Origin of the sequence: Amycolatopsis sp. cmx-4-61 (assembly GCF_046548775.1) — a bacterium.
GTDB lineage: Bacteria > Actinomycetota > Actinomycetes > Mycobacteriales > Pseudonocardiaceae > Amycolatopsis.
On record NZ_JAEBEI010000017.1, the window covers coordinates 112,469 to 169,155 of the forward strand.

Annotated in this window: 47 protein-coding genes (1 of these 47 cut by a window edge); 19 read left to right on the forward strand and 28 right to left on the reverse strand. The window is 73.8% G+C overall.

Annotation, left to right across the window (positions count from 1 at the left end):
* Window positions 1-570, forward strand: the 3' portion of a protein-coding gene (locus tag ACLJOU_RS35735) for a class I SAM-dependent methyltransferase (RefSeq protein WP_410573684.1). The gene continues 318 nt to the left of window position 1, outside the view; the window shows 570 of its 888 coding nt (coding positions 319-888); the start codon falls outside the window, past its left edge; the stop codon is at window positions 568-570.
* On the opposite strand, the gene ACLJOU_RS35740 is transcribed toward ACLJOU_RS35735, so the two are convergent.
* The 3 genes from ACLJOU_RS35740 to ACLJOU_RS35750 form a co-directional block, all read right to left on the reverse strand.
* Window positions 524-1,132 carry a TetR/AcrR family transcriptional regulator gene (locus ACLJOU_RS35740; protein WP_410573685.1) on the reverse strand — a complete coding sequence of 203 codons (609 nt, stop codon included), beginning with the start codon at window positions 1,130-1,132 and terminating at the stop codon, window positions 524-526. The two genes, ACLJOU_RS35735 and ACLJOU_RS35740, sit on opposite strands and share 47 nt — an antisense overlap.
* 571 nt (window positions 1,133-1,703) lie before the next feature.
* Window positions 1,704-3,179, reverse strand: coding sequence for an FAD-dependent oxidoreductase (locus ACLJOU_RS35745; protein WP_410573686.1), 1,476 nt, complete (start codon window positions 3,177-3,179; stop codon window positions 1,704-1,706).
* Window position 3,180: 1 nt separating this feature from the next.
* Window positions 3,181-4,083 (reverse strand): AurF N-oxygenase family protein, encoded by a 903-nt coding sequence (locus ACLJOU_RS35750; RefSeq protein WP_410573687.1) that lies wholly within the window; start codon window positions 4,081-4,083, stop codon window positions 3,181-3,183.
* A gap of 103 nt (window positions 4,084-4,186) precedes the next feature.
* Between ACLJOU_RS35750 and ACLJOU_RS35755 the strand changes: the two genes are divergently transcribed.
* Both ACLJOU_RS35755 and ACLJOU_RS35760 read left to right on the forward strand, forming a co-directional pair.
* The gene (locus ACLJOU_RS35755) at window positions 4,187-5,746 is read left to right on the forward strand and encodes an adenylate/guanylate cyclase domain-containing protein (protein ID WP_410573688.1); all 1,560 of its coding nucleotides are present in this window, start codon (window positions 4,187-4,189) and stop codon (window positions 5,744-5,746) included.
* A 112-nt stretch (window positions 5,747-5,858) separates the two neighbouring features.
* Entirely contained in the window at window positions 5,859-6,779 is a 921-nt protein-coding gene (locus ACLJOU_RS35760) for an alpha/beta fold hydrolase (RefSeq protein WP_410573689.1), read from the forward strand.
* A gap of 4 nt (window positions 6,780-6,783) precedes the next feature.
* Here the strand turns inward: ACLJOU_RS35760 and ACLJOU_RS35765 are convergent, their stop codons facing one another.
* The gene (locus tag ACLJOU_RS35765) at window positions 6,784-7,797 is read right to left on the reverse strand and encodes a zinc-dependent alcohol dehydrogenase (RefSeq protein ID WP_410573690.1); all 1,014 of its coding nucleotides are present in this window, start codon (window positions 7,795-7,797) and stop codon (window positions 6,784-6,786) included.
* Between the two features lie 69 nt (window positions 7,798-7,866).
* Between ACLJOU_RS35765 and ACLJOU_RS35770 the strand changes: the two genes are divergently transcribed.
* Together ACLJOU_RS35770 and ACLJOU_RS35775 are read left to right on the forward strand one after the other, a co-directional pair.
* Window positions 7,867-8,466 carry a TetR/AcrR family transcriptional regulator gene (locus ACLJOU_RS35770; RefSeq protein WP_410573691.1) on the forward strand — a complete coding sequence of 200 codons (600 nt, stop codon included), beginning with the start codon at window positions 7,867-7,869 and terminating at the stop codon, window positions 8,464-8,466.
* Window positions 8,463-10,088 (forward strand): CocE/NonD family hydrolase, encoded by a 1,626-nt coding sequence (locus ACLJOU_RS35775; protein WP_410573692.1) that lies wholly within the window; start codon window positions 8,463-8,465, stop codon window positions 10,086-10,088. Before ACLJOU_RS35770 ends, ACLJOU_RS35775 begins: the two co-directional genes overlap by 4 nt.
* Before the next feature lie 182 nt (window positions 10,089-10,270).
* On the opposite strand, the gene ACLJOU_RS35780 is transcribed toward ACLJOU_RS35775, so the two are convergent.
* Window positions 10,271-10,927 (reverse strand): GntR family transcriptional regulator, encoded by a 657-nt coding sequence (locus tag ACLJOU_RS35780; protein ID WP_410573693.1) that lies wholly within the window; start codon window positions 10,925-10,927, stop codon window positions 10,271-10,273.
* A gap of 45 nt (window positions 10,928-10,972) precedes the next feature.
* Between ACLJOU_RS35780 and ACLJOU_RS35785 the strand changes: the two genes are divergently transcribed.
* Window positions 10,973-11,395 carry a VOC family protein gene (locus ACLJOU_RS35785; RefSeq protein WP_410573694.1) on the forward strand — a complete coding sequence of 141 codons (423 nt, stop codon included), beginning with the start codon at window positions 10,973-10,975 and terminating at the stop codon, window positions 11,393-11,395.
* A gap of 145 nt (window positions 11,396-11,540) precedes the next feature.
* Complete coding sequence (locus ACLJOU_RS35790) at window positions 11,541-12,281, forward strand: sigma-70 family RNA polymerase sigma factor (protein WP_410573695.1); 741 nt, start codon at window positions 11,541-11,543, stop codon at window positions 12,279-12,281.
* A gap of 143 nt (window positions 12,282-12,424) precedes the next feature.
* Here the strand turns inward: ACLJOU_RS35790 and ACLJOU_RS35795 are convergent, their stop codons facing one another.
* From ACLJOU_RS35795 to ACLJOU_RS35815, 5 genes are read right to left on the reverse strand one after another with little or no spacing between them, the layout of a single operon-like run.
* Window positions 12,425-13,474: an acyl-CoA dehydrogenase family protein gene (locus ACLJOU_RS35795; RefSeq protein ID WP_410573696.1), complete on the reverse strand. Its 1,050-nt coding sequence runs from the start codon at window positions 13,472-13,474 to the stop codon at window positions 12,425-12,427.
* Window positions 13,471-14,388, reverse strand: coding sequence for an acyl-CoA dehydrogenase family protein (locus ACLJOU_RS35800; RefSeq protein ID WP_410573697.1), 918 nt, complete (start codon window positions 14,386-14,388; stop codon window positions 13,471-13,473). The genes ACLJOU_RS35795 and ACLJOU_RS35800 overlap by 4 nt, the downstream gene beginning before the upstream one ends.
* Complete coding sequence (locus tag ACLJOU_RS35805; protein ID WP_410573698.1) at window positions 14,385-15,515, reverse strand: acyl-CoA dehydrogenase family protein; 1,131 nt, start codon at window positions 15,513-15,515, stop codon at window positions 14,385-14,387. The genes ACLJOU_RS35800 and ACLJOU_RS35805 overlap by 4 nt, the downstream gene beginning before the upstream one ends.
* A complete protein-coding gene (locus ACLJOU_RS35810; protein WP_410573699.1) occupies window positions 15,515-16,360 on the reverse strand; it encodes an enoyl-CoA hydratase in 846 nt (281 codons plus the stop codon). Before ACLJOU_RS35810 ends, ACLJOU_RS35805 begins: the two co-directional genes overlap by 1 nt.
* Window positions 16,357-17,889 carry a FadD3 family acyl-CoA ligase gene (locus tag ACLJOU_RS35815; RefSeq protein WP_410573700.1) on the reverse strand — a complete coding sequence of 511 codons (1,533 nt, stop codon included), beginning with the start codon at window positions 17,887-17,889 and terminating at the stop codon, window positions 16,357-16,359. Before ACLJOU_RS35815 ends, ACLJOU_RS35810 begins: the two co-directional genes overlap by 4 nt.
* An 82-nt stretch (window positions 17,890-17,971) precedes the next feature.
* On the opposite strand from ACLJOU_RS35815, the gene ACLJOU_RS35820 reads away from it, so the two are divergent.
* Genes ACLJOU_RS35820 through ACLJOU_RS35830 form a run of 3 tightly spaced genes read left to right on the forward strand, consistent with a single transcriptional unit; the run spans window position 17,972 to window position 21,044 of the window.
* On the forward strand, window positions 17,972-19,117 hold the full coding sequence (locus ACLJOU_RS35820; protein ID WP_410573701.1) for an acyl-CoA dehydrogenase family protein: 1,146 nt from the start codon (window positions 17,972-17,974) through the stop codon (window positions 19,115-19,117).
* Window positions 19,114-19,884 (forward strand): SDR family oxidoreductase, encoded by a 771-nt coding sequence (locus ACLJOU_RS35825; protein ID WP_410573702.1) that lies wholly within the window; start codon window positions 19,114-19,116, stop codon window positions 19,882-19,884. The genes ACLJOU_RS35820 and ACLJOU_RS35825 overlap by 4 nt, the downstream gene beginning before the upstream one ends.
* Before the next feature lie 8 nt (window positions 19,885-19,892).
* Window positions 19,893-21,044 carry an acetyl-CoA C-acetyltransferase gene (locus tag ACLJOU_RS35830; protein ID WP_410573703.1) on the forward strand — a complete coding sequence of 384 codons (1,152 nt, stop codon included), beginning with the start codon at window positions 19,893-19,895 and terminating at the stop codon, window positions 21,042-21,044.
* Between the two features lie 96 nt (window positions 21,045-21,140).
* On the opposite strand, the gene fgd is transcribed toward ACLJOU_RS35830, so the two are convergent.
* From fgd to ACLJOU_RS35870, 8 genes are all read right to left on the reverse strand, one after another.
* Window positions 21,141-22,145, reverse strand: a complete 1,005-nt coding sequence (fgd, locus tag ACLJOU_RS35835) for a glucose-6-phosphate dehydrogenase (coenzyme-F420) (RefSeq protein WP_410573704.1) — start codon at window positions 22,143-22,145, stop codon at window positions 21,141-21,143.
* 4 nt (window positions 22,146-22,149) lie between these two features.
* Window positions 22,150-23,205, reverse strand: coding sequence for an NAD(P)H-dependent flavin oxidoreductase (locus ACLJOU_RS35840; protein WP_410573705.1), 1,056 nt, complete (start codon window positions 23,203-23,205; stop codon window positions 22,150-22,152).
* Window positions 23,202-23,933 carry a CoA-transferase subunit beta gene (locus ACLJOU_RS35845; protein ID WP_410573706.1) on the reverse strand — a complete coding sequence of 244 codons (732 nt, stop codon included), beginning with the start codon at window positions 23,931-23,933 and terminating at the stop codon, window positions 23,202-23,204. Before ACLJOU_RS35845 ends, ACLJOU_RS35840 begins: the two co-directional genes overlap by 4 nt.
* The gene (locus tag ACLJOU_RS35850) at window positions 23,930-24,793 is read right to left on the reverse strand and encodes a CoA transferase subunit A (protein WP_410573707.1); all 864 of its coding nucleotides are present in this window, start codon (window positions 24,791-24,793) and stop codon (window positions 23,930-23,932) included. The genes ACLJOU_RS35845 and ACLJOU_RS35850 overlap by 4 nt, the downstream gene beginning before the upstream one ends.
* The gene (locus tag ACLJOU_RS35855) at window positions 24,783-25,523 is read right to left on the reverse strand and encodes an enoyl-CoA hydratase family protein (protein ID WP_410573708.1); all 741 of its coding nucleotides are present in this window, start codon (window positions 25,521-25,523) and stop codon (window positions 24,783-24,785) included. The genes ACLJOU_RS35850 and ACLJOU_RS35855 overlap by 11 nt, the downstream gene beginning before the upstream one ends.
* Entirely contained in the window at window positions 25,523-26,392 is an 870-nt protein-coding gene (locus ACLJOU_RS35860; RefSeq protein WP_410573709.1) for an SDR family oxidoreductase, read from the reverse strand. The genes ACLJOU_RS35855 and ACLJOU_RS35860 overlap by 1 nt, the downstream gene beginning before the upstream one ends.
* Window positions 26,389-27,156, reverse strand: coding sequence for an SDR family oxidoreductase (locus ACLJOU_RS35865; RefSeq protein WP_410573710.1), 768 nt, complete (start codon window positions 27,154-27,156; stop codon window positions 26,389-26,391). Before ACLJOU_RS35865 ends, ACLJOU_RS35860 begins: the two co-directional genes overlap by 4 nt.
* A 70-nt stretch (window positions 27,157-27,226) precedes the next feature.
* Window positions 27,227-28,420 (reverse strand): PucR family transcriptional regulator, encoded by a 1,194-nt coding sequence (locus ACLJOU_RS35870; protein ID WP_410573711.1) that lies wholly within the window; start codon window positions 28,418-28,420, stop codon window positions 27,227-27,229.
* 80 nt (window positions 28,421-28,500) lie between these two features.
* Between ACLJOU_RS35870 and ACLJOU_RS35875 the strand changes: the two genes are divergently transcribed.
* Complete coding sequence (locus tag ACLJOU_RS35875; protein WP_410573712.1) at window positions 28,501-29,178, forward strand: TetR/AcrR family transcriptional regulator; 678 nt, start codon at window positions 28,501-28,503, stop codon at window positions 29,176-29,178.
* Between the two features lie 21 nt (window positions 29,179-29,199).
* Here the strand turns inward: ACLJOU_RS35875 and ACLJOU_RS35880 are convergent, their stop codons facing one another.
* A complete protein-coding gene (locus ACLJOU_RS35880) occupies window positions 29,200-29,358 on the reverse strand; it encodes a hypothetical protein (RefSeq protein ID WP_410573713.1) in 159 nt (52 codons plus the stop codon).
* On the opposite strand from ACLJOU_RS35880, the gene ACLJOU_RS35885 reads away from it, so the two are divergent.
* Window positions 29,357-30,013, forward strand: coding sequence for a cutinase family protein (locus ACLJOU_RS35885; protein ID WP_410573714.1), 657 nt, complete (start codon window positions 29,357-29,359; stop codon window positions 30,011-30,013). The genes ACLJOU_RS35880 and ACLJOU_RS35885 overlap by 2 nt on opposite strands.
* Window positions 30,014-30,065: 52 nt before the next feature.
* Here ACLJOU_RS35885 and ACLJOU_RS35890 read toward each other — a convergent pair whose 3' ends face one another.
* The 7 genes from ACLJOU_RS35890 to ACLJOU_RS35920 form a co-directional block, all read right to left on the reverse strand.
* Entirely contained in the window at window positions 30,066-31,250 is a 1,185-nt protein-coding gene (locus ACLJOU_RS35890) for a lipase family protein (RefSeq protein WP_410573783.1), read from the reverse strand.
* 54 nt (window positions 31,251-31,304) lie between these two features.
* Window positions 31,305-32,279: an alpha/beta hydrolase gene (locus tag ACLJOU_RS35895; protein WP_410573715.1), complete on the reverse strand. Its 975-nt coding sequence runs from the start codon at window positions 32,277-32,279 to the stop codon at window positions 31,305-31,307.
* Window positions 32,280-32,288: 9 nt separating this feature from the next.
* The gene (locus ACLJOU_RS35900; RefSeq protein ID WP_410573716.1) at window positions 32,289-33,866 is read right to left on the reverse strand and encodes an acyl-CoA carboxylase subunit beta; all 1,578 of its coding nucleotides are present in this window, start codon (window positions 33,864-33,866) and stop codon (window positions 32,289-32,291) included.
* Window positions 33,866-40,288 carry a beta-ketoacyl synthase N-terminal-like domain-containing protein gene (locus ACLJOU_RS35905; RefSeq protein ID WP_410573717.1) on the reverse strand — a complete coding sequence of 2,141 codons (6,423 nt, stop codon included), beginning with the start codon at window positions 40,286-40,288 and terminating at the stop codon, window positions 33,866-33,868. Before ACLJOU_RS35905 ends, ACLJOU_RS35900 begins: the two co-directional genes overlap by 1 nt.
* Complete coding sequence (locus tag ACLJOU_RS35910) at window positions 40,285-42,018, reverse strand: fatty acyl-AMP ligase (protein WP_410573718.1); 1,734 nt, start codon at window positions 42,016-42,018, stop codon at window positions 40,285-40,287. The genes ACLJOU_RS35905 and ACLJOU_RS35910 overlap by 4 nt, the downstream gene beginning before the upstream one ends.
* Window positions 42,019-42,111: 93 nt before the next feature.
* Window positions 42,112-43,497, reverse strand: coding sequence for an MFS transporter (locus ACLJOU_RS35915; RefSeq protein ID WP_410573719.1), 1,386 nt, complete (start codon window positions 43,495-43,497; stop codon window positions 42,112-42,114).
* The gene (locus tag ACLJOU_RS35920; protein WP_410573720.1) at window positions 43,494-45,542 is read right to left on the reverse strand and encodes an MMPL family transporter; all 2,049 of its coding nucleotides are present in this window, start codon (window positions 45,540-45,542) and stop codon (window positions 43,494-43,496) included. The genes ACLJOU_RS35915 and ACLJOU_RS35920 overlap by 4 nt, the downstream gene beginning before the upstream one ends.
* A gap of 283 nt (window positions 45,543-45,825) precedes the next feature.
* Between ACLJOU_RS35920 and ACLJOU_RS35925 the strand changes: the two genes are divergently transcribed.
* The 3 genes from ACLJOU_RS35925 (at window position 45,826) to ACLJOU_RS35935 (ending at window position 49,218) form a co-directional block, all read left to right on the forward strand.
* Complete coding sequence (locus tag ACLJOU_RS35925) at window positions 45,826-47,076, forward strand: helix-turn-helix domain-containing protein (protein WP_410573721.1); 1,251 nt, start codon at window positions 45,826-45,828, stop codon at window positions 47,074-47,076.
* Window positions 47,077-47,360: 284 nt separating this feature from the next.
* Window positions 47,361-48,452: an aldose epimerase family protein gene (locus ACLJOU_RS35930; protein WP_410573722.1), complete on the forward strand. Its 1,092-nt coding sequence runs from the start codon at window positions 47,361-47,363 to the stop codon at window positions 48,450-48,452.
* 49 nt (window positions 48,453-48,501) lie between these two features.
* Window positions 48,502-49,218 (forward strand): transporter substrate-binding domain-containing protein, encoded by a 717-nt coding sequence (locus tag ACLJOU_RS35935; RefSeq protein WP_410573723.1) that lies wholly within the window; start codon window positions 48,502-48,504, stop codon window positions 49,216-49,218.
* Window positions 49,219-49,224: 6 nt separating this feature from the next.
* Here the strand turns inward: ACLJOU_RS35935 and ACLJOU_RS35940 are convergent, their stop codons facing one another.
* Window positions 49,225-49,734 carry a DinB family protein gene (locus ACLJOU_RS35940; RefSeq protein ID WP_410573724.1) on the reverse strand — a complete coding sequence of 170 codons (510 nt, stop codon included), beginning with the start codon at window positions 49,732-49,734 and terminating at the stop codon, window positions 49,225-49,227.
* A gap of 228 nt (window positions 49,735-49,962) precedes the next feature.
* On the opposite strand from ACLJOU_RS35940, the gene ACLJOU_RS35945 reads away from it, so the two are divergent.
* The 4 genes from ACLJOU_RS35945 to ACLJOU_RS35960 all read left to right on the forward strand — a co-directional run bounded on the left by ACLJOU_RS35945 (window position 49,963) and on the right by ACLJOU_RS35960 (window position 54,057).
* The gene (locus ACLJOU_RS35945) at window positions 49,963-51,735 is read left to right on the forward strand and encodes an AMP-binding protein (RefSeq protein WP_410573725.1); all 1,773 of its coding nucleotides are present in this window, start codon (window positions 49,963-49,965) and stop codon (window positions 51,733-51,735) included.
* A 401-nt stretch (window positions 51,736-52,136) separates the two neighbouring features.
* On the forward strand, window positions 52,137-53,228 hold the full coding sequence (locus ACLJOU_RS35950) for a J domain-containing protein (RefSeq protein WP_410573726.1): 1,092 nt from the start codon (window positions 52,137-52,139) through the stop codon (window positions 53,226-53,228).
* Between the two features lie 20 nt (window positions 53,229-53,248).
* Complete coding sequence (locus tag ACLJOU_RS35955) at window positions 53,249-53,455, forward strand: hypothetical protein (RefSeq protein WP_410573727.1); 207 nt, start codon at window positions 53,249-53,251, stop codon at window positions 53,453-53,455.
* The gene (locus ACLJOU_RS35960) at window positions 53,452-54,057 is read left to right on the forward strand and encodes a LysE family transporter (RefSeq protein ID WP_410573728.1); all 606 of its coding nucleotides are present in this window, start codon (window positions 53,452-53,454) and stop codon (window positions 54,055-54,057) included. Before ACLJOU_RS35955 ends, ACLJOU_RS35960 begins: the two co-directional genes overlap by 4 nt.
* A gap of 47 nt (window positions 54,058-54,104) precedes the next feature.
* Here the strand turns inward: ACLJOU_RS35960 and ACLJOU_RS35965 are convergent, their stop codons facing one another.
* Window positions 54,105-56,573, reverse strand: coding sequence for a M14 family zinc carboxypeptidase (locus ACLJOU_RS35965; RefSeq protein WP_410573784.1), 2,469 nt, complete (start codon window positions 56,571-56,573; stop codon window positions 54,105-54,107).
* Between the last annotated feature and the right edge of the window lie 114 nt (window positions 56,574-56,687).

Genomic DNA, 56,687 nt, shown 5'->3' on the forward strand with positions numbered 1-56,687 from the left:
TACGAAGTGGACCAGCCGGGGCCGCAGGCCTGGAAGCGGGCGCGGCTGGCGGAACTCGGCCTCGGCGTGCCGGACTGGCTGCACTTCGTGCCGGTCGACTTCGAGACGGCGTCGTGGTGGGAGCGCCTCGCGGCCGCGGGTTTCGCGGCGGACGAACCGGCGGTCGTCGCGTCCACCGGGGTCAGCATGTACCTGACGAAGGCGGCGAACGCGGCCACGCTGCGGCGGATCGCCGGGTTCGCCCCGGGATCCACGCTGGCGATGACGTTCATGCTGCCGGCGGAGCTCCTCGACGACGGCGAGCGCGCCCGCCACCGGGCCATCGCGAGCAAGGCGAAGGCGGCGGGGACGCCGTTCGTCAGCTCGTTCGCGCCCGAGGAGCTGCTGGCGATGGCCCGCGAGGCCGGGTTCCCCCGCGTCGCCCACGTTTCGGGAGCGGAACTGGACGCGCGCTACTTCGCGGACCGCACCGACGGGCTGCGGATCGTGCGGGGCGAGGAGTTCCTCGTCGCCACGACGGGAGTCACGGCCGGGGCTGCTGCCCGAGGTAGGCCCGCAGCATCGTCTTGACCGGCTCGAGGAGTTCGGGCGCGCCGTCGCCGCGGAACGCTTCCTGGATCACCGCGTCGGCGGCGAGGAACGCGGTGCGGCACGCCACCGCCGCCTCGTAGTCGTCGCGCAGGAGCTGCTGGGCGACGAGGATGCGGTGCACGCCGGTCGCCATCACGCGCTTGTGCGCGAGGTCGGCCTCGCGGGTTCCGTCGGTGAGGCCGCGGCCGAACCACAGCGCGCGGAAGCCGGGTTCCGCGCGGTAGAGGCCGGCGAAGGCGTCGACGAGCAGGCCGACGGGATCGGCCCAGGTTTCGCGCGCCGCCTGCTCGGCGAAGGAGTCCATCAGGTCTTCGAGGCGGCCGAGGTAGAGCTCGCCCAGCGCCTCGGTGATCGCGGCGCGGTCGGGCAGGTACTGGTACAGGGCGCCCACCGAAATCCCGGCTTCGGCGGCGACCCGGGTCGTCGTCAGCGCTTCGACGCCTTCCTCGCCGAGCAGGCGGTCGGCGGCCGCGAGCACCTTGGCCACCTTCTCGCGCGAACGCGCCTGGCGCGGCACCCGGCGCAGCCGGCTCTCGGTCATCCCGTCCCCAACCTGAACGTGACTTTGATTCGGATTTATTTTAGCCGCGGACCGTGGCAGTCGGCAGTTCGGTGCACGAAGACGCGCGGCGCGCGGGTGTCCGGCCGGACCTGGCGCCTGCGCACCTGGGGATCTATGCCGCTGCGGGCGCGGTCGTGCACGCCCATCCCCCGCGGGCCACCGCGGTGTCCATGTCGCTCGGCGAACTGCCGCGCGGGCACCACAGCAGCGCACGGCTTCGTCCACACCGGACGCCGAGGTCCGCCGGCGCGCCCGCGCCAAGGCCGGCCGCGCTGGCGCCGGCGCGCGGTGCTCGACGGCATGGCCGGCGGGTCCCTGGAATCGGCTCGCGGACCCCGGTCGCGGACACCCGTCTGGGTGACCCTCGAAGTCGCCCACGGCGGGTTCGCCACCGGTGGTGGCGGGCGCGGATTCGCGCCGGACGGCACGCTGCGGGCGGCGCCGGACGACGCTTGCCGGGCTGGACGACCGGCCCGCACCGGTGCCACTGGCAACGCCCGAAGCTGCGGCCGGAAACCGTTTCCCACCCGCGGTTTCCGGCCGCAGCAACTCACCCGCGGCGGAGCAGTCTCCCCCGCAGACCCTTGCGCCGCACGGACAACCGGCCGGCCACCACGTCCTCCAGCAGCGCCCCCACCGTCTCCCGTGCGCACGCCTTGTTCGCGCCGATCCCGCCCGAGGGCCCGCGCTTGATCCAGCCCGCCACATACACCCCCGGGCGCCCGGGGACCCGGCCCGCCGAGTTCGGGACTGTCCCCGCCTCCTCGTCGAACGGGAGCCCCGGCACCGCGACGCCGCGGAAGCCCGCCGCCCGGATCGCCCGGCCCGCCGCGATCTCGACGTCACCCTCGGGGCCCGATGCCACCACCGCGCGGACTTCCGTGTCGCCGCCGAAGGCCACCGGGGCCGAGTGGAACCGCAGCACGATGCGGCGGCCCTCCGGTGGCGGTCCCGACCAGTCCACCCGCTCCCGCGGCACCCCCTGCAGCCACGCCGCCTTCTCCCCCGGCTCCGCACCGTCGATGGCCGCCGGGATCCGCGGGTCGTGCGTGTCCACCACCAAGCCGCCTCGGGCCGCCAACGCCAGCAGTTCCGGGCGCGTGTAGGCCGCCGTCTCCGGGCCCCGGCGGGCCAGGAGCACCACCTCGCGGACCTTCGACGACCGCAGGCGCGTCAGGGCTTCCGGTGCGATCGACGTCTCCGCGAGCGCCTCCGGGTCCGCCGTCAGGATGCGCGCGATGTCCAGGGCGACGTTGCCGGTGCCCACGACGACCACGCGGTCCGCCGAGAGGTCGACGGCGTCGGGCTCGACGTCCGGGTGGCCGTTGTACCAGCCGACCACCGTCGCGGCCGGGAGGCTGCCGGGCAGGTCCTCGCCCGGGATGCCGAGGCGGCGGGCTTCGGTGGCGCCGACCGCGTAGATCACCGCGTCGTGCCGGTCGGCCAGTTCCGGACCGGCCGGCACGCCCAGCCGCAGCCGGAGGCGGGGGTGGTCGTGGAACCGCGCGAACGTCTCGCCGATCTTCTTCGTCGACGGGTGGTCCGGGGCGACGCCGTAGCGGATCAGGCCGCCGGCCACCGGCAGGCGGTCGACGAGCGTCACGCGGGCGTTCGTGTGCAGCAGCAGGTCTTCCACCGCGTACATGCCCGCCGGGCCGGTGCCGACGACGGCGACGTCCAGGGGCGCGAAGTCGCTCGGCAGCACGCGCGCGAACGACGGCGGGGCCCACCGGTGGAAGTTCGGCGCCGCCGAGACCTCGGCCAGCACGTCCCGGCCCGCGTAGTAGTCGGCGTTGAGCTGCTCGTACGCCCGCAGCGGCCCGGTCAGGTCGCCGGCCGGGAAGATCGCGTCCACCGGGCAGGCGTCGGCGCAGGCGCCGCAGTCGATGCAGGTGGCCGGGTCGATGTAGAGCAGGTCCGTCGTCCCGAAGTCCGGCTCGTCCGGCGTCGGGTGGATGCAGTTGACCGGGCAGACCGACACGCACGTCGCGTCGGCGCAGCAGGTCTGCGTGATCGCGAACGCCATGTCAGATCAGGTTCGCGCGCTTGTAGAACCACAGCGACGGCTTGGTCAGCAGCCCGGCCGAGTGCAGGAACTCCATCAGCCCGGCACAGCTGGACCGCAGCATCGACTTGTGGTGCTCGTTCGCCTTCGCCTCGCGCCGCGCCCGCTTGCCGTCCAGGCCCGCGTTCTCGTAGACCTTGGCGTTCACCATGCTCGTCACGATGAAGTACGACGCGATCGCGACGACCAGGCCATTGACCTGCCGCCGGACCCAGCCGGCGCCGCGCAGCCGCTCGCGGGTCTCCTCGCGGGCGAACTTCATGTGCCGCGACTCCTCCACGACGTGGATGTTGTTGATGGTGCGCACGAACGGGACCACGCGCTCGTCGCGCATCCAGTCGCGCTGCATCACGTCGAGGACCTCTTCGGCCACCAGGATGGCCGCGTAGGCCGCCTCGCCGGTCGCGGTGGCCTTGAACACCCGGCCCAGCTCGACGACGAACCGGCGCGGCCGGTAGGCGGGCGCGCGCAGCTTCGCCGCGCCGCGGGCGAACATGATCGAGTGGCGGCACTCGTCGGCGATCTCGGTCAGCGCCCACTGGAACGCCGGGTCGGTGGGGTCCTTGGCGTAGAAGTCGCGCAGGACCATCTGCTGCAGGATCATTTCGAACCAGATCCCGGTGCTGGCCACCGACGCCGCCTCCTGGCGGGTCAGCTCGCGCTGCTGCTCGGGGGTCATGTCGGCCCAGTAGGAGGTGCCGTAGAGCGTGCTCCACTCCGGGCTCGCGCCGTGGTAGTCCGTGTCCAGCGGCGTCTCCCAGTCGACCTCCCTGACGGGGTCGTAGGACAGCTGCTCCGACGAGTCGAGCAGCCGCCGCGCCACGGTCTCCCGGTCCGACACGCCCGATTCGCTGATGCTCGTCACGACCGACCTCCTCGTCAGGTGTTACCCAAGTTCACTGTTACCAACCGTAACACATACTCCGGCACCCGTCTGCGGGAAGTTCAGTGAACAACCGTACACTCGGATGGTGATCCCAGGACGCGCCCCGGCGGAGCCGTTCGGCTCCGGCCTGCTCGGGCCGCTCGACCAGAACGCCACCGCGCTGCGCCGGCGCGTCCAAGGCCTGCTCACCGCCGCGTTGATCGCCACCAACGTGATCGGCGCGCTGGTCGTGGTCGGGCTCGCGGCGCTGCTCATGCCGGCCCCCGGCATGTCCGGCGAACTCGTCCGCGTCACCGCGGTCGCAGTACCCGTGTACGTCGTTTCGGCGGTGGTCGCCGGCACGCTGTGGGGCACCCGCGGCGCCCTCCGGACCCTGCGCTGGGCGGCCGACGGCCGGGAACCGAGCGACGGCGAGCGCGCCGCGAGCCTGCGCGTCCCGTTGCGCCTGACGTTCGTGCAGGCCGTCCTGTGGGGTATCGCGACCCTGCTCTTCGGCGGGCTCGCGGCGGTGGTGCAGCCGGAAGTCGTGCTCACCGAGCTGCTCGTGGTCGCCTTCGCCGCGGTCGTCGTCTGCGCGATCGCCTACCTGTTCGGCGAGTTCGCCATGCGGCCGTACGCGGCGCTCGCGCTGGCGGGCACCACGCCGCCGCGGCCGGTCCACGGCGGGGTGAACCGGCGGATGCTGCTGTTCTGGTGCCTGGGCACCGGGGTGCCGGTGGCCGGGCTGGTGGTCACCGCGGTGCTGGCCTGGGTGCGCGGCGACGTCTCCCCCACGAAGCTCGCCGTGTCGGTGATCGCGCTCGGGCTGGTCGTGCTGTGCTTCGGGCTGCTGGTCACCGTGTTCACCGCCCGCTCGGTGGTCAACCCGATCTCCTCGGTCCGCCACGCGCTCGCGCGCGTCCGCGCCGGGGACTTCACCGTCGGGATCCCGGTCTACGACGCCACCGAGCTGGGCCTGCTGCAGGCCGGGTTCAACGACATGACCGCCGGGCTGGCCGAACGCGAACGGCTGCGCGACCTCTTCGGCAGGCACGTCGGCCACGAGGTCGCGGTGGCGGCCATGCGTACGTCGGCCGAGCTGGGCGGCACGGTCCGCACGGTTTCCGTGCTGTTCGTCGACCTCGTCGGGTCGACGGCGCTGGCCGCGAGCCGCCCGCCGGAGGAGGTCGTCGGCCTGCTCAACCGGTTCTTCACGGTGGTGGTCGACGAGGTCGACCGTCACCACGGCCTGGTCAACAAGTTCGTCGGCGACGCCGCACTGGCCGTCTTCGGCGCGCCCGCGCCGCTGCGCGACCACGCCACCTGCGCGCTGGCCGCCGGCCGCGCGATCGCCCGCCGGCTGGCCGCCGAGGTGCCGGACGGCCCGGCCGGCATCGGCGTGGCGACCGGGGACGCGGTCGCGGGCAACGTCGGCGACCCGCGCCGCTTCGAATACACGGTGATCGGCGATCCGGTCAACGAAGCCGCGCGGCTGACCGAACTGGCCAAGCACGCGCCCGGCCGCCTGCTCGCCTCGTGGACGGCGGTGCAGGCCGCGGCCGCCGCCGAAGCCGCCCGCTGGACGGCGACCGAGGACGTCACCCTGCGCGGCCGCACCCGACCGACGACGCTCGCTTCGCCGCTTCCGGGCGGGGCCGGCTGAGAAACCCCTCACCGCGCCGGTTCCGCCAGCTGCGGAAACGGCTCCGGCGGGCGTCCCGCCGGCCGCGCCCTCCCGTACGGTCCGGAATGGACAACGGCGAACGGGGAGACGAATGCCCACACACCGGACCGTGGACGTCGGCGGCCTGCGCATGCGGATCACCGAGCAGGGCACCGGCCCGCTCGTGCTGCTGCTGCACGGCTGGCCGGAGACAGCGCATTCGTGGCGGCACCAGCTCGGGCCACTGGCCGACGCCGGCTACCACGTCGTGGCGCCGGACCAGCGCGGCTACGGCGGCACCGACTGTCCCGAGGACCCGGGCCGGTACACGCTGCTGCACCTCGTCGGCGACGTCGTCGGGCTGATCCACGCGCTCGGCGAGCGGGAGGCGATCGTGGTGGGCCACGACTGGGGCGCCCCGGTCGCGTGGCACACCGCGCTGCTGCGCCCGGACGTCGTCCGCGGCGTCGCCGGGATCAGCGTCCCGCCTGCCCTGCGGGCCCCGGCGCCACCGCTGAGCCTGCTGCGCGAGCGGTTCGGCGACGGGTTCTACCAGCTCTACTTCCAACAGCCCGGTGTCGCGGAGGCCGAGTTCGGCGCGGACCTGCGCACGACGTTCCGCAAGCTGCTCGGCGGGAGCGCGGAGGCTCCCGTGGTCCGGGACGGCGAAGGCTTCCTCGACCGGTTCACCGAGCCGGAAACGCTGCCGTCCTGGCTGAGCGACGAGGACGTCGACGCCGCCGTCGAGGCGTTCGGGCGCTCGGGGTTCACCGGCGGGCTGAACTGGTACCGCAACATCGACCGCAACTGGGAGCTCCTCGCCGCGTGGCGGGACACGCCGATCACCCGGCCCGCCTTCTACCTGTGCGGCGACGGCGACCTCACCCGGGCGTTCACCGACAGCAGCCGCATCGCCGCGGCCGCCGCCGACCTGCGCGGTGTCGTCGACGTGCCGGGCGCCGGGCACTGGGTGCAGATGGAACGCCCGGACGAGGTCAACCCGGCCCTGCTGGAGTTCTTCGCGCAGCTCTGACCGCTCAGCGGCGCGGGTCGATGTGGACCTTCGGACCGGCGCCGCCGGTCCGCTCGCCCGCGAGCACCGCCCCGACGTCACCCAGCCCCACGGTCGCCGCGACGAGCGGCCGCGGGTCGACCGATCCGCTCGCGTACGCGGCGATCGTCTCGGCCAGCCCGGGGGACGCCGACAGGACGCCGACCGCGGTGACGTCCTTCAGCACCAGCGCGCGGGTGTCGAGCCGGCTGGGCGCCCCGGACAGTCCGATGTAGACGACCCGCCCCGCGGGCTCCACCAGCTCCACGGCCAGCGCGGGTGAAGCGGCGGCGCCGGTCGCGTCGACGACCGCGTCGAAGGCCACGGCGGGCAGGGTTTCCCGGGTCCAGGTGTGCGCGAAGCCGAGGCTGCGGGCGAAGCCGAGCGAGCCGACGCCCATCAGGTGCACTTCGGCGCCCGCCGCGCGCAGGAACATCGCCGTGAGCAACCCGATCGTCCCCGGTCCGAGCACCAGCGCCCGGTCGCCCGGGCCCACGCCGGCCGCGCGGGCCGCCCGCAGGGCGTTGCCACCCGGTTCGACCAGGGCCCCGAGCACCGCGTCCACCGGCTCGGGCAGGGCGTGCAGCGACCACGCGGGCACGGCGAGCCGTTCGGCCAGCGCCCCCGCCCGGCCGCCGCGGATGCCGACCTCCTGGCGCCGCTCGCACGTGTGCTGGTGCCCCCGGCGGCAGCGGCGGCACGTCCGGTCGCCGAGCATGGTGTCGCCCATGACCCGCCGGCCCAGCCAGGCCGGGTCCACGCCGTCGCCGACCGCGGTGACGGTGCCCGCCCACTCGTGGCCGAGCCGCATCGGGTACGCCGAGTGCCCCTGGTGGAGGTAGGCCATCTCGCCGGTGAAGAACTCGACGTCGGTGCCGCACACCCCGGCGCGTTCGACGTCGACGACCACCTCACCCGGCACGGCCCGCGGCGCGGGGACCTCCTGCACCGAGCCCGCCCGCGGACCGGTGAGCACGAAGGCTCGCATCGTCGAAGACATGGCCGCATCCTCGCACGGCCCGGTCCTCGACACTTGCCCTTTTATTGACACCTGTCCATTATCGAGAGCGTGCCCGGCGATTGGACGACCGAAGCGCCCGCCAAGGACCGGCGGGTGCGCCGGTCGCGGGCGGCGCTGATGCGGGCCGCGGTCGAGCTCGTGTCCGAACGCGGCTCCGCCGCCGTTCCGGTGTCCGAGCTCGCCGAGGCGGCCGACGTCAGCCGCCAGGTGCTCTACCAGCAGTTCGGCGACCGCGACGCGCTGCTGCTGGAAGCCGCGCTCGACCTCGTCCGGCGCGAACTGCTCGGCGAACTCACGGCTCCCGGCGGCGAAGACGCGGCGGCCCTGGCCCTGGGCCGGCACTTCGCCCGGTACCGGCGCTTCTACCGCGCCCTGCTGACCGGGGCGTCCGCCTTCGCCCTCAACAAGGCCCTGACCGGCCTGTTCCTGCCGGTCAACCGGGCGAACCTCGGCCGGGCCCTCGGCGGCCGCCTCGACGCCGAAGGCCTCGAGGACCTCGCGACCTTCCTGACCGGCGGGGCCGGGGCGGTCGTCAACGCGTGGGTCGTCGACGGGCCGGACCCGCTCGACCCGCGGGAATTCGCCGGACGGCTGCTGCGGATGCAGGCGGTCGTCGCCGCGCTGCTCACGAAGGAGGCCGTCCGGTGATCAGCCGTGTCGTGCAACGCCTGCTGGACCTGCCCGCACCGGTCACCCGGCGCCTCACCGTCCAGCGGGACCTGCGCGTCCCGATGCCCGACGGGGTCGAGCTGCTCGCCGACCGGTGGGCGCCCCGCGCAGGCGGGGACGGGCTGCCGGTCGCGCTGGTGCGCACGCCGTACGGCCGCCGGGGCGGCTTCGGGGCGATCCTGGCCCGCCCGCTGGCCGAACGCGGGTTCCAGGTGCTGATGCAGAGCACCCGCGGCGGCTTCGGCTCCGGCGGCCTCTTCGACCCGCTGCGGCAGGAACGCGAAGACGGGCTCGCCACGCTGGACTGGGTGGTGGCGCAGCCGTGGGCCGGCGACGCGGTCGTGCTCGTCGGCCCGAGCTACCTCGGCTACGTGCAGTGGGCGGCTGCGGATCGCCTGCCCCCGCAGGTGAAGGCGATGGTCCCGCAGGTCACCGAGTCCGGGCTGACGCTGGAATTCCTGCGTGAGGACGGCCTTTCGCTGGAGACGCCGTTCGGGTGGGGTGTCCAGGTCGCGGTCCAGGAGCGCCGGTTCGCGCCGCTCCGGCACCGCAGCCAGGCGAAGAAGCTGCAGCAGGCACTGAACACCCTGCCGCTCGCCCAGGCCGACGTCGTCGCCATCGGGCGCCGGTCCGACTACCTCCAGGACGTCCTCACCCGCACCGAGCACCACCCGCGCTGGGCGGAGGCCGACCACCGGCACCGCGTCGCCGACGTCGCCGTTCCGGTCAGCTCGGTCGCCGGCTGGTACGACATCTTCCTGCCGGGCCAGCTGCGCGACTACCGCACGCTGCAGGACGCGGGACGGCGGCCGCGGCTGACCGTCGGGCCCTGGACCCACGCCGGGGGCCGCGACCTGCTCCGCAGCACGGGTGCGGCCCTGCGCGAAGCCCTCGGGTTCGGGCTCGCGCACGCCCGCGGCGAGCGGCCGCCGGAGCGGGCGCCGGTCCGGCTGTTCGTGATGGGCGAGGAGGCGTGGCGGGACTTCGCCTCGTGGCCGCCGGAAGGCTATGCGCCGCAACGGTTCCACCTGCAGGCCGGAGGAGCGCTGTCCCCGGACGTGCCCGCGGAGGCCGCGCCGGACCGCTACCGCTACGACCCGGCGGACCCGACCCCGGCCGCCGGCGGCGTCCGCATGGCTCCCGACGCGGGCCGGGTGGACAACGCGGCGCTCGAAGCCCGTGCCGACGTCCTGACCTACACCACGGCGGTGCTCGGCGAAGACGTCGAAGTGATCGGGGACGTGCACGCCGAGATCTGGTTCCGCTCGAGCCTGCGGTTCGCCGACGTCTTCGTCCGGCTCTGCGACGTCGGCCCGGACGGCCGGTCGGTCAACGTCTGCGACGGCCTCACCAGCCTCCGCGACGCCGACGAGCCGGCCGCCGTCGGAGTCCGGTTGTGGCCGACGGCGCACCGGTTCCGGCGCGGCCACCGCATCCGGGTCCAGGTGTCCAGCGGCGCTTTCCCGCGCTACGCCCGCAATCCCGGCACCGGCGAACCGCACGCCACCGCGGTCACGCTGCGGGCCGCGGACCAGCAGGTCCACCACGACCCGGCGCACCCGTCGGCGATCGTGCTTCCCGTGCGGGATTTTCGCCGCTGACGCCGGCAGCTTCACCCGGCTGACCGGCAGCGCGGGCAAGGCGGCGGTCACCTCGACGAAGGCGTCCGGGTCTGCAAGCCGGCCGAGTTCCCGCGGGAGGCGAAGTCGGCCCTTCCGCGGGCTCGACGCCACGAGCGAGGTGCCGGAGATCCGGACGGCGGCGGGCCTCGTGCGGTGACGCGCTAGGACGTCCGTCCACTCAGGATTTCGAAGGCGTGGCGGCGGTGCTCGGCGAACAGCGCCAGTGCCGCCTCCCGGTCGCGTGCCCGCAGGGCTGTCGCGAGTTCCCGGTGTTCGGCGGGGATGCCCGCGAGGTAGCCGTCGGTGGCGACGCCGATGCGGGTCAGCAGGAACAGGTGCACCTGCGAGCGGATCGCCAGCCAGGCTTCGTGCAGCCGCCGGTGGCCGGCGGCCGCGTAGACCGCGTCGTGGAATTCGAGGTCGCACCGGACCATCTCGTGCTCGTCGGCCGCGCGTTCCATGCGCCGCACCACGGCGTCGATCGCGGCGAGGTCCTCGTCGCCGGCGTGCGCGACCACCCGCTCGACGGCCAGCTGTTCGAGGGCCGCCCGCAGGCTGTCCAGCTCGGCGACGTCGGCGTCGGACAGGGCGGTCACCGTCGTGCCGCGGTGCCACTCGCTGTGGACGAGGCCTTCGCGCTCCAGCTTGAGCAGCGCCTCCCGCACCGGCCCGCGGCTGACGCCCAGCGCTCCCGCCAGCTCGACTTCGCGCAACTGGCTGCCGGGCGCGTAGCCGCCGTCGAAGACCGCCTCGCGGATCCGGTCGGCGACCTCGTCGGCCAGCCCGCGGCGGCGGGCCGGAAGCAGCGAACCACTCATGTCGTAATGTTAACATTCAGCCAAGACTTCGGCGAAGGGAACCCCATGACGCTGCCCCTCCCCCGCTTCCACCTGGCGATGCCGGTGGACGACCTGGCCGCCGCCCGGCGCTTCTACGGCGAGGTCCTCGGCCTCGAGCAGGGCCGCAGCGCGGACACGTGGGTCGACTGGAACCTGCACGGCCACCAGTTCGTGACGCACCTGGCCCCGGCCGGGCCCCGGCGGGTGCACAACCCGGTCGACGGCCACGACGTGCCGGTGCCGCACTTCGGGCTGATCCTGGCCGTCCCGCAGTTCCGGGTGCTCGCCGAGCGGCTGCGGGCCGCGGGCACGGAGTTCGTGATCGAGCCGTACGTCCGCTTCGCCGGCCAGCCCGGCGAGCAGTGGACGATGTTCCTGCTCGACCCGGCGGGCAACGCCCTGGAGTTCAAGGCCTTCGCCGACGACGCGCAGGTCTTCGCGGTCTGAGGCGGCGCTCGGAGCGAGTCCGGCGCGACACTCGCGGACAAGGCGGAACCACCCGATCGGGCCGTCCGGCGGTTACGGACGTCACAGGCCCGCTTACTTTGGGTACCCGGAATCACGGAGCGTGCCTGATCACGGGGAGACCGCCATGGAACCAGCCGACGACGAGCCGGACTCCGTGCTGCTCGCCGCCCTCCGGGGCGGGGACCTCGACGCCGCCGGGCGGCTCTACCGGCGGCACGCCGAGCCGCTCCGGCGGACGGCCGCGGCGTGGGCGCGCCAGCCCGCCGAGCGTGACGACCTGGTGGCCGAGACGTTCGCCCGGGTGCTGACCGTCGTGCGCGCCGGCGGCGGCCCGCGCGGCGACCTGCGGCCCTACCTGGTGGTGACCCTGCGCAACCTGGTGTCCCGGTGGAGCAAGCAGCGCAGCCGGGTCGAGCTGTGGGCCACGGTCCCCGAGGCGGCCGCCGGCGGGGCCGACGAGCTCGCCCTGCGCCGCTCGAACGCCCGGCTCGTGTGGTCGGCCTACTGCACGCTGCCCGGCCGGTGGCGGACGGTGCTGTGGCGGACCGAGGCCGAGGGCGGCAGCCCGCGCGAGGTGGCGCCGTCCCTGGGGCTGTCGCCGAACAGCGTCGCGGCGCTGGCGATGCGCGCGCGGGAGGGCCTGCGACAGGCCTACCTGCAGGTCCAGGTACCCGAGCCGGAGGAACCGGTCTGCCGCGAACCCCGCCGCCGGATGGGCGCCTGGGTCCGCGGTGCCCTGCCCCCGCGCCGGGCGAACGCGGTCGCCGAGCACGTCGCCGGGTGCCGGGCCTGCCGCCTGGTCGCCCGCGGCCTCGACGAAGCGAACCGCGAACTGCCCGGCTCGGCGGCCCGGCTCACCGGCTGAGCGACGAGGCCGGGGACCGCAAGGCCCGGCCACCCATCCCGGCCACCCCGGTCCAGCCGCCCGACTCGGCGGCTGAGCCGAGACCGGCTCACCCGCGAGCCCTCGACTGACCCCACCGCGAGGTACCCGGCCCAGCCGCCGGCTCAGCGGCTGAGCCAGGAAGCCGGGTCGCCGAACAGCAGCGCGGTTCCGTGCGCCCGCTTGAAGTACAGGTGGGCGTCGTGTTCCCAGGTGATCGCGATGCCGCCGTGGAGCTGGATCATCTCCGCGGCCGCGTGGGCGAACGCTTCGCTGCACACGACCTTCGCGGTCGTGACGGCCTCCGGGTCGCCGTCCGCCACCGCCGCGTACAGCGCCGAACGGGCCGCTTCGACGTGGACGTGCACGTCGGCCATCCGGTGCTTCAGCGCCTGGAACGACCCGATCGGGCGGCCGAACTGACGGCGTTGCTTCGTGTACTCGACCGTCAGCTCCAGGGCGCGCGCGGCCGCCCCCACCTGCTCGGCCGCGACGGCGACCACCGCCGTGTCGCGCACCTGCCGCAGTGGCCCGGCGAACCCGCCGGTGTCGAGGCGGCGGGCCGGCGTCGCAGCGCACTCGACGACCGCGAGACGCCGGCCCGGGTCCAGGCTGGTGACCCGCTCCCGGCGGACCGCGGCCGGGTCGACTTCGAACAGGCCGGCGCCGTCGTCCGTGCGGGCCACGGCGAGCAGGACGTCGGCGAGGTCGCCGTCCAGGACGTAATGGGCGCGGCCGGTCAGCCCGGCGCCGGAGGCCCTCAGCGCCGGCGTCCACTGTCCGTCCTCGTCGGACCAGGCCAGCGCGGCCAGCGTCGTTCCGGCGGCGATGCCCGGCAGCAGCCGTTCGCACGCTTCGTCGTTTCCGGTGCGCAGCAACGCTTCGCCGCACAGCACCGCCGAACCCAGCATCGGCGACGGCGTGAGGGTCCGGCCGAGCTCCGCCAGCACCACGCACGCCTCGGGGAGCCCGGCGCCCACGCCGCCGTAGTGCTCCGGGATGGCCAGGCCGGCGACGCCGATCTGCTCGCAGAGCGTCGACCACAGCTTGTCGTCGTGGCCGAGCGGCGACGCCATCGCGGCCCGCACCGCCGCCGGCCCCGACCGGCGGGTCAGCAGGGCGCGGACCGCGTCCCGCAGCGCCCGGGCCTGCTCGGTCTCCATCGGGTCCGTCATCGCAGGACCCGCGCCCGGTGGAACGACCCGGTCCCCCACGCCCCCGCGAGGGCCCGCACCTTCGTCAGCCGGAGGCCGAGGTCGTGTTCGGCCGTGTAGCCGATGGCGCCGTGCACCTGCAGCGCGGTCCGCGCGGCCAGGACGGCGGCGTCGGTGGCCATCGCCTTCGCCGCCGAGACGTCCCGGGCGAAGGTGTCCCCGGCGACGGCGGCGCCGTAGAGCAGCGGCCGGGCCAGTTCCAGCCGCGTGACGACGTCGGCGAGGAGGTGCTTGATCGCCTGGTACTCGCCGATGGCCCGGCCGTACTGCTTGCGCTGCTTCGCGTACGCCACCGCCGTGTCGAGCAGCCACTGGCCCAGCCCCACGAGCTGGGCGGCCACGGCCAGCACACCGCGGTCGAACGCCGTGCCCGCGGCCGCCGGGGCGGCGGGGACCCGGAACAGCCGCCGCGGCGGGTCGATCGAGCGCACGGGCTCGGTGCCGACGCCGGTGAGCTCGGCGCCGGTGAGGTCCAGGACCACGCCGGCGATGTCGGCGTCCAGGGCCAGCGGGACTTCCGGCGGGGCGACGACGGTGGCCACCAGGTCGCCCTCGGCGAGGGCGGTGAGCCGGTCGCCGGTCAGCAGCGCCGGGGCGACCGCCGCGGACTCGACGACCGGGCCCGGGACGGCGTGGTAGCCGAGCGCCTCGCAGGCGACCACCAGGTCGACCGGCCCGGCACCGAGGCCGCCGTGGTCTTCGTCGGCCAGCAGCGCGAAGACCCCGACGTCGGCGAGCGCGCGCCAGAGCTTGAGGCCGCGGTCGTGCTCCCCCGCCGCCCAGGCCCGGGCGGCGGCCGCGGTGTCCGCCCCGCCCAGCAGCTCGTGCAGGGTCGCGGCGAACTGCCGCTGCTCCGGGGAGAGCCGGAACCTCATCGGCGGGCCTCCCTCGGGAGCTTCAGCAGCCGTTCGGCGATGGTGTTGCGCTGGATCTGGTCGGTGCCGCCGTAGATCGGGCCGGCGAGGGAGAACAGGTAGCCGGTCACCCAGGCCGGGTCGGTTTCGGCGGCCGGGCCGAGCACGTCGAGGGCGGTTTCGTGGAGGTCGACGTCCAGGTGCGACCAGAACAGCTTGTTGACGCTGGACTCCGGCCCGAGCTCGCCGCCGTCGGCCAGCCTGCTCACCGTGCCGAACGTGTAGAGCTGGTAGGCGCGGGCGCCGATCCAGGCGTCGGCCACTCTGTCCCTTGTGGACTCCGGCGAGCCGTGCGCACGCCAGAGTTCCACCAGGCGATCGGCCGCGGCGAGGAACCGGCCCGGACTGCGCAGCGACAGCCCGCGCTCGTTGTTCGCCGTCGTCATCGCCACCCGCCAGCCCTGGCCGGCCTCGCCGATCACGTCCTCGTCGGGCACGAACACGTCGTGGAAGAAGATCTCCGCGAACCCGGGTTCGCCGTCCAGCTGCGGGATCGGGCGGACCGTGACCCCCTCGGCGCGCAGATCGGCCATGAAGTAGGTCAGGCCGTGATGCCGGCGCGCGTCCGGGTCGGTCCGGAACAACCCGAACGCGCGGTCGGCGAAGGCCGCCCGGGAACTCCACGTCTTCTGCCCGGACAGCAGCCAGCCGCCGCCGGTGCGGACCGCCGTGCTCCGCAGCGCGGCGATGTCGCTGCCCGCCTCGGGCTCCGACCAGGCCTGCGCCCACACCTGCTCGCCGGTCGCCATCGGCGGGAGAATCCGGTCGCGTTGCTCCCGCGTGCCGTGGGCGAACAACGTCGGCCCGAGCATGAAGATCCCGTTCTGCGACACCCGCCCCGGCGCGCCGGAGGCGTAGTACTCCTCCTCGAACAGCAGCCACTGCAGCATCGAGGCGTCGCGGCCGTGGTACTCCCGCGGCCACGAGACCACCGACCACCGTGCCGCGGCGAGCTCGGCCTCCCACTCCCGGTGCGCCGCGAACCCTTCCGCGGTGTCCATCGACGGCAACGGCCGGACATGCTCCGCCAGCCAGTCCCGTGCTTCGTCGCGAAAGGCGGCCGAGGCCTCGTCGATGTCGAGGTCCATCAGGTCTCCTTGTTCGCGTCGCGCATCGACCGCGCCGACTGCCCGCCCAAGGAGTCCGCCGAGGTCTCCGCGTTGTGCGCGTGCGCCAGGTGGTGCAGCCCGAAGACGGAGTCCATTCCGGACCGCAGGCCCATCAGGTCTTCGGCCTGGTTGACCGCCTTCTTCGCCAGGGCCAGCCCGAACTGCGGCATCCCGGCGATCTTCTCCGCGAGCTCCAGGGTGCGCTCCGCCAGTTCCGCGCGCGGGACGATCCGGGTCACCATCCCCCACTCCTTGGCCTGCTGCACCGTGAACCGTTCCCCGGTGAACAGCACCTCCTTGGCCGCCCGGGGACCGAGCACCCACGGGTGCGCGAAGTACTCGACGCCCGGGATGCCCATCCGCACCACCGGATCGGCGAAGAACGCGTCATCGGCCGCCACGATCAGATCGCACACCCAGGCCAGCATCAGCCCGCCGGCGATGCACGCTCCCTGCACGCTGGCGATCATCGGCTTGGGGATCTCCCGCCACCGGCGGCACATCCCCAGGTACACCTCGGACTCGCGGGCGAACCGCCGGTCGCCGCCGGCGCGGTCGGTGTGGTCCCACCACAGGACCGCCCGCCGGTCGAACGGCCGGTCCGCGTCGCGGCCCGGGCTGCCGATGTCGTGCCCGGCCGAGAAGTGCTGCCCTGCCCCCGCCAGGACGATCACCTTGACCTCGGAATCGTTGACGGCCTCGGTGAAGGCGTCGTCGAGGGCGTAGGTCATGGCCGAGTTCTGGGCGTTGCGGTACTCCGGCCGGTTCATGGTCACCACCGCCACCGGCCCCCGCCGCCGCGACCGGACCACCGATTCACTCATGCGTTCTCCTCGGTCAGCAGCCGCTTCAGCACCTTGCCGGAAGCGTTGCGCGGCAGGGCGTCCACGAACTCGACGTACTTCGGGGTCTTGTAGTTGGCGAGCCGCTCGCGGCAGAAGGCGATGACCCCCTCGGCCGTCAGCCCGGTCCCGACGACGAACGCCTTGCCGGCTTCGCCGAGCCGCTCGTCCGGGACGCCGACCACGGCGGCGTCCCGGACACCCGCCAGCTCGGTCAGGGCGTGTTCGACCTCGGCCGGGTAGACGTTGAACCCGCCGCAGATGTACATGTCCTTGAGCCGGCCGGTGATCGTGAGGTTCCCGGCGGCGTCGAGCTCGCCGACGTCGCCGGTGTGCAGCCAGCCCCGCTCGTCGACGGCCTCGGCCGTGGCCTCGGGATCGTCGAGGTAGCCGAGCATCACGTTCGGCCCGCGCAGGACGATCTCGCCCGGCGCCCCCTGGATCGCCACTTCGAACCCCGCGGTCGCCCGGCCGGAGGTGCTCGCGACGAGGTCCGCGGGGTCGCCGGGGCGGCACATCGTCACCATCACGGCCTCGGTGAGGCCGTAGGCGGTGAGGACGGTTTCGAACCCGAGGTCCGACCGCATCCGCCGGACGAGCGAGGCGGGCACGGTCGCCGCCCCGGTGACCGCGAGCCGCAGCGACGACAGATCGCCCTTGCGCGGCTCGTGCAGCAGCGACTGGAAGACCGTCGGTGCGCCGGGCAGCACCGAGATCCGCTCCCGCTCGATCACCTTCAGCGCCTCGCGGACGTCGAAGACCGCCTGCGGGACGATCGTCGCGCCGGTCAGCAGCCCCACGACGATGCCGGCCTTGTAGCCGAAGCTGTGGAAGAACGGGTTGATCACCAGGTACCGGTCGTCGGCGGTGACCTGGCCGCAGTCCGCCCACGCCGCGGCGACGTCGACGGTCTGGCGGTGGGCCGAGAGCACGCCCTTGGCGCGGCCGCTGGTGCCGGAGGTGAAGAGGATGTCGCTCACGTCGTCCGGGGCGACGGCGTCCGCGCGCGCCTCGGCGTCGGCCTCGGGCACCCGCTCGGCCAGGGCCAGGAACTCGGTCCAGCCCAGCGTGCCCTCGACCGGCCGGTGCGGCTCCTGCAGCGGCACCCGGACGACGGTGGCGAGGTCCGGCAGTTCGGCGCCGGTGGCGCGGATGGCGGCGTGGCGGTCGGTCCCGAGGAAGTCGGCGGCCACGACGAGCGCCTTGGCCCGGCCGCGGACGAGCAGGTCGACCGTCTCGGTGGCGGTGAAGCGGGTGTTGACCGGGATCAGGACCGCGCCCGCGTAGAGCGCGCCCAGCGCCGCCGTGACCCAGTGGTGGGTGTTGGGCAGGGCGACCGCGACCCGGTCGCCCGCCTGGACACCGCACGCGGCGAAGGCCCGCGCGACGGTTCGAACACGTTCCAGAAGCTGGTCGTACCCGAGCCGCACGGAGCCGTCGACCAGCGCCTCGGCGGAGCCGAACTTCGCGGCGGCATCGCGGACGACGGCCGGGATCGTGGTCTGTCCCACCACAGCCTCCTCTGGACCGGCAAAGTAGAACGTGTTCTCATTACCCTAGGTGCCGGACCGGCCCGGCAGCAAGGAGGCGTGCGTGGCACTCACGCGATTCCGCACCGAAGTCGCGGACTGGCTCGCCGGCAACCTGACCGGCCGGTTCGCCCGCCTGCGCGGCCTCGGCGGCCCGGGCCGGGAGCACGAGGAGTTCGACCTGCGCCTCGCGTGGGAACGCCACCTCGCCGCGGCGGGCTGGACGTGCGTCGGCTGGCCCGTCGAACACGGCGGCCGGGGCCTGTCGCTGGCGGAACAGGTCGCCTTCCACGAGGAGTACGCCGCTTCCGGCGCGCCCGCGCGGGTGAACCACATCGGCGAACAGCTGCTCGGCCCGACCCTGATCGCCTTCGGCACACCGGAACAGCAGCACCGGTTCCTGCCCGGGATCCGCGCCGTGCGGGAGCTCTGGTGCCAGGGCTATTCCGAGCCCGGCGCCGGCTCCGACCTCGCCGCCGTCTCGACCTCGGCGGTGCTGCGGGACGGCGAGTGGGTGCTCAACGGCCAGAAGACCTGGACCTCGCTGGCCCACGTGGCCGACTGGTGCTTCGTCGTCGCCCGCACCGAACCCGGTTCCCACCGCCACCACGGCCTCTCCTACCTTCTGGTCCCGCTGCGCCAGGACGGCGTCACCATCCGCCCGATCCAGCAGCTCACCGGCACGTCGGAGTTCAACGAGGTCTTCTTCGACGACGCACGGACTCCCGCCGCCCACGTCGTCGGCGAACCCGGCGAGGGCTGGAAGATCGCCATGGCCACCCTCGGCTTCGAACGCGGGGTCTCGACGCTGGGCCAGCAGATCGGGTTCCGCCGCGAGCTCGACGACATCACCGCCGAAGCGAAACGGCTCGGCACCTACGACGACCCGCTGCTGCGGGCCGACCTCGCCCGCGCCCGTATCGGCCTGCGCGTCCTGCGCGCCCACGCGCTGCGGACGCTCGGCCGGGCCGCCGGGCCGGAAGTCGCCGTCGGGAAGCTGCTGTGGGCGCAGTGGCACCGCGGGCTCGGCGAACTCGCCGTGCGCGCCCGCGGCGCGCGGTCCCTCACCTCGGACGGCGCCGAGCCCGACGAGTGGCAGCGGCTGTTCCTGTTCACCCGCGCCGACACCATCTACGGCGGCTCCGACGAAATCGAACGCACCATCATCGCCGAGCGCGTCCTCGGCCTGCCCCGGGAGGCCCGCCCGTGATCCCCCAGTACCCACCCGGCCACGACCTGCTGCGGGAAAAGGTCGTGGTGGTCACCGCGGCGGCGGGCACCGGCATCGGCTCGGCCGTCGCCAAACGCTGCCTCGAAGAAGGCGCGAGCGTCGTGGTCAGCGACTGGCACGAACGCCGCCTGACCGAGAAGGCCGCCGAACTGGCCGAACTGGGCAAGGTGCACGCCATCCCCTGTGACGTCACGCGCGAGGACCACGTCCGGGCGCTGATCGACGGCGCGGTGGACCACTTCGGCCGCCTCGACGTCATGGTCAACAACGCCGGGCTCGGCGGCACGAAGTCCGTGCTCGACCTGACCGACGAGGAGTGGTCGAAGGTTCTCGACATCACGCTCACCGGCACGTTCCGCGGCACCCGCGCGGCCCTGCGCCAGTTCGTCGCCCAGGGCGGGGGCGGCGCGATCGTCAACAACGCCTCGGTGATCGGCTGGCGCGCCCAGGCCGGGCAGGCCCACTACGCCGCCGCCAAGGCGGGCGTCATGGCCCTCACCCGCTGCTCGGCCTTGGACGCGGCCGAGCACGGCGTCCGGATCAACGCCGTGGCGCCGAGCCTGGCCATGCACCCGTTCCTCGCCAAGGTGACCAGCGACGAACTCCTCGACGACCTCACCGAGCGGGAAGCCTTCGGCCGCGCGGCCGAACCGTGGGAAGTCGCCACCGTCATGGTGTTCCTGGCCAGCGACTACGCGAGCTACCTCACCGGCGAAGTCGTCTCCGTCAGCAGCCAGCACCCCTAGGAGCCCCCGTGCCCGAAGCCTTCCTCCTCGACGCCGTCCGCACCCCCGTCGGCCGCCGCGGCGGCGCGCTTTCCGGGTGGCACCCGGCCGACCTCGGCGCGCACGTCGTCAAGGCCGTCGTCGACCGCGCCGGCGTCGACCCCGACCTGGTCGACGACGTCATCCTCGGCTGCACCGACACCCTCGGCCCGCAGTCCGGCAACATCGCGCGCACGGCGTGGCTCGCGGCCGGGTTCGGCGACCACGTGCCGGGGGTGACCGTCGACCGGCAGTGCGGGTCCAGCCAGCAGGCCGTGCACTTCGCCGCGCAGGCCGTCATGTCGGGGACCCAGGACCTGGTGCTGGCCGGCGGGGTGCAGAACATGAGCCGCATCCCGATCGGCGCGGCCATGCTGGCCGGGCGCGAACACGGCTTCGACGACCCGTTCTCGGGCTCGAAGGGCTGGCAGGAGCGCTACGGCAGTGCCGAGGTGTCGCAGTTCCGCAGCGCCGACATGATCGCCGAGCACTGGGACATCAGCCGCGCGGACATGGAGGAGTACGCGCTGCGCAGTCACCGGCGGGCCCTGGCGGCCATCGACGAAGGCCGGTTCGCCGCGGAAACCGTGCCGGTGGCGGAATTCCGGCACGACGAGGGCCCGCGCCGGGACACGACGCTGGACCGCATGCGCGGCCTGAAGCCGCTGAGCGAAGGATCGCGGCTGACGGCGGCCGTGGCCAGCCAGATTTCCGACGGCGCGAGCGCGGCGCTGCTGGCGTCGGAGGCCTTCGTGCAGGAGCACGGCCTGACGCCGCGGGCCCGCATCCACCACCTGTCGGTGCGCGCGGCGGATCCGGTGTGGATGCTGACCGGCCCGATCCCGGCGACCGCGCACGCCCTGCGCAAGAGCGGGCTGGCGATCGGGGACATCGACCTGTTCGAGGTCAACGAGGCCTTCGCCAGCGTCGTGCTGGCCTGGCTCGACGAGACCGGCGCGGACCCCGACCGGGTCAACGTGAACGGGGGCGGGATCGCCCTCGGCCACCCGATCGGGGCCACCGGCACCAAGCTCCTCGCGACGCTCCTGCACGAGCTGGAACGCCGCGGCGGGCGTTACGGGCTGCAGACGATGTGCGAAGGCGGCGGCACCGCCAACGTCACCATCATCGAACGCCTCTGACCCGAGCGCCCCAATGTGGCCTTCGGTGCGTCTGACGCACCCAAGGCGGCCTTCGGTGCATCTGACGCAACCAAGGGCGCCTTGGGGCGCTTGCGGTCAGGCGAGGGCGCGCAGCTTCGGCAGGACGTCCTCGGAGAACTGGGTCAGGAACCGCTCCTGGTCGTGGCCCGGGCCGTGGAAGACGAGGTGGTTGAGACCCGCGTCCAGGTACGGCTTGATCTGGGCGACGGCTTCGTCCGGGTCGGAGGCGACGATCCAGCGCTTGGCGACCTGCTCGATCGGCAGCTCGTCGGCCAGCCGTTCCATCTCCTCGGCCGAGGAGACGCTGTGCTTCTGCTCCGCCGACAGCGACAGCGGCGCCCAGAACCGCGTGTTCTCCAGCGCCTTCTCGTGGTCGCGGTCATACGACAGCTTGATCTCGATCGTCCGGTCGACGTCCTCGACGGTCTTCTCCGCCGCCTCCGCGCCTTCCTTGACCGCCGGCATCAGCTTCTCGGTGTAGAGGTCCATGCCCTTGCCCGAAGTGCAGATGAACCCGTCCCCCGCGCGGCCCGCGTACTTGGCCACCACCGGGCCACCCGCGGCGACGTACACCGGCACCGGCTGCTCCGGCCGGTCGTAGATCTTCGCGTCCACCAGCTCGTAGTAGTCGCCCTTGAAGTTCACGTTGTCGCTGGTCCACAGCTCGCGGATCAGCTTGATCGACTCCCGCAACCGGGCGAAGCGCTCCTTGAACTCCGGCCACTCCCGCCCCGACACCGCGATCTCGTTCAACGCCTCCCCGGTGCCGACACCGAGGATGACCCGGCCGTTCGACAGCAGCGACATCGTCGCGAACGCCTGCGCGATCACCGCCGGGTTGTACCGGAACGTCGGGGTCAGCACGCTCGTCCCGATCTGCACCCGCTGCGTGCGCTCGGCCACCGCCGGCATCCAGGCCAGCGCCCACGGCGCGTGCCCGCCCTCGTGCCGCCAGGGCAGGAAGTGGTCGGACACCCACACCGAGTCGAGCCCTGCCTCTTCGGCGCGCACGGCGTACTCGACCAGGTCCCGCGGCCCGAACTGCTCCGCAGACGCCTTGTAACCGACCTTCAACGCCACGCTCTCATCCTCCCGTTTGCCGGCCGAGGCGCTGCAGGATCTCACCTGCCTCGGCCACTGCGCCCTCGACGATCTGCGCCACCGTGGGCAGGTCGTGGATCATGCCCACCACCTGTCCCGACGCTAGCACTCCCGCGTCCGTCCGGCCTTCGACCAACCCCGCCCGCAGCAGCACCGGGGTGTTGGCCGCCATGACCAGCTGGCTCCACGTCAGATCGTTGCCGTGCTTCGTCGCGAAGCCTTCTCGCAGCATCGCAACCGGGGACAGGCCGGTGATATTCCGGAAGCGCAGCGCGTTGCGGGCGGCCTGCGCCAAGCCGCGGACGCGGCCGGTGCGTTCGAGCTTCTCGACGAGGTCGGTGCGCAGCACGCGGTGCGGGAGGCCGTCGACCCGCCGGGTGACGACCGTTCCGGCGAGCCCCTGCTCCAGGTAGAGGCGCTTGACGTCGTCGGGGACCGTGCTCTCCTTGCTCAGCAGGAACCGGGTGCCCATCGCGATCCCGGCGGCGCCGTAGGCGAGGGCGGCGGCCAGGCCGCGGCCGTCGAAGAACCCGCCGGCGGCGACGACGGGGATGTCGACGGTGTCGAGCACCGAGGGCAGCAGCAGCGTGGTGGCCACGCCCCCGGTGTGCCCGCCGCCTTCGCCGCCCTGGACGATGACGGCGTCCGCGCCCCAGGCGGCGACCTTCTCGGCGTGCCGGGCGGCGCCGACCGACGGGATCACGACGACCCCGTGGTCCCGCAGCTTCGCGATCATCTCCTTGCGCGGGGCGAGCGCGAAGGAGGCGACCTTGACCCCTTCGCGGATCAGCAGGTCGACGCGTTCGCCGGCGTCGGCCGCGTCGGCGCGGAGGTTCACCCCGAAGGGCTTCTCCGTGCGGTGCTTGACTTCGGCGACGGCCGCGGCCAGTTCGCCGAACGTCATCGTGGCCGACGCGAGGATGCCGAGGGCCCCGGCTTCCGCGGTGGCCGAGACCAGGCGGGGGCCGGCGACCCAGCCCATCCCGGTCTGCACGATCGGGTGCTCGACGCCGACCAGCCGGGTCAGGGCCGTCTTCACGCCGGGACTTCCTTGTCGCGCAGGTTTTTCGGGTCGAGCACAGCGCGGATGAGCCGCAGCTCTTCGTCCGTCGGCTCACGGCTGGTGGCGGTGCCGCCGAAGTCGATCCCGAACGTCGTCGCGGCGGTCACCTCGTCGCGGGTGACGCCCGGGTGCAGCGACACCGCCCGCATCGCGTGCTCCGGGCCGCCGAAGTCGAAGACCCCGAGGTTCGAGACCACCCGGTGCACGTCGTGGTACTTCTGCGCCGACGCGCCCGCCTTGGCCGCACTGTCGTAGCCGACGCCCGACACGACGTCCACCGCCTCCACGAACACCCGGCGGGAATGCCGGGGCACCCAGTAGCTGGTGCGGTGGTTGACCGTGTTGCCCGGTGCGCCCCGCACCCCGAGCAGCTGCTTCTTCGGGCGGGCGTGCTCGCCGATGGCGGAGATGTTCTGGTTGCCGTACCGGTCGAGCTGGTTGGCGCCCATCACCACGTGCCGGCGTCCGTGCGGCACGATCGTGTCCAGCATCTTCCGGAACGGCTGCCACCCCTCCACCACGCCGTCGGTCGTGAGCAGGTACGCCTCGCCGTCGGACAGCAGCAGGTCCGGTTCGAACGTCAGCCGCGCCAGCTTCGCGCCCAGCTGCGGGACCAGGCCCATCGGGCTGGCCACGACCTCCCCGTCACCGCGGAACACCTCGGCCATCGCCACCACGACGATCTCGGCCCGGGTCGCGCTCATGCCGCCTCCGCCCCGAACTTGTCCACTTCGGACAGATAGGTGCGCTCGTCACCCGACAGGAACCGGTCCACGAACCCCGGCCACGCCTCGAGATCCTTCGCGCAGGCCGCGTAGTGCCGCTGGAAGCGTTCGTCCCGGCCGTAGTCCGGCACCGCCGTGGTGAAGTGCGCCCCGCGCGGCGCCTCGACGACCCCGTCGACGGCACCGCGGGTCAGCAGCAGCGACTGCACCGGCCCGCCCGCCGTCAGTTCCGCCGTCTCGACGACCTTCTCGACCGACACGAAGCACCGGTCCGCCGCCAGGGCGAACAGCTCGTCGAAGTACGGGTCCGGGCCCAGGTACTGGGCGTTGCCGCGCGCGTCCGCGCGGTTGAGGTGCACCAGCGCCACGTCCAGGTGCTGCGCCGGGACCGCCACGAGCTCCTCGCCGTCGGCATAGGGCGAACGGACCGTGCGGAGCTCGGGGTTGGCGCGCATCACCTCCGAGCCCAGGCCCGCCCGCGTCGGCAGGAACGGCAGCCGCTGCACCGCCGCCGACAACGCCGTGCCGAACATGCCCTCGTCGTACTCGGTCACCTCGATCGCCCCGGTCTCGCGGGCCCGGCCGAACCAGGGGTCGTACGGCACCGAATCCAGGGTGACGAACCCGAACACGACCCGCGCGACCTTGCCCGCCGCACACAGCAAACCCACGTCCGGACCGCCGTAGGAGACGACGGTGAGGTCCTTGACCGGGGTGCGCAGGAGCGCGCGGACCAGGGCCATCGGCTTGCGCCGGGAACCCCAGCCGCCGATGCCGATCGTCATGCCGTCCGCCAGCTCGGCCGCCACCTCGTCGGCGGTCGTGCGCTTATCGGCCATTCAAGAACTCCTCGCGAGCTTCGTCGGACGCGCCCAGCAGGTTCAGCTCGAAGGTGAACCCCTGCTCGAAGCGGTAACTGCGGTGCACCGGCTGGGTGTCGATGCCGTTCAGCGCCTCTTTCGCCGCCCGGATCACCCGTGGGTCCTTCTTCGCGATGTCCCGCGCGACCTCCCACGCCGCCTCGTCCAGCTCGGCGCGGGGCACGACCCGGTAGACCGAGCCGTGGGTGTGCAGCTCGGCCGCGGTGATCTTGCGCGCGGTGAAGTACAGGGTCCGCATGAGGTGCTGCGGGACCAGCCGCGCCAGGTGCGTCGCCGCACCGAGCGCACCCCGCTCGACTTCCGGAACCCCGAAGGTCGCGTCCTCGGACGCCACGATCACGTCCGCGTTGCCGACCAGGCCGATCCCGCCGCCGAGGCAGAACCCGTGCACCGCGGCGACCACCGGGACCTCGCAGTCGTACACGGCCCCGAAGGCCGCGTAGCAGCCGCGGTTCGCGCCGACCAGAGCGTCGTAGCCCTCGCTGCGCTGGATCTCCTTGATGTCCACCCCCGCGTTGAACCCGCGGCCTTCGGCACGCAGGACCACCACGTGCACCTCGGGGTCCCGCCCCGCCCGCGTGAGCGCGTCGGCCAGGTCGAACCAGCCCTGCACGGGCAGCGCGTTCACCGGCGGGAAGTCGACGGTCACGACCTCGACGTGCCCGTCACGCTTGGTCAGGATCCCCATCAGCCGGCTCCGTAGACGGGTTCGGGCTCGGGCGCGCGCTCGAGCAGGCCCTCGACCACCGGACCGAGCTCGGCCGGGTCCCAGCGCTCGCCCTTGTCGACGACCGGCCCGTGCCGCCAGCCCTGCGCCAGCGCCACCTTCCCGCCCTCGACCTCGAAGACCCGGCCGGTGACGTGCGCGGACTCCTCGCTGCCCAGCCACACGACCAACGGCGAGACGTTCTCCGGGGCCATCGCGTCGAAGCCGGTGTCCGGCCGGGCCATCGACGCGAACACCCCCTCGGTCATCCGGGTCCGCGCGGCCGGCGCGATCGCGTTCACCGTCACGCCGTAGCGCGCCAGCTCGGCCGCGGCCACCACGGTCAGCCCGGCGATCCCGGCCTTCGCCGCCGAGTAGTTCCCCTGGCCCACGCTGCCCAGCAGGCCCGCGCCCGAGCTGGTGTTGATCACCCGTGCCCGCGGCACCCGCCCGGCCTTCGCTTCCGCTCGCCAATGTTCCGCAGCGTGCCGCAACGGCGCGAAATGTCCTTTCAAGTGGACCCGCACGACCGCGTCCCACTCGTCCTCGCCCAGGTTGACCAGCATCCGGTCGCGGAGGAAGCCGGCGTTGTTGACCAGTACGTCCAGGCCTCCGAAGTGGGTCAGCGCCGCGTCGATCAGCTCTTTCGCCCCGGCCCACTCGGCCACGTCGGAGGTGTTCGCCACCGCCTTGTCACCGACCGCCTCGACCACCTCCGCGGCCGCCTCGGTGTCCACGTCGTTCACCACCACCGACGCGCCTTCGGCCGCGAACGCCAGCGCGTGCGCCCGCCCGATCCCCCGGCCCGCGCCCGTCACCACGACCACGCGGTCCCGGCACAACCCGCTCACGAATCCTCCCGATGATCGACGTCGGCCGCGGCGAGGAACGCCGGGAGCTCACCTCCGCCGTGCACGCGCAAGGTCGCGCCGGACACGTAGGAAGCCAGCGGTGAGGCCAGGAACGCCGCGCACGCACCCACCTCCTCGGGTTCGGCGAGCCGCCCGAGCGGCACGGTCTTCCCGACCGCCTCGACCGCCGCCTCACTCCCGTAGTGCAGGTGCGCCTGTTCGGTCCGCACCATGCCGACGGCCAGGGCGTTGACCCGCACCTTCGGCGCCCACTCGACCGCGAGACTGGCGGTGAGGTTGGCCAATCCCGCCTTCGCCGCTCCGTAGGCCGCGGTCCCCGGCGAGGGCCGGGTCCCGCTCACGCTGGAGATCATCACGATCGAGCCGCCGGCGTCCTGGCGCTGCATCACCGCGTTGGCGTGCTGCGCCACCAGCAGCGGGGCCAGCAGGTTCAGCCGGACGACTTTTTCGTGCAGCCGCGGCGGCGCCTGGGCCGCCGGCGCGTACGGCGTCCCGCCGGCGTTGTTCACCACCACGTCGAGGCGCCCGTGCCGGGTCACGATCCCGTCGACCAGAGCGGAAACCTGTTCTTCCTCCCGCACGTCACACGGCACGAACTCCGCCCCGGTCGCCGCCTCCCGTCGCGCACACACCACCACGTGGGCCCCGTGGGCCAGGAACACCGCGGTGATCCCCCTGCCCACGCCCCGGACGCCGCCGGTGACCAGCACCACGGCGCCGGCCAACCCGAGATCGGTCTTCACCGGCACACCACCTTCCGCCCCAAAACTAGAACATGTTCTCGCTGGGGACAAGCGGGGTGGGGCGAACGGGTCAGGCTCCGGGCGAGCGGGATCTCCCGGCCCGGAGCGCGGCCTGCATGGCGAACCGCGCGTCGGGGTCGTCGAGGCGGTCCCCGAAGGCCTGCTTGAGCTGGCGCACCCGGTAGCGGACCGTCTGCGGGTGCACCGAGAGGTCGACCGCGATCTTCTCGGAGTTGCCGCCGTTCTGCAGCCAGGACAGCAGGGTTTCGCCCAGCCGGCGGCGCGTCCGGTCCGGGAACTGCGCCAGTGCGGCCAGCTCCTGCCGGGCGACCTGCTCGGCCAGCGGCGAATCCGACAGCAGCCACAGCTCGGTCAGGTGGTCGGTGCACCACGTCACGGGCGCGTCCGGGAGCGCGCCGTCGGCCACCAGCCGCAGGGCGGAGCGCGCCCAGCGCAGGGAATGCGCGGCGGCGCCGAGGTCCGTCGGCGGCCCGACCGCCACGCGCGTGCCGAGCCGGGTCAGGGTGCGCGCGTCCACCGGGGCGGGCAGCAGCAGGTACGGCTGCGGCGGGTCGAGGTCGGCGAGGACGTCGGAGCCCCACGCGGAATGCACGGTCGTTTCGGCGGCGACCGCGACGACCTCGCGGGGCACCGGCCAGCCCGCCGCCGCCGCGAGCTCGGCGAGGACCGCGTCCGGAACGGTGCCCGGGCCGGTGAGCAGCCGCAGCAGCCGCCGCCGCAGGCCCGCCCGGGTGCCTTCGATCTCCGCCCACGCTTCGCGGTGCCCCCGGCTCGACATCCGGGCGAGCTCGTCCGCGTAGCCGAAGAGCATCTCGGCCAGCTGCGCCATGACGGCGGAGGAGAGCCGGTGGCGCCGGCCCAGCCGCATGATCCAGCGCCAGCCGACGCGGGTGCCCACGCGGTAGGCCGCCTGCAGGTCGTCGAGGGTCCGGCCCTCGCGGGCCTCGCCGACGCCGAGCCGCCGGCACGTCTCGTACAGCCGTTCGCGCGAGGCCAGCGGATCCTCGACGAGGTCGACGAAGAGCTCGACGGCGCACTGGACGCCGTGCCGGGTCACCCGGCCGTAGGAGGCGTCGCCCGGCCGGGCGTAGACGGGCACCGCCCGCAGGACCTCCCGGACGATCCAGTCGGCCAGCGCGGGCAGGGCCGGACGCATGAGCGCGGCCAGTTCCCGCCGCCGGACGACTTCGTCACCGGCGTTCCGCGGAGCCGGGACGGGTTGCCGAGCACTGTCGCGGGACACCAGGGTTCCTCCACCGGGGACGGGCGACGGAGCGCGCTTTACCGGACAGTAAAGCAAGGGAGTCCGTACAGTACACCTCCATGAGCCGGCAGAGTCCCCCTGATCGATCCAGCGGCCGCCGCAGCCCGGCCGCCCGGCCCACCGACGACGAGCTGCTCGACGCCGCCCGTGCCGTGTTCGCCGAGCGGGGGTACGCCCAGGCGACCATGGGCCTGATCGCCGACCGCGCCGATTCCACCAAGCCCACTCTGTACGCGCATTTCGGGGACAAAGCGGCGCTGTTCCGCACGACCGTCCGGCGCGAGGTCGCCGCGTTGCGGGCGTGGGTGATCAGCGCGTACGAAACGGCGAACGGGCGTCCGCTGGAGGACCGGGTCCGGTTGTCGGTGATGGCCATGTTCGGCTACGCCGGTGCCCACCCGGACAGTTTCCGGCTCCTGTTCGATTCCGCCGTCGACGAGATGTCGAACGAACGCCGAGCGCTGGCCGATTCCATCGCCACGCACGTGATCGGGCAGGTGCGCGAGCACCTGCTCGCGCACGGCCGCCCGGTCGGCCCCGGCGCGGACCTGCTCGGGGCGATGATGGTCGGCCTGGTGGGCCGGGCCGCCATGCACGTGTCCCACTCCCCCGGCGTCGACCCGATCGCCGCCGGCGAGCTGGCCACCGGGTTCGTCATGGCCGCGCTGCGCGGGCTGGACCCCGCGCTGCTCGAGCGCCTCGACGCCGCGCACCCGGCCGGACAGTGCACCACCTGAGCGTCCACACCGGACCGTTTGTCACCGGCTGAACAATTCCCGGCGCACCGGGAAATCGCCTCTTGCCGGGTTCGGCGAGCGCTGCGACGCTGCGATCACCGCAAGCGACGCACGCATTTCCGCCCCCACGGAAAAAGCGCTTGCCGACCCCTTTTCCCACAACGAGGTGTGATCAGCCATGATTCGCTTTCCCCGGAAACTGGTTTCCGCCGCGGCCGCCGTCGGGTTCGCCGCCGCCGGGCTCACCGTGGCCGCCGCTCCGGCGGCTTCGGCCGCGCCGTGCACCGACATCGACGTCCCGGTGGCCCGCGGCACCGGCGAACCCGGGACGCTGGGGCTCATCGTCGGCGACCCGGTCTTCCAGGCCGTGCAGAACCGGCTCCGCCCGCGGTCGGTGAGCAGCTACCGCGTCGACTACCCCGCCGACCTCGGCGAGCCCGCGTCGGTGCAGCGGGGCAACACCGATCTGGTGAACCACGTGCGGACGCAGGCCGCGGCCTGCCCCTCCCAGCGGTTCGTCCTGGTCGGTTACTCCCAGGGCGCCAACGTCGTCGACAACTCGATCGGCATCAGCAGCGACGGGGCGGTCGTCGGCGGCCCGATCGTCGCGACGATCCCCGCGGACCTGGCCCCCCGGATCGCGGCGATCCTGTTGTTCGGCAACCCGATCCGGGCGATCGGCCGGTCGGTCACCGGCACCTACTCCGGCCGCACCAAGGACTACTGCGCGCTCGGCGACCCGATCTGCCAGCCGGGCGGCCTGAACATCCTGGCCCACCTGAGCTACGGCAGCGACGCCAACGACGCCGCCGCCTTCGCCGCCACCAAGGTCTGACGTCCGTGAAGGCCACCTCGAGCGGCTCGAGGTGGCCTTCACGCGGTCCGGCTCAGCAGTTCGTCGGTGCCGGTTCGCCGGTGAACCGCTGCACGATCCACTGGTGCGCGTCGGCGCTGCCGGTCAGGATCCCGCTGGCGTGTTCGCCGGCGTAGATCCTCCACTGCTCCCGCACCCCGGCCGCGCAGTAGGTCCGGTGCAGCGTTTCCGCCTGCGGCGTGTTGACGATTTCGTCGGTGCTCGTGTGGTACTGGAACACCGGCACCCGCGGCGGGTGCGCGCCGAGCTTGTTCTGCGCCAGCCGCGCCTGCCACTGCGGCGTCGCCAGCGGGTTCGACGTCGTGTAGTCGCTGATCTTCTTGAACGAGTAGTTCAGCAGCAGTTCCGCGGTGCACGCGTTCTTCTTCGCGTCCGCCAGCTGCCGACGGCCGGTGTCGTTGAGGAACGAATCGAGCTTCAGGTCCGGATAAGCGGCGTCGAGCCCGACCGCGGCGAACGCCAGGAATCCGAACCCGAGGTAGCCGTCGAGGCCCTTGGCGACCTCGGTCAGGTCCGCCGGGACGCCGCCCGCGACGACGCCGACGACGTTCAGCTCCGGCGCGTACGCGGGCTGCTTCTCCCCGGCCCACATCGAACCGCCGCCGCCCTGGGAGTAGCCCTGGAAGATCACCTTGGCGCTCTTCGCGAGCTTCGCCGACGGCAGGTCCTGCGCCGCGCGCACCGAGTCGATCACGGCCGGGCCCATGGACTGCCCGGTGATGTAGGTGGGCACGGTCGAGGGCGAGTAGCCCTCGTAGTCGGTCACCGCGACCGCGTAGCCGCTGGACAGCGAGTCGTTGATGGCGGGCTGGTCGTACAGCGTGCCGCGTTCCATCGCCTTGGACGCCGTGCACTTGAACGCCGGTCCCTGCGTGCCGACCGCGTAGCCGACGATCGGCGCCTTGGCGGGGTCCACGCCCTTGGGCACCAGGATCGTCCCGGTCACCGCGTTCCGGTCGCCCAGCGCGTCGGTCGACAGGTACATGACCTGCCAGGCGTCGGCGTTGAGGGCGTTCAGCAGCGGCACCGTGGGCCGCCAGCGGATGACGTCACCCGGTTTGCCGGACGGCAGCGGCGACGGCGGGGTGTAGAAGGAGTCGTCGAACGGCCCGGGCAGCAGCGGCGCCGCCCCAGCGGGCGGGCTCGCGGCGGCGACGCCCAGCGCCACCAGGCAGCAGGTCAGCAGCGCCGAAAGCACGGCACGGAAACGGGCAGGGCTCACCACAACCTCCAACGGGGAAAGGGAATGCGCTCAGGCCGGGAGGCCGAGCGCGCCGGCCAGGACCGGCCAGGACCGGTGCAGGGCCCGCTGCCAGTACGGCCAGCTGTGCGTGCCGGGCCCGTAGTAGTCGACGGTCGCCGGGATACCGGCCGCCTGCAGCCGGTCGGTGAAACTGCGCGAGGACAGCAGCGCCGAGGGCTCCAGGACGTCGGACTGCCCCGGCGGGTCCAGCGGGCCGGTCCGCCCGTCGCCGCAGGAGATGTAGAGCGCGGTGCCGCGCAGCTGGTCGACGTGGTCGTAGGGGTTGCTCGCCGACCAGATCGGCTGCATCCCGAACGAATCACCCCACAGGTTCAGGTAGTTGAAGATGCCGGCCCGCGCCAGGATGCCGATGATCCACACCGGGATGCCGGGGTAGAGCGTGTTGGGGACGCCGCTGTAGGACGCGGCCGCGCCGAACATCCCGGGGTGCTTGAAGGCGTACGCCATGGCGCCGTACCCGCCGATCGACAGCCCGGCGACCGCCCGGCGCGTCCCGCCGCGGTACCCGCGTTCGACGATCTGGCGCACTTCGGCGGTGTGGAAGGTGTCCCAGTCGGGCGTGTTCTTCAGGCCGAAGTTCCACCACTTCGTGTACATCCCGGCCGGACCGTCCGTCGGCATCACGACGAGCGCGTCCTTGGCCGCGGTGAACGCCTTGACGTCGGTGAACCGGTCCCACGACCGGTAGTCGACCGGCTCGCAGCAGCCGTGCAGCAGGTAGAGCACGGGCCAGGTCCGGGTGGGCTGGGCCGCCCAGCCGGACGGCACGATCAGCCGCACCATCCCGGTGGTGCCCAGGGCGGGCGAGCTGATCTGCAGGTCGACGGTCCGGTCGTCCAGCCAGGTCTCCTGGACGACCGTCGCGCCGTCGTCGGCCACGGCCGGGCTCGCCAGCGCGGGTGTCACGCCGGCTCCGGCGGCCAGCAGCACGACGGACAGCGCCAGCAGGGCGATCCGCTTCATGGGGGCTCCTCAGAGGGGGATGTTTCCGTGTTTGCGGGCCGGAAGGCTCTGGCGTTTGGTGCGCAGCATCCGCAGCGCCCGCGCCACCTGGAGGCGGGTCTGCGACGGCGTAACGACCTGGTCGACGTACCCGCGTTCGGCCGCCGGGTACGGGCCGCCGTGGCGTTTGCGGTACTCCTCGGTGAGCCGGCGGCGGGCCGGCTCCCGCTCCTGCGGCGGCAGCCCGGCCAGCTCGCGCCGGTGCAGCACCCGCACCGCGCCTTCGGCGCCCATCACCGCGATCTCCGCGGTGGGCCAGGCCAGCACGACGTCCGCACCGAGGTGCTTGGAGCCCATCACCGCGTAGCCGCCGCCGTAGGCCTTGCGGACCACGACGGTCACCTTCGGCACGGTCGCTTCGGCATAGGCGTAGATCAGCTTGGCGCCGCGGCGGATGATCCCGCCGCGTTCCTGGCCGGTGCCCGGCAGGTAGCCGGGGACGTCGGCCAGGGTCAGCAGCGGGATCGAGAACGCGTCGCAGAAGCGCACGAACCGCGCGGCCTTCTCCGACGCGTCGATGTCGAGCACGCCGGCCTGGTGCCGGGGCTGGTTGGCGACGACGCCGACCGTGTGCCCCTGCACCCGGCCGAAGGCGCAGATCACGTTCGGGGCGAACGCGCTGTGCACCTCGGTGAACTCGCCGTCGTCGACCAGCCGGGCGATCAGCTCGGTCATATCGTAGGTCTCGTGCGGCGAATCGGGCACCAGCCGGTCGAGTTCGAGGTCGGCGGCGGTGAGCCCGGGACTGGTCTCGTCGGCGTACGACGGGCCGGGGTCGAGGTTGTTCGCGGGCAGGTAGCCGAGCAGCGTCTGCACCCAGTCGAGCGCGTCCTGTTCGTCGGCCGCGCGGTGGTGGGCGTTGCCGGCGACCTCGCTCTGCACGGCGGCGCCGCCGAGTTCCTGCGCGGTGACGCGCTCGCCGGTGACGGCGTGCACGACGTCCGGCCCGGTGACGAACATGTGCGAGGTGTCCTCGACCATCACGGTGAAGTCGGTGATCGCGGGGGCGTAGACCGCGCCGCCCGCGCACGGTCCCATGATCATCGAGATCTGCGGGACGACGCCGGACGCGTGGGCGTTGCGGCGGCCGAGTTCGGCGTAGTAGGCCAGCGAGACGACGCCTTCCTGGATCCGGGCGCCGCCGGAGTCGTTGATGCCGACGACCGGGCAGCCGATGGTCATGGCCAGGTCCATCAGCTTGAGGACCTTCTCGCCGGACACCTCGCCGAGGCTGCCGCCGAAGACGCTGAAGTCCTGCGAGAAGACGCAGACCTGCCGCCCGTCGACGGTGCCGTGCCCGGTGACGACGCCGTCGCCCCACGGCCGGTTCGCGTCCATCCCGAATTCGGTGCACCGGTGCCGGGCGAACTGGTCGAGCTCCACGAAGGACCCCGGGTCCAGCAGCAACGCGATCCGCTCCCGGGCGGTCAGCTTGCCCTTGGCGTGCTGCCGGTCGACGGCCCGTTTTTCGGCGATCCGCACGGCTTCGTCCTGCCGGGCGGCGAGGTCGGCGATCCGGAACGCGGTGGTCGGCGCCAGCTCGTCCATCACCGCACCACCGCCCCGAGCCGGTCGGCCAGCACGGCGACGTGCGGCGGGTCGATCATCGACACGTGGTCGCCGGGCACGCGCACGACTTCCAGTGCGGCGCAGTGGGCGTCCCAGCCGAGGGCGTCGTCGGTGCGCAGGTACCGCGGGTCGAGTGCGGTGGTGAGCGGGTGCGGCTCCTCGGCGCGCAGGAGCAGTACGCGCCCGGCGTGGGGTCCGGGCGTGTACCGCTCGGCGACTCGGGCGTCCACATAGGACTCGTACTGGTGGCGCAGGACGCCCTCCCCCATGTCCGGGACGAGCTCGGTGAGCCTGGTCATGACCCAGCGGATCTGCGCGTCTTCGTCCAGGCTCGCCAGCTCGTCGCGCGGTACCTCGAACGGCACGCCGTAGGTCCGGCGGATGTGGGCGGCGAACCGGTCGAAGCGGTCCAGGAGGTGGTCCTCGCCCGCGGCGGGCAGCGGCAGGATGGTGTCGATGAGGAAGACGAGTTCGGCGTCGCCGAGGTGGCGGGCGGTCTCGTAGGCGAGGCAGCCGCCGAACGACCAGCCGCCGAGCCGGTAGGGGCCCTCGGGCTGGATGCCCCGGACGAGCTCGGCGTAGCGGGCGGCTTTGCCTTCCACGGTGTCCTCGTCGTCGAGGCGTTCGAGGGCGTAGACGGGCGGGCCTTCCGGGAGCAGCCGCGCGAGTTCGCGGTAGACGCTCGCGGTTCCGCCGGCCGGGTGGAAGAGGAAGACGGGCGCCCCGCCGACCCCGTCCCGCAGCAGGCGCACGGGACCACCGCCGTGGCCCTCGAGTTCGGCCCGCAGCAGATCGGCCATCGCGGCGACGGTGGGGGTGGCGAAGAGCCGCCGTTCGTCGGGAACGGCGGTGAGGTGCTCGGCGAAGGCGGCCCGCAACTGACGGGCCTGCGCGGGGTCGCCGCGGAAGTGCTCGTGGACGCCGGGTTCCGGACCGCCGAGGACGGCCCGCCAGTGCCGGGCCACCCACCGTTCGGCGGGATCCCGCGGCCCGGCGACGCCGGGCTTGCCGACGCCCGCCGCCCCGGCACCGCCCGGCCCAGCTGACTCGGGCAACCCCCGACCGACAGGATCGGCGCTGCCCGGCCCGGCCAACGCGCCAAGCGCTTCGCCCGCGGGCGAAGCAGGCCCGGTCTCGCCCGCCGACGCAGGCCCCGCGCCCTCCCGCTGCTCAGCGAACCCCGCCTGCTCCGCAAGATGCCCGGCGAGCTCCGCCAGACTGGCCCCCCGCAGAAGCAGCGGAATCGGCAGCGGCACCCCGAAGTCCCGCTCGACCGCACCCCGGGCCCGCATCGCCGACAGCGAGTCCAGCCCCAAGCGGGTGAGCGGCACCGTCCGGTCGACCTCCGCCAGCCCCAGCAGGTCCCCGACCAATCCGGCCAGCCGCGCGGCGATCGCCGCGCGGGCCGCTTCCGGTGAGGCCTCGCGCAGCGCGTCCAACCCGTCCCAGGTGGACGAGGAGACCCGCGGCGAGAAGAGCGTGAAGAACGGCCGCTCCCCGAGCCGCGGGAACAGCTCCAGCACCGTCCCGGCGTCCACCCGCGCCACCCCGGTCGCCCCGGCGTCCCGCGCCAGCACGAACTCCAGCGCCGACAACGCTTCCGCCGTGCCCAGCGGCTCGAGCACCGGGTTGGCCGAGCCGGCCGCCGCGCCCACTTCGCCCCACGCACCCCAGGCGATCGTCGCCGCCGGAAGTCCCCGGGCTCGGCGCCACGCCACCAGGGCGTCGGCCCACGCGTTCGCCGTCGCGTAGGCGGCCTGGCCCGGCGATCCGAACAGCGCCGCCGCCGACGAGTACACCAGCCACCAGTCGAGGTCGTGCCCCGCCGTCGCTTCGTGCAGCCGCCACGCGCCCAGCGCCTTCGGCCGCCAGACGGCGTCCAGCGCGTCGGCGTCGAGGCAGATCGCGGCGCCGTCGGCCAGGACGCCGGCGGCGTGCAGCACCCCGCGCAGCGGCACGCCCCCTTCGACGGCCGCCGCGACCAGCGCCTCCGCCGTGCCCGGCGCGGCGATGTCGCCCGGCACCACCCGCACGTCCACGCCGGTCAGCCCCGGCTCCGCCGCGTGCCTGCCGTTGAGCACCAGCCGTGTCGCACCCCGGTCGGCCAGCCACTTCGCCGCCGTCGACCCGAGGCCGCCGAGGCCGCCGGTGACGATGTACGCGCCGTCGCGGACCGGCTCGCGCACCGGCTCGCCCAGGTCCGGGCGGACCAGGCGCCGCGCGTACCGCACGCCGTCGCGCCAGGCGACCTCGTCGTCCGGCCCGTCCGCGCGGAGCTCGGCCCGCAGCCGGTCCGGTCCGCCTTCGACCAGGCTCACCCGCAGTTCGGGGTGCTCGAACGCCAGCACGCGCACGAGCCCGCGCAGCGCGGCCAGGCCGGGATCGCCGTCGCCGGCCAGCCACAACCGCGGCGCCACCGGCAGTTCCGCCAGTTCGGCGACGACCCCGGCCACGGTCTCGACCAGCCGGGCGCCCCGCGCCGGGTCGGGCTCGGCGACGGCGCCGAGCAGCGCGAGGACCGCGGTCGGCTCGCCGTCGCGCAGCAGCTTCGCCAGCTCGGCCCGGTCGCCGAGCCGGGCGGCCCGGACGTCGTCGCCCGCGAACTCCCGGTCGTCGCCGGACAGCACGATCCAGCGGTGTGCGCGCTCCGGCGCGGCCGGCAGCGGCACCGGCTGCCAGGCCGCCTCGTACAGCAGCCGCGTCAACGCCGCGTCGCGGTGGCGGCGGCAGTAGACGTCGCGGAACTCGACCAGGACGACGTCGTCGGCGTCGACCAGCTGGACGCTGCCGAGCACGTCCTCGCCGGCCTCCCGGAGAACGGCGTCCACCCGCACGCCGCGGCGCGGATCGCCGGCGACCACGACCTCGCCCACGCCGAGCGGCAGGTAGAGGGCATCGGCCTGGCCGACGGCCGCGGCCAGCGCGTGCAGGCACGCGTCGGCGAGCGCGGGGTGCAGCACATACGCGGGATGATCGGTGTCCGGCTGCGCGATCGACGCCGACGCCCGGCCGGGCGCGGCGCTCACCCGGCGCAACCCGCGGAAGGCCGGCCCGTAGGACTGCCCCAGCTCGGCCAGCGCCCGGTAGACGTCGACCGGCTCCCCGGCGGTCTGCCCGAACGGCGCCGACGGCGTGCCGCCGGTACCGATCCGCGCGGTGGCGTGCCGGACCCACTGCCCGGCTTTCGTGTGGACGCTCAGTTCGGTGCCGCGCAGCGTCGTGGTCACCTCGGTGTGCTCGCCGAGCGGCAGCAGTTCCTGCAGTTCGAGGTCGTGGACGCGGCCGCCCGGGCCCGCCGCGGCGAGCGCGAGTTCGAGGAAACCGGTGGCCGGGAACACGGGGACGCCCCGGACGGTGTGGCCGGCGAGCCACGGCAGCGCGGCGGTGCCGACGTCGCCGCGCCACAGCCGGCCGCCGCCGGGGTCGTCGACGTGCACGCCGAGCAGGGGATGCGTCCCGCCGGCGCGGACGGTCCGCCGCGGCCAGAAGCGTTCGTGCCGCCAGACGGGGCCGGGCAGCTCGACCGGCGGTGTCTGCGGCCGCGCGGCCAGCACCCCGGGCCGGCCGAGCACGTGCAGCCGGGCGAGGCTGGTGAGGAACGCCGTCCGCTCGTCGATTCGGCGGCTCGCCGAGGGCAGGCCGAGCGCGCCGGTCTGCTCGATCGCGGTCAGCGCGACCGGGTGCGGCGAGACTTCGACGAAGACGGCGTGCCCGTCGGCCGCCGCCGCGGCCAGCGCCCGGCCGAACCGCACGGGACGGCGCAGGTTGGCCGCCCAGTACCCGACGTCGAACGCGGGCTGCTCGCGCGGATCGTCGAGCACGCTGCTGTAGCAGGGGATTCCGGGCGTCCCGGGAGCGAGCCCCGCCACTGCGGCCCGGAAGGGGTCGAGCAGCGGCTCGACCGCGGCGGAGTGCCCGGCACCCCCGACGGGCAGCCGCCGCGCGAGCCTGCCGAGCTGTTCGGCGTGCGCGACGACGGCCTCGACGTGCTCGGCCGCCCCGCTGACGGTGCACTGGGTCGGCGAGGCGTACACGGCGATGGTGACGTCGGGAAACCCGGCGAGTTCGGCCGGCGAGAGTTCGACGACGGCCATCGCCCCGCCACCCCGCGCGTCGAGCGCGTCGAGCAGCCGCGCCCGGGCGGCCATGACCCGGAGGCCACCGGCGACGTCGAGCGCCCCGGCCACCACGGCGGCGGCGACCTCGCCCATCGAGTGCCCCAGCACGGCGGCCGGGACGACGTCGTGCGCCCGCCAGAGCGCGGCCAAGGCGAGTTGCACCCCGAAGAGGGCGAGCTGCGTCGCGGCGAGGTCGGGGAGATCGTGCTCGAGCGCTTCGCGCAGGCAGAACCCGGCTTCGGCGCGGAAGACGGGATCGAGCGCCTCGATTTCGGCGCGGAAGGCGGCCTCGGAGCGCAGAAGCCGACGGCCCATGCCGGACCACTGCGAGCCATAGCCGGAGAAGACGAAGACCACGCCAGGCTCACCCGAGCGCCCCAAGGCGGCCTTGGTTGCGTCTTGCGCACCGAAGGCCACCTTAGGTGCGTCAGACGCACCGAAGGCCACATTGGGTGCGTCTAACGCACCGAAGGCCACATTGGGTGCGTCTGACGCACCGAAGGCCACATTGGGACGCTCGAAACCGGCGGCCAGATCTCGCAGGGCCTCGGTCACCTCGGCGCGGGTCTCCCCCACCACCGCTCCGCGGACCGGCAGGTGATCCCGCCGGTGCGCCAGTGTCGCCGCGACCGCGTCCAGGGGCACCTCGCTCTCCGCCAGCCAGTCCGCCAGCGAGCCGGCCCGCGCCCGCAGCACTTCCGCCGACCGGGCCGACAGCGCGAACACCTGCGGCCCGCCCTCCCCGGCCCGGGGCGGGAACGCCGCCGCCGGCCATTCCTCCAGCACCACGTGCGCGTTCGTCCCGCCGAAGCCGAACGCCGACACCCCCGCCCGCGCCGTCCCCGAGTGGCGCGGCCAGTCCGTGCCCGACGCGACCACCCGCAACCCCGTGAAGTCGATGTGCGGGTTCGGCTCGCGGAAGTGCAGGCTCGGCGGCAGCCGCCGGTGGGTCATCGCCAGCACCACCTTCAGCAGCCCGGTGATCCCGGCCGCGCCTTCGAGGTGGCCCAGGTTGCTCTTCACCGACCCCAGCAGCAGCGGCCGCTCCGGCGACCGGCCCACGCCGAGCACCGCCGCCAGCGCGCCCGCCTCCATCGGGTCGCCCAGCGGCGTCCCGGTCCCGTGCGCCTCCACGTAGTCCACAGTGGACGCGTCGACGCCGGCCGTGGCGTACGCGTCCCGCAACAGCGCCACCTGCGCGTCCGGGTTCGGTGCCGTCAGGCCGTTCGACCGGCCGTCCGAGTTCACCGCGCTGCCGCGGAGCACCGCGAGCACCCGGTCCCCCGCCCGCCGGGCCGCCCGCAGCGGCTTGAGCACGACCACGCCGCAGCCCTCGCCGCGGGCGATGCCGTCGGCGGCGGCGGCGAACGGCTTGCAGCGGCCGTCCGCGGCCAGCACCCCGGCCCGGTGGAACCCCGCGGTGATGCCGGGCGAAAGCAGCACGTTCACCCCGGCGGCGAGCGCGGTTTCGCTCTCCCCGCGGCGCAGGCTCTGCACCGCCTGGTGCACCGCGACCAGCGACGACGAGCACGCGCTGTCGAGGGTGAGGCTGGGCCCGCGCAGGTCGAGCAGGTACGACAGCCGGTTCGCCGCGATGCTCGCCGCGGCGCCGGTCCCGGCCCAGACGTCGACCCCGGCGACGTCGGTCATCGTCAGCGAGCCGTACTCGGTGGCCGACAGCCCGACGAACACCCCGGTCCGGCTGCCGCGCAGCGACGACGGCGGGATCCCGGCGTGCTCCAGCGCCGCCCAGGCGACCTCCAGGAGGATCCGCTGCTGCGGGTCCATCGCCGCGGCCTCGCGCGGGGTGATGCCGAAGAACTCCGCGTCGAACCCGGCGACGTCGTCGAGGAACCCGCCGCGTGAGGGCACGCCGGCGAGGTCTTCGGCCGGGGCGAACGTCTCCCAGCGGCCTTCCGGAACGGCGCCGATCGCGTCTCCACCGGAGTCGAGGAACCGCCAGAACGCCTCCGGGGACTCGATGCCGCCCGGCAGCCGGCAGCCGAGGCCCATCACCGCGATCGGCTCGCCGTCCTCCGGCAGCGGCACGTACGCCGGTGCGGCATCCACTGTGGATAGCTGGTCGGCGAGCGCGGCGATCGTCGGGTACTGCCACACCAGGGTCGGCGCCAGCGGGCGGCCGACGAACTCGCCGAGGTCGGCCGCCAGGCTCGTCGCGTCCCGTGAGGACAGTCCGGTCTCGTGCAGCGGCCGGTCCGGGTCGACGGCTCCGATCCGCGCGGTGAGCCAGGCGCGGATCGCCGCGGCGTCCGGGGCGCTCATCCGAGCCGCCGGGCGGTCAACGTACCGTCCAGATAGGACTCCCGGCACCGCGCCCTGCTGATCTTGCCGCTGGAGGTCCGGGGCACCTCCCCGGGCGCCAGGAAGACGACGTCGTGCAGGCGCAGGCCGTGCCCGGCCGACACCGCGGCCCGCAGCGCCGCCGTCGCCGCGGCGAGGTCGGCCTGGGTGTCCTTGGCGCGTTCGGCGGCGACGACCGCGGCCTCCCCGTCGTCGCCGCCGATCGCGAAGGCCGCCGCCGAATGCGGCCGGACGGCCGGGTGCGCCTCGACGGTCTGCTCGATGTCCTGCGGGTAGTGGTTGCGGCCGTCGACGACGACCAGGTCCTTCAGGCGGCCGGTCACGAACAGCTCGCCGTCGAAGACCACGCCGAGGTCGCCGGTCGCCAGCCAGCCCTCACCGGTTTCCGGATCGAGCGGCGGCAAGCCGAAGGTGGCTGCCGAAGCCGCCGCCCGGCCCCAGTAGCCGCGGCCGACGTTCGGACCGCTGACCCGGATTTCGCCGACCTCGCCCGGCCCGGCGGCCTCGCCGGTCACCGGGTCGGCGATCCGCACCCGCTGGCCGGCCGGGCGGCCGCACGAAACCAGCGTCGTGGCGGAGGCACCCGTGGCCGGAACCGCCGCACCGGCGGCGAGCCGGTCGCGGTCGAACGTCACCTGGCGTGGCGGCTTTCCCGCGCCCGTCACCGAAACCAGCACGGTGGCTTCGGCCAGGCCGTAGGACGACCGGTGCACCTCCGGCCGCAGCCCGCACCCGGCGAAGGCGTCGTGGAACTTCGCGATGGTGGCCGGCAGTACCGGTTCGCTGCCGTTGATCAGCGCGACGACCCGGCTCAGCTCCAGGTAGAGCTTGTCGGCCTCGGTGACGCGGGAAGCGCAGTAGGCGTAGGCGAAGTTGGGGGCCGCGCTGATCGCGCCGGGACTGGCCGACAGCGCGCGCAGCCAGCGCGCGGGCCGTTCGAGGAACGCCAGCGGATTCATCAGGACCGACGCCAGGCCGCGGGCCATGGGCGCGCCGATGCCGAGGATGAGACCCATGTCGTGGAACAGCGGCAGCCAGCTGACCGTCGACGTCGTCCCGCTTTCGGCACCGTAGGCGGCGCACGCCTGGCGGGCGTTGGCGAGCACGTTGCGGTGGGTCAGCACGACCCCGGCCGGCGAGCGCGTCGAGCCCGACGTGTACTGCAGGTAGGCCGGGGCGTCCGGATCAGGGTCGGGCCAGTCGCGCGCCCGGGCCGGCGGCACGGCGTCGACGTCGACCACCACCGGAGCGACCGGGGAACCGGCGAGGAACCGGGTGACCGCGTCGAGTTCCCCGGCCGTGGTCAGCACGACCCGCGGGCCGCAGTCGGCGAGCGCCGCGGCCAGCCGCCCCGCGTGCCCGGGCAGGCCGGGCGCGAACAGGGGCACGGCGACCAGCCCGGCCCGCAGGGCACCGAGGAACGCGACGACGTACCCGGTGGACTGCCCGGCCAGCACCGCCGCCCGCTCCCCCGGACCGGCCACTTCGGACAGCCGGGCCGCGACCGCCTCGACGCGCTCGTCGAGCTCGCGCCAGGTCAGCGTGACGGCCCGGCCGTCGCCGCCGTCGCGGTAGTCGAGGTGGGTCACGGCGATCCGGTCGCCGAGCCGGCGCGCCCAGTGCCCCAGCAGGGTGGCGAAGGACTCGGTGGTGGCACCGGTGGCGGGAACCGGCGGGGAAATGGTTTCCATGCATCCTCGCAGAGAGCGTTTACCGGCGCAGTGAACAGCCGCGCCGATGCGGTTGTCAACGATGCGAACTGGCGGTACTCACGGGGAAACGAGTCAGGGCACCGCACGTTTGTCATGCGGCGACGAGGTTTGCGCGGAACGGCTTCCCGCGACGCGCACGGCCAGCCCGGCGCCGGCGAACGTCAGCCCGGCCGCGACGAGCAGGCCCGCGGTGTAGCCGCCGGCCAGCGCCGGACCGGCGGGAACGCCGGCGTCGAGCCGCGCCGCGCGCACCGCCGTCAGCACCGCGCCGATCAGCGCGACGCCGAGCGCGCTCGACAGTTCGCGGGCCGCGGTGAGCAATCCCGACGCCGTGCCGGAATACCGCGGGGCCACCACGTCCAGTGCGTGCGACGTCATCGGGACGGTGCCGGCCGAGCCCGCGCCGATCAGGACCAGGCCCGGCACGCGCGGCCACAGCGCCGGGAGGTGGTTCACCGCGGCGAGCGCGAGCAGTCCCGCGCCGACCACGGCCAGCCCCGCGGCCACCGTCCGAAGTGGACCGTGCCGGGCGACGGCCGCCGGCACCAGCGGGGTCGCGGCCGCGACCGCCACCGCGACCCCGGCCAGCGGCAGCCCGGCGCCGGCCGGGCCGAGCCCCAGGAACTCCTGGTGCAGCAACGGCGTGAAGAAGAAGATCCCGGAAATCCCCAGTCCCCACAGCAGCTGCAGGCCCAGCGAGCCGGCGAACACGCGGTTCCCGGTCAGGGCCGGCGGGACCAGCCGGTCCCGTGCCCGCCGTTCCCGGACGAGGAACGCCACCCCCGCCACGGTGCCCGCGGCGAGCAGCGGGACTCGCAGCCGCGGCTCGGCCAATGCGGTGGTGAGCAGCACCAGGCTCGCCGTCACCAGGACCATGGCCGACGCCGGTGGCGCGCGCGTGCCCGCGTCGCGGCCGGGTGGCACGGTCCCCGGCAGCAGCACGAGCATCGCCGCCACGAACGGCAGGTTGACGAAGAAGATCCACGCCCAGCCCCAGTATTCGCTCAGCACCCCGCCGAGGGCGGGGCCGAGGGCCAGCGCGGCCGCCAGGCAGGCCGTCCACACCGCCGCGCCGAGCGTCCGGCCGCGCGCGTCGAGGTTGGTCCGCAGCAGGCTCAGCAGGCCCGGCACCAGGAACGCGGCCGCCGCCCCCTGCAGCACGCGGGCGGTGACCAGCAGCCACGCCGAGCCCGCCAGCCCGCCGGCCGCCGCACCGACGCCGAACGCGAGGAGGGCACCGGTCAGGACCGGGCGCCGGCCGCGGCGATCGACCAGCGCCCCCGCCACCGGCAGCAGCCCGGCGAACGGCAGCATGTACCCGAGGGCGATCCACGACAGCGCCCCGACGTCCAGGGCGAGGTCGCGGGCGATGGACGGCGCACCGGCGGCGACGATCGTGTTGTCCAGCGTCGTGACGAACGCGCCGAGCGCGAGCAGGACCAGGGTGCGCCGGGTCATCGCGGGCTCCCCACGAGCTCGGCGGCCGCGCGGGCCTTCCGGCGCGGGAACCACCAGTTCGCCGCGCCCAGCCGGGCCATCACCGCCGGGACGAGCACGCAGCGCACCACGACCGCGTCCAGGAGCACGGCGACGGTCAGCCCGACGCCCGCCTCCCGCACCACCCGGGCGTCGACGAAGGCGAACGACACGAACACCAGCGCCATGATCAGCGCGGCCGCGGTGATGGTCCGGCCGGTCGCCGCGACGCCGTCGACGATCGCCGTCCGCGTGTCGCCGTGGCGGCGCCACGCCTCCTGGACGCGGGCGATGAGGAAGACCTCGTAGTCCATCGACAGGCCGAACAGCCCGGCGAACAGGAACACCGGCAGGTACGGCTCGACGGGAGCGCCGAAGGCGAACACCACCGCGCCGGTCGTGGCGGCCGCGGTCAGCAGGTTCATCACCGCCGCGGTGAGCGGGATCAGCACGCTGCGGAACACCCCGGCCAGCAGCAGGACCGAGATCCCGACGACGGTGGCGAAGAACAGCGGCAGCCGCGCGGTGATCGCCGCGGAGAAGTCGGCCCACGCCGCGACGACCCCGCCGACGTGCGCGTCCGGGCTGCCGAGGACGGTGGCCATCACCCGCGTCGACGCGAGCAGTTCGCCGGTGGCCGGGTCGTCGGGCGCGGTCCGCGGGACGACCGTGAGCAGCCAGGTTCCCCCGGGCAGCGCGGCGGGCGGGCCGACGTCGGCGCTGGCGAGCAGCGCCTCCCGCAGCCGGCCGGCCCCGTCGCCGCCGGTCCCGGCCACCAGCAAGGGTGCGTCGGCGCCCGGCCCGAAGCCCGCCTCCAGCAGTTCGGCGGCGGTCCGCGTGACGCTGCCGGGTGGGTCGAGCGCGGCGTCCGGCACGCCGAGCCGCAGCCCGGCCATCGGGAGCGCGAGCACGGCGACGACCAGCAGCGCGGCGAGGGTGTACGGGCCGGGGCGCGCCGTCACCGACCGGGCGAGCCGCGCCCACCGGACGGCGCCGGCGTCCCGGCCCGGGCGCATCCGGCGGGCGACCGGCCGCAGCAGCGCGGGCAGCAGGGTCAGCGCGGCGAACGCGGTCAGCAGCACCGACACCGCGGCGGCGACCGCGATGCCGTCCAGGAACGGCAGGCCGACGGTGACCATCCCGGCCAGCGAGACGCACACGGTGACCCCGGCGAAGACCACACTGCGGCCGGAGGTCGCGGCCGCGACGGTGAGCGCCGCCGCCGGTTCCGCGTCCCCGCGGCTGCCCTCGCGGCGGCCCTGCCGGTAGCGGGTGAGCACGAACAGCGCGTAGTCGACGCCGACGCCGAGCCCGAGCAGCGCGGCGATCTCGGTGCTGATCTTCGGCACGGTCATGACGTGCGACACCAGCGTCACCGCGGCCAGCGCGCAGCCGACCGGGACCGCCGCGGTGAGGACCGGGAGCAGGACGCAGCTCGCCGAGCCGAAGGTCACCAGGAGGACGACGGCCGCGGCGAGCAGGCCGATGCCGGCGTTGCCCAGACCGGGTGCGGCGGCCGTCATCGCGGCGAGCTCGCCGGCGGCCCCGGCGGTCAGCCCGTCGGCGTCGCGGACGGTGGCGGCGAACGCGTCGGCCGTCCCCGGCCCGAGGTCGGCGGCCGGTGCGTCGAACCGCACGGTGAGCACGGCGGTCCGCCGGTCCGGCGACACCCGGCCCGGCGGCGGGTCGACGGCCACGACGTGCGGCAACGCCGCCAGCCGGGCCGCGAGCGCGTCGAGCCGGGCGCGGCCGGGACCGCGGTCGACCGGGCCGTCCGGCGACCGGGCGACGACGCGCTCTCCGGCACCGGCGGCACCGGCGGCGCCGGTGGTGCCGGTGGTGCCGGTGGTGCCGGTGGTGCGCAGCAGGTTCGCCGCCGCCGTGCTGTCCGCGGCGGGCAGGTCCACCGTGTCGCGGAAGGCCGCACCGGCGTGCAGCGCGGCACTGCCGAGCGCGCCCAGCGCCACCAGCCACAGCACGACCACGACGCCGGCCCGGCGGAAGCACCAGGAAACGAGCGCCGTCATCGGTTTTCTCCTCCCGCGTACCGGTTGATCACGCTAACAACGGGACGGGCCGCGAAGATACCGTCGCCGTTCACAAATCGAATTCCGGAAACCTTTGCCGCGGTTAGTGTTCCGGAGTTTGTCCCCCGGGTGACAAACTCCGCGGCGGCCGTTGGTCCCGGCGTGACAGAACCCGCTCCGGGCGCAGGGACGGCGGTTGCGAAGTCCGATCCCGTGTGAGTACATGACGTCCGCGCCGACGGCGGCGCGAACTTCCCACCAGGCGCGGCAAGGGGTGTGAGCCATGACCCGGACGACCACGCAGGCGGCGATCCCGCAGCCGCGGGGCTCCGGCCGCGCGCGGCAGCTGTGGTGCTCGCTGCCGACCGAACTCGCGCGGCGGTTCCGCCCGCACGCCGACCCGCTCGCCCGGCGCATCCTCGAGGAGGTCCAGCGGGCCGTCCCCGAGTACGCCAAGCCCCTCGAAGGCGAGTTCGGGAAGATGATCGTCCTCGCGATCGAGCAGGCGGTGCTCAGCTGCATCGACAGCATCGACGACCTGACATCCACACAGGACAATTGGGCGAAGCTGTTCGTGGAGGTCGGAAAGCGCGTCCACCACGACGGCGGCAGCCTCAATTCCCTGCAGGCCGCCTACCGCGCGGGCGGCCGGGCGGCGTGGCGCTACGTCGCCGAGCTGGGGCAGGCGCACCGCTTCCCGGCGGCCGTGCTCTGCGTCGGCGCGGAAGCGATTTTCGCGTACGTGGAGGAGATTTCTTCGTATTCGGTCGAGGGGTACACCCTGGCGCAGGCGATGGCGACGGGCACGCTCGAACGGCGGCGGCGCCGGCTGGCCGAGCTGCTGCTGGCCAGCCCGCCGTCGTCTCCGGCCACGCTGGCGACGATGGCGAAGGCGGCGCAGTGGCGGATGCCGGAGTGGGTGACGGTCGTCGCGCTCGACCCGCGCACCGACCGGCCCCCGCCGCCGGCCCCGCACGTCGCCGAAGACGTGCTGCTGGACCTCGAGGGCCCCGAGCCGTGCCTGCTGACCCCGAACCCGGACCGCGACCTGCGCGGGCTGGAAGGCCGTCTCCCCGGCTGGCGCGCGGCGGTCGGCCCCCGCGTCCGCCCGGCCGACGCGGCGACCTCGCTGCGGTGGGCCCGACGCACGCTGGACCTGCTGCGCCGCGGCCTGGCCGGCGACGGCCCGGTGGTCCACACGGCCGACCACCTGGCCACGCACTGGCTGCTGATCGACCGGTTCCTGCTGGACGAGCTGTCGGCGAAGGCGCTGGCCCCGTTCGCCGGCCTGACGGTGAAGCAGCAGACCCGGCTGGCGGAGACGTTGCTGAGCTGGCTGGAGCACAACGGGAACACCCCGGACATCGCCCAGGCACTGCGGATCCACCCGCAGACGGTCCGCTACCGCGTGAGCCAGCTGACGGAGTTGTTCGGCGACCGGCTGGCGGACCCGGCGCAGCGCTTGGAGATCCAGATGGCCCTGCGCGCCCACCACCTGCTGGGCACCCGCCCCCAGGCACCCGAGCGTGGCTGAAAACCGCCCGCACCGCTCGGGGGACCCCCGGTTTCAACGTTACTCGCAGCCACCGACAGTTCCGGGCCCGCGAACCGGAGTTGTCCACAACCCCGGCGCGGGTCGCCACGTTGTCCCCAGCCCTGCCGCGGCCGATTGACGCCCACGACTTCCGTTCCGGCAGCCGGCGAGCCTTTCCGGCCGGGTGGCTCCTTGCCGGTCACCGCTGTCTTCTTGACCCCGGGCGGCCGCGATTCTAAAGTCGCTACGGACTGTTAACGCTAACAGTCGCTGGGAGGGCACAGATGACCGCACCCGAACTCATCCGGGAGCCGTTCGGCCGGGCCGACGGCACCGATGTCCACCGGTACACGCTCCGGCGGCCCGGCGGGCCGGTCGTGCGCGTGCTCGACTACGGCGGTGTGCTCCAGTCCCTGGAGGTACCGGACCGCGACGGCCGGCCCGGCAACGTCGTCCTCGGCTTCGCGGACCTCGACGGGTACGTCGCCAACAACCGGCCCGGTGCGGACCGCGTGTTCCTGGGCGCGGTGATCGGCCGGTTCGCCAACCGGATCGCCGGCGGCACCTTCACCCTCGACGGCGTCCAGCACCGGGTGCCGCTCAACAACGGCAAGAACAGCCTGCACGGCGGCCCCGCCGGGTTCGACACGCGGGTCTGGTCGGCCGCCGAGGTCCGGGACGGCGACGGCGTGGCCGTCCGGCTCACGCTGGTCAGCCCGGACGGCGACCAGGGCTATCCCGGGCGCCTCACCGCCGAGGTCACCTATCGGCTCGACGCGCGGGACCGGCTGCGGATCACCTACCGCGCGACCACCGACGCGCCGACGGTCGTCAACCTGACCAACCACACCTACTGGAACCTGGCCGGCGAAGGGGCGGGCGACGTCCACGAGCACCGGCTGGAGATCGCCGCGAGCCGGTTCTGCCCCACCGGCGAAGACCTGATCCCGGCCGGCGACCCGGTCCCGGTCGAGGGCACGCCGTTCGACTTCCGCCGGCCCACGCCGATCGGCGCCCGCGTCGGCGAGCCCGATCCCCAGCTGGTGATCGGCCAGGGCTACGACCACAACTGGGTCCTCGACGAAGGCGCCCCGTTCGCCGCGCGGGCGTGGGACCCGGCGTCCGGCCGCCTGCTCACGATGTGGACGACCGAGCCGGGCCTGCAGTTCTACTCGGGCAACTACCTCACCGCGGCCGTCACCGGTACCGGCGGCCGTCCGTACCACCGCGGCGCGGGGTTCGCGCTGGAGGCGCAGCACTTCCCGGACTCCCCCAACCGGCCGGACTTCCCCAGCACGGTGCTGCGGCCCGGGCAGGTCTACCACCAGGAGACGGTGTTCGCCCTGACCACCGCGGACGAGCCGCCGGTGGCGTGAGCGACATTCGCGGGGCGCGTGCCCGGTCCCGCCGCTAACCTCGCCGCTCATGGGAGACCCATCCGCCGTCGCCGGGGACCTCGCGCCCACCGGCACGCTGCGTGCCGCCGTCAACCTCGGCAATCCCGTACTCGCTCACGGCACGCCGGCCGAGCCGGGCGGGGTCACGGTCGACCTCGCGCGCGAGGTCGCCGCGCGGCTGGAGGTCCCCGTGGAGTTCGCCTGCTTCGACGCGGCCCGCAAGTCGTTCGAGGCGCTGACCTCGGGCGCGGCCGACCTGGGCTTCCTGGCGATCGAACCCGCCCGCGCGGCCCAGGTGACGTTCACGGCACCGTACGTGGTCATCGAAGGCGTGTACGTCGTCCCGGACGGCTCGCCGTTCGCCACGCCCGGCGACGTCGACCGCGCGGGCGTCCGGATCGGGGTCAAGCAGGGCTCCGCCTACGACCTCTACCTGACGCGGACGCTGCAGCACGCCACGATCGTCCGCGGCGCGGACGGCGTCACGGCGTTCGAGGACAAGGGCCTCGAGGTCGCCGCCGGGATCCGCCAGCCGATGACCGCCTACGCCGCCCGGCACCCGGGCACGCACGTGCTTCCCGGCCGGTTCATGGAGATCCGGCAGGCCGTCTGCACCACCCCGGATCGCCGCCCGGAAACCGTCACGTTCCTGCACGACCTGGTCGAAGAGCTCAAGGCGACCGGATTCGTCGCCGAGGCGCTGCGGCGCGCGAACCAGGACGCCACGGTCGCCCCGCCCGCCTGAGCGGCGCTACCGGCCGGTCACGCCGTCGATCAGCTCGCGGCCGACGTCCACGTGCCCGGCGTGCCGGGCGAAGCTCTGCACCAGGTGGCACAGGATCCAGGCGAACGTCGGGTGCTCTTCGGCGCCGCCGCGGCGGGTCGTGCGGACGGCTCGGCGCTCCAGCGGCGTGACCGCCGCGAGCCGGGCGCAGTTTTCGCGCTCCGCGAGGAAGAACGCCGTGATGTCCGCCGAAGGTTCCTCCGGCGCGACGAACCACTCCTGTTCGGTCGTGACGGGCCACGAGAAGTCGACGTCCTCCCCGGCGAACAGGTAGCGGATCCAGAAGCGCTCGGTGCAGGCGAGGTGCTTGACCATGCCCAGCGGCGTCCACCCCGACGGGAGGACGCTGCGGCGCAGCTGGAGTTCGGAGAGACCGTCGAGCTTGCGCAGGATCGCGGCGGCGTTGTGGTCGAGGTAGCCGAGCAGCAGCGCACGCGGATCGGCCAGGGTGGGCGGGGGCTCGGGCGTCTCGACCATGATCGAAAAGCTAGTGGGCGGCCCACCGCGACCCGGTGTTCCCGCGCCCCCACGACGGGGTGACCGGCGGCGCCAGACCGACGCAGGCGCCCGGTGCTCCGACCGCACGTGGCTCTCCGGTTGCCGTCGTCATCGATACGACATTGCGTCTTCTCGACGATCGCAACGGGTGCTACGTTCCACGGGAGGCGGGCCGAGACGGTGCGGGGCCGAGACCGAGGAGCTGCGATGAAGCTTTCTCCCAGCGCTCACGTCGACTCGTTCTGCCGCGACCGGCTGCCGCCCGTGGACCAGTGGCCGCGGCTGGTGTTCGACCTGCCGGAGCTGCACTACCCGGACCGCCTCAACGCCGCGACGACGTTGCTCGACGAAACCGCCGCTCGCCTCGGCCCGGACCGCCCCTGCCTGCGCTCACCGCACGAGACGTGGACCTACGGCGAGGTCCTCGCGCGCGCCAACCGGATCGCGCACGTCCTCACCGCCGAACTCGGGGTGGTGCCCGGCAACCGTGTGCTGCTGCGCGGCACCAACACCCCGTGGCTGGCGGCGTGCTGGCTGGGCGTCCTCAAGGCCGGTGCCGTCGCGGTGACGACCATGCCGATGCTGCGCCGCGGCGAGCTCGACAAGATCACCGACCGCGCGCGGCCCACGGTGGCCCTGTGCGAGGAGCGCCTGCTCGGCGAACTGCCGCCCGGGCTGCCCGTGGTGCCCTACCGCACCGCGTCCGACACCACAGCGTCCGACACCACAGGGCCCGACACCACAGGGCCCGACACCACAGGGCCCGACACCACAGGGCCCGACACCACAGCGTCCAGCGCCACGGAGCCCGGCACCACCGCACCTGACACCACAGCACCCGACATCACAGCGCCTGACACCACGCTGCCCGGCAGCACCGGGCCCTCGACCCTGGCCGAACGCTGCGCCCGGCACCCGGCGACCTTCGCCGACGTGCCGACCGCCGCCGACGACGTCGCCCTGCTCGCCTTCACCTCCGGCACGACCGGGACGCCGAAGGCCACCATGCACTTCCACCGCGACCTGCTCGCCATCGCCGACACCTTCTCCCGCCACGTCGTCCGCCCCACCCCGGACGACATCTTCTGCGGGACCCCGCCGCTGGCGTTCACCTTCGGCCTCGGCGGCCTCCTGGTGTTCCCGCTGCGCGCCGGCGCGTCGGTGCTGCTGGTGGACCGCGCGACCCCCAAGGAGCTGGCGTCGATCGTCGCCGAACACGGCGTGACGGTGCTGTTCACCGCCCCGACCGCCTACCGCGCGATCCTCGCCGCCGGCGACGGGCCCCTGCTGGCCGGGGTCCGCCGCGCCGTCTCCGCCGGGGAGGCACTGCCCGCCGCCGTGGCCGAGCGGTACCGCGAGGTCGTCGGGTCGCCGTTGATCGACGGCATCGGCAGCACGGAGATGCTGCACGTGTTCATCTCCGCGGCCGGCGACGACGCCCGCCCGGGCCGGACCGGCAAGGTCGTCCCCGGCTTCCGTGCCGCCGTCCTCGACCTCGACGGCCGGCCCGTCCCGGACGGCACTCCCGGCCTCCTCGCCGTCCAAGGACCGACGGGCTGCCGCTACCTCGACGACCCGCGGCAGGCCGACTACGTCCGCGGCGGCTGGAACATCACCGGCGACACCTACGTCCGCGAACCCGACGGCTACTTCCGGTTCGTGGCGCGCAGCGACGACATGATCGTCTCCTCCGGTTACAACATCGCGGCTCCCGAGGTCGAAGAGGTGCTCCTGACGCACCCGGACGTCGAGGAGTGCGCGGTCGTCGGCACGCCCGACCCGGACCGGGGTGCGGTCGTGACCGCCTTCGTCGTGCTCCGGCCCGGCGTGGCCCCGGGCCCGGACGTCGTGCACGCCCTGCAGGAGCACGCCAAAGCCGTTGCCGCGCCGTACAAGTACCCGCGCCGGGTGCGGTTCCTCGACGCGCTGCCGCGCAACGCCAGCGGCAAGCTGCAGCGGTACCTGCTGCGCGAGCGCTGACGGGGGTGACGGGCCCGCTGCCGAGGTGGGGTGGCGGTGGGCCCGTCACGTCTGTGGGGTGTCGAGGTCATGGCTCGATCATAGCCGAGCGTTCGAACACATGTTCACGGCCATTCGGGTGGAATCCCACTACGAAACGTCACGAGACGGCGCGCTTTACCTGGTCCCGCAACACTTCCGGGTGACGGTCAGTCCTCAGTGGACACTCTTCGGCCTCCGCAACCGACACGCCGCCGCCACCCAGGATGTCGTCACCGGACCGACGATCACGGTCACCGGGGTACGCAAAACCCCGTGACCTGCACCGGGGACATCACCCGGGCGCGCCGGGCGAGGCGGTGACGAACCCGTTGGGCCGACCCCATAAAGTCTTCGCGCAGCCATCGGAGGTGACCGCCCGCGTGCCCGACGTCGACTACTACGAGGTGCTCGGCCTGCGCCGGGACGCCACGGCGGCCGACGTCAAGACGGCCTACCGGCGGCTCGCCAAGACCATGCACCCGGACGGCGGCGGCACGGTCGGCACGTTCCGCCTGTTGCGCGAGGCCTACGACGTCCTGAGCGACCCCGTGGCGCGCGCCCGCTACGACGCCGCCGGCGCGACCGTCGTGCCGGTCCCGGTCCGGCCCCGCCCCCGGCGGCGCTTCGGCGACGAGCCCGGCTTCGTCCCCGACCTGCCCGAGCTGGACGCCGAGGACCTGAGCTGGTGGCACTTCGCCGGCGAGGACACCCGGATGCGGCACGGCCGCCACCGCGGGCCCGGGCACACGCCGGTGGTGGCCGCGGTCGCCGGAATGGTGCTGGTGCTGCTGCCGCTGGTCACCGGCGTCGGGTTCAGCACCCCGGTGCTCATCGTCTGGCTGCTGCTGACCGCCGGCACGGCGCTGCTGGTCCAGCGGCTGGCGCGCGGCTACCTCCGAGCCGCCAAGGCGCGCGAAGCGTACGCCGAGGAGTTCGGCGGCCGCACCGTGTTCGGCGCACCCGGCACCGAGCGCGACGAGCTGGCCGAGCGCCTCACCGCCGACCTGCTCGAGGGCTACCTGACCCGGCTGCCGGGCGCCCGCATCTTCCACGGGCTCGCCTGGCCGGGCTCGGTCTTCGCCGACGTCGACCACGCGGTGCTGTGCGGGAAGCGGCTGGTGCTGATCGAGTCGAAGCTGTGGCTGCCCGGGCACTACGAGACGGCGGAGGACGGCAGGCTGCTGCGCAACGGCCGCCCGTTCCGCGGCGGCGGCAGCCGGCTCGCCGAGAGCCTGGCGGCCTACCGCGAGCTGCTGCCGGGGGTGACGCTGCGGGGCGCGATGATCCTGTACCCCAGCCGCAGCGGCGACCTGACCACGGCCGACCCCGGCGACCTGCCCGTCGCGCCGATGACGCCGGAGGAGTTCCTGCACGAGATCGGCGCCTGGCTGGCCGCGGAGCCGTCCACAGTGGACCACGAGACGCTGCGCACCATGCGCGATCAGGTGGTCGGCGGCGGCCGGGCCGCGTGAATCCCGCGGCGCGCACCTGAATGAGCAGCCCCCGATTTCCACGCTACCGGAAGGCACCGACAGTTCCGGCGCATCGCCGCGACCACCTGCGCCGCGGCGCCGACCCCGTTCCCGGCACCGGCACCGGCACCGGCACTGTTCGCCACCTCGACAACCGCGCCGCGCCCGGCCTCCGCGGCGGCACCGCCACCACCCCCGCGATCACCGAAGGCGGCCGGGCGACGTGAGCGCCGCCGCCACCCTCGGCACCGTCCTGCTGGCCTACCTGCCCGCCGCCGTCTCCCCCGGCCCCAACTTCGTCCTCATCGCGCACACCGCCGCCGCCGGCACGCGGCGTGCCGCGGTCGCCGTCGCGCTCGGCGTCGTCGCCGCCGGTGGGTTGCTCGCCGCCGTGGCCGTCTTCGGGCTCGGCACCGTCCTGGCGCGGGAACCGTGGCTGGCCACCGCCCTCCGCGTCGTCTGCGGCGCCTACCTGGCCTGGCTCGGCGTCCGCCTGTGGCTGACCGCCCGCGCTCCGGAAACCGCCCCACCCCACGCTCGCGGCAGCGCGTTCCGCCGCGGTGTCCTCAGCAATCTGACCAATCCCAAGGCCGCCGCCTTCTTCGGCAGCGTCCTCACCGCGACGCTCCCGCCGACCGAACCCACCGCCGTCAAGGCCGCCGCCGTGGCGCTGATCGTCGCCGCGTCGGCCGCGTGGCACCTGAGCGTCGCCCTGCTCTTCTCCTCCCCCGCCACCCAACGCTGGTACGCCCACGCGAAACCGGCCCTGAACCGCGTCGTGGGCACGGTTCTCGTCGTCCTGGGCATCGCCCTCGCCACGACGCCGTGAAGGCCTCCCCGCGCGAGCGAGGAGGCCTTCACGAACCGAACCGGGTACTACCGGACGCCGCCCGACGCGCGCTGCTTCTGCGCGTGCGCGGACCGGGTGCAGACCTCGCCGACGTCGACCGTCTGGCCGCGGTCGGCGTAGACGTCCGCCACGCCGACGAGCTTGCCGTTCGGCGACGAGCAGGTCAGCTGGTAGGCCTCCTTCGTCCCGTAGGTCGGCGGGATCGGCGACGAGAACGACACGTCACCGGTCCAGTCGTCGACCGCGTTCGGGTCGGCCTGGTCGTAGTTGACCACCACGGCCTTGTAGTCACCGGCCGGCGGGTCGAACAGCACGGCGTGCTCGGACGTCGTGCCGCCGTTGGCCGAGGAGGTGACCAGGTTGCCCGCCGAGTCGTAGACGAACAGGTCCCAGTCGGTCGAGGTGCTCTTCCAGTTGACGTTGACGCTGAACTTTCCGTTGTCGACCTTCGGCATGCCGTCGACGTGGAAGGTGAACGAGTCACCCGTCGGGTCCGCCGGGTAGTTCTGGTTGATCGCCGGCACACCGGGCGGGTTGGCGACCGCGAAGCCCTGCTGCGCCGGGCCCTGCGGGTCGCGCCCGTACCGGCCGGCCACGTACGGCCGGGTCGACGGGTTGACCGACCAGGCGAAGCGGCCGCCGGAGGCGGTGAACTTCGAGTTCAGGTCGTCGGTGTAGTAGATCGGCGGCTTGGTGGAGCCGTCGGGCTGGATCACCGGCGACGTCGGCGTCTGGAACGTCTTGTGCAGCTTGAGCTGGTAGCCCTTGGGCGCCGAGCCGATCAGCGTCGAGTGCTGCTGCGGGTCGGCCGCGTTGCCCAGCATGTCCAGGAACGCCTGGCGGTTGCCGCCCTTGCCCGCGCCGGTCGCGGGGGCCAGGCCCGCGTACTCGGCCACGACGCTGTCGGCGTAGGGCCCGTGGAAGCCGTTGCCGCCCACCTCGATGGTGAAGCCCCAGCCGCCGGTGGCCCAGTACGACCAGTCCTCGGTGGTGCCGGTCGTGTCGTAGAGCGCCCAGCTCGGCTCGCTGGTGTAGCCGTTGCGCGAGGCCAGCTTGTCGCCGAGGGCCTTGTACTGCGGTTCCTCCAGGGGCGGGCGGACGTCGGCCACGCCCGGCGGGCGCAGCACCAGCGCGGCGACGGTGTGCATCGTCAGCAGGTTCGTCACCTGGCGCGAGGACACGATCGAGCGCACGTTGCGCACCTCGGGCTCGCTGAACGGCGCGGACCCGCGGAAGGTGTCGCCGCTCCAGGCGATCTCGGCGCCGGCGCCGCCCCAGAAACCCGCGTAGTTGCGGTTCGGGTCGGTGCCGCGCAGGCGGCCGCCCGGGTTGGCCTTGCACACGCCGGTCGCGAACTGCGGCGGCGAGTCGTTGACGTTGCAGTTCTTGCGCTTCATCTCGTAGTCGAACCGGGTGAAGTCGCCCTTGGGCTCGGCCTCGCGGGAGATCTCGAAGCCGTCCGGGTTGATGATCGGCACGACGATGTTGCGCGTCTTGCTCACCAGCGACCGGATCGACGCGTCGCGCGAGTAGCCGTTGACCAGCTCGTACGCCCACTCCATGACGTGCTCGCCGGCCGGCCACTCCCGGGCGTGGTGCACGCCCATGGTGAAGTTCACCGGCTTGCCGTCGGTGACGTTCTTGACGTCCGTGGCGATTTCGACGCCGACGACGTCCCGGCCTTCCCAGGTCGACTCCGGCATGGTGAACGCCGAAACGAGGTTCGGGTTCTTGCGGGCGAGTTCCTTCATCTCGAAGTTGTACTCGTACAGGTGCCGGTAGCTGGTGCGCCCGGACGGCAGCGCCGACGCGGCCGTCGTCGCGGCGTACCGGCGGTCGGTCCGCGCGTCCTGGACCGATTTGGCCGACAGGTCCGCCTCGATGACCTTCGACTTGAAGCCGCTGTTCTTCAGCGTCTGGCGGTCGGCGTCGCCGGCGAGCACGACCTCGACCCCGGTCGCGTCACCCTTCTCCGTGACGTCGAGACCGAGGGCGGTCAGCTTGTTCTTGTCGGCGCGGGTCGGCGTCTCGACGCGCACGAGTTCCGCGCGCTGGGCCGCCGCGGCCGCCCCGGTCGGCGTACCCTGCGGCGTCAGCGCCAGGAAGTCGACGCCGAGCTGGACCTGCCCGGCCGGGCCGCCGTACCGGCACCCCTGGACGACGAGTTCCTGCCCCTTCTTCACGAAGCTTTCGGCGAGTTCGTGGCTGCGCAACGCCGCCGAAGCGGCGACCACCGCCCCGGTGGTCTTGTCGAACACGGCGACGTCCCAGTCGCCTTCGGCGCCCGGCACCGCCTTGAGCCGGGCCTGGACGAGACCGTCCACGGTGGACGTCACTTCGCGGCGGTCGGCGCCCGCGGTGCCCTTGGGCAGCACCTTCTCGAAGCACGAGCGGGTTACCGACTTGTCCGCGCGCAGGATGTTCTGCGCCGCACCCGCGGTGCCGGCCGGCAACGCGACGAACGTTCCGGCCAGTGCGACGGCCGAAGCCAGCATCACCAGCCGTCTTGGTGAATTCCCCACAGGAAGAGCCTCCTTGACAGCAGGCCGGCACGCACGGACGTACCGGTAGCGGTGGACCATAATGGAGGAAATCCGGCCGCGGACACC

Excerpts from the sequence above, each read along its gene's own strand:
- ACLJOU_RS35740 (WP_410573685.1), bottom strand. The coding sequence starts at position 1,132 with ATGACCGAGAGCCGGCTGCGCCGGGTGCCGCGCCAGGCGCGTTCGCGC.
- ACLJOU_RS35745 (WP_410573686.1), bottom strand. The coding sequence starts at position 3,179 with ATGGCGTTCGCGATCACGCAGACCTGCTGCGCCGACGCGACGTGCGTG.
- ACLJOU_RS35755 (WP_410573688.1), top strand. The coding sequence starts at position 4,187 with ATGGTGATCCCAGGACGCGCCCCGGCGGAGCCGTTCGGCTCCGGCCTG.
- ACLJOU_RS35760 (WP_410573689.1), top strand. The coding sequence starts at position 5,859 with ATGCCCACACACCGGACCGTGGACGTCGGCGGCCTGCGCATGCGGATC.
- ACLJOU_RS35765 (WP_410573690.1), bottom strand. The coding sequence starts at position 7,797 with ATGTCTTCGACGATGCGAGCCTTCGTGCTCACCGGTCCGCGGGCGGGC.
- ACLJOU_RS35780 (WP_410573693.1), bottom strand. The coding sequence starts at position 10,927 with ATGAGTGGTTCGCTGCTTCCGGCCCGCCGCCGCGGGCTGGCCGACGAG.
- ACLJOU_RS35785 (WP_410573694.1), top strand. The coding sequence starts at position 10,973 with ATGACGCTGCCCCTCCCCCGCTTCCACCTGGCGATGCCGGTGGACGAC.
- ACLJOU_RS35790 (WP_410573695.1), top strand. The coding sequence starts at position 11,541 with ATGGAACCAGCCGACGACGAGCCGGACTCCGTGCTGCTCGCCGCCCTC.
- ACLJOU_RS35795 (WP_410573696.1), bottom strand. The coding sequence starts at position 13,474 with ATGACGGACCCGATGGAGACCGAGCAGGCCCGGGCGCTGCGGGACGCG.
- ACLJOU_RS35800 (WP_410573697.1), bottom strand. The coding sequence starts at position 14,388 with ATGAGGTTCCGGCTCTCCCCGGAGCAGCGGCAGTTCGCCGCGACCCTG.
- ACLJOU_RS35805 (WP_410573698.1), bottom strand. The coding sequence starts at position 15,515 with ATGGACCTCGACATCGACGAGGCCTCGGCCGCCTTTCGCGACGAAGCA.
- ACLJOU_RS35810 (WP_410573699.1), bottom strand. The coding sequence starts at position 16,360 with ATGAGTGAATCGGTGGTCCGGTCGCGGCGGCGGGGGCCGGTGGCGGTG.
- ACLJOU_RS35845 (WP_410573706.1), bottom strand. The coding sequence starts at position 23,933 with ATGAGCGCGACCCGGGCCGAGATCGTCGTGGTGGCGATGGCCGAGGTG.
- ACLJOU_RS35850 (WP_410573707.1), bottom strand. The coding sequence starts at position 24,793 with ATGGCCGATAAGCGCACGACCGCCGACGAGGTGGCGGCCGAGCTGGCG.
- ACLJOU_RS35855 (WP_410573708.1), bottom strand. The coding sequence starts at position 25,523 with ATGGGGATCCTGACCAAGCGTGACGGGCACGTCGAGGTCGTGACCGTC.
- ACLJOU_RS35875 (WP_410573712.1), top strand. The coding sequence starts at position 28,501 with ATGAGCCGGCAGAGTCCCCCTGATCGATCCAGCGGCCGCCGCAGCCCG.
- ACLJOU_RS35885 (WP_410573714.1), top strand. The coding sequence starts at position 29,357 with ATGATTCGCTTTCCCCGGAAACTGGTTTCCGCCGCGGCCGCCGTCGGG.
- ACLJOU_RS35880 (WP_410573713.1), bottom strand. The coding sequence starts at position 29,358 with ATGGCTGATCACACCTCGTTGTGGGAAAAGGGGTCGGCAAGCGCTTTT.
- ACLJOU_RS35895 (WP_410573715.1), bottom strand. The coding sequence starts at position 32,279 with ATGAAGCGGATCGCCCTGCTGGCGCTGTCCGTCGTGCTGCTGGCCGCC.
- ACLJOU_RS35900 (WP_410573716.1), bottom strand. The coding sequence starts at position 33,866 with ATGGACGAGCTGGCGCCGACCACCGCGTTCCGGATCGCCGACCTCGCC.
- ACLJOU_RS35905 (WP_410573717.1), bottom strand. The coding sequence starts at position 40,288 with ATGAGCGCCCCGGACGCCGCGGCGATCCGCGCCTGGCTCACCGCGCGG.
- ACLJOU_RS35910 (WP_410573718.1), bottom strand. The coding sequence starts at position 42,018 with ATGGAAACCATTTCCCCGCCGGTTCCCGCCACCGGTGCCACCACCGAG.
- ACLJOU_RS35915 (WP_410573719.1), bottom strand. The coding sequence starts at position 43,497 with ATGACCCGGCGCACCCTGGTCCTGCTCGCGCTCGGCGCGTTCGTCACG.
- ACLJOU_RS35920 (WP_410573720.1), bottom strand. The coding sequence starts at position 45,542 with ATGACGGCGCTCGTTTCCTGGTGCTTCCGCCGGGCCGGCGTCGTGGTC.
- ACLJOU_RS35925 (WP_410573721.1), top strand. The coding sequence starts at position 45,826 with ATGACCCGGACGACCACGCAGGCGGCGATCCCGCAGCCGCGGGGCTCC.
- ACLJOU_RS35930 (WP_410573722.1), top strand. The coding sequence starts at position 47,361 with ATGACCGCACCCGAACTCATCCGGGAGCCGTTCGGCCGGGCCGACGGC.
- ACLJOU_RS35935 (WP_410573723.1), top strand. The coding sequence starts at position 48,502 with ATGGGAGACCCATCCGCCGTCGCCGGGGACCTCGCGCCCACCGGCACG.
- ACLJOU_RS35940 (WP_410573724.1), bottom strand. The coding sequence starts at position 49,734 with ATGGTCGAGACGCCCGAGCCCCCGCCCACCCTGGCCGATCCGCGTGCG.
- ACLJOU_RS35945 (WP_410573725.1), top strand. The coding sequence starts at position 49,963 with ATGAAGCTTTCTCCCAGCGCTCACGTCGACTCGTTCTGCCGCGACCGG.
- ACLJOU_RS35955 (WP_410573727.1), top strand. The coding sequence starts at position 53,249 with ATGAGCAGCCCCCGATTTCCACGCTACCGGAAGGCACCGACAGTTCCG.
- ACLJOU_RS35965 (WP_410573784.1), bottom strand. The coding sequence starts at position 56,573 with ATGCTGGCTTCGGCCGTCGCACTGGCCGGAACGTTCGTCGCGTTGCCG.